We start from the raw sequence: 54,949 nt of genomic DNA, 5'->3' as shown, positions 1-54,949 counted from the left end.
CCGCTCGCTACGCTGACCGCATGAGTGATCCGCGCCGCCGCCTCGTGCTCGCCTCCCAGTCCCCCGCCCGCCTCGGGCTGCTCCGCCAGGCGGGCCTCGCCCCCGAGGTCATCGTCAGCGGGGTGGACGAGGACGCGGTCTCCGCGCCGACCCCCGCCGAACTCGCCCTGGCCCTCGCCGAGGCCAAGGCATCGGTGGTCGCCGCGCGCCCCGACGTCAAGGGCGCCCTGGTGATCGGCTGCGACTCGGTGCTCGAACTGGACGGCCAGGCGCTCGGCAAGCCCGCCGACGCCGAGGAGGCGACCGCCCGCTGGAAGTCGATGCGCGGCCGCGCGGGCGTCCTGCAGACGGGCCACTGCGTCTACGACACCGCGTCGGGCCGGTACGCGTCGGGCACGGCGTCGACCGTGGTCCGCTTCGGCGAACCCTCGGACGAGGAGATCGCCGCGTACGTCGCGAGCGGCGAACCGCTGCACGTGGCGGGGGCGTTCACGCTGGACGGCCGCTCGGCCCCGTTCATCGAGGGCATCGAGGGCGACCACGGGAACGTCATCGGCCTCTCCCTGCCGCTGCTGCGCCGCCTGCTCGCGCAACTGGGCGTGGGCATCACGGAGTTGTGGGCCTGACGGGCCCAGGAAGGGCCGACGGGGCCCAGGAAGGGCCCGGAGGGCCTCAGGCGGGCTGCGGGGCGCCGTCCTGCGGCACCTGCCCCTCGCCGCCGCCCTCGTCCTGCCGCGCCTTCTTGTCGTACGCGACGAGCGTCAGGACGAGCAGGCCGAGGACGACCATCATGAACGCGAACGCGGGCCAGCCGACCAGGCCGAGGGAGAACGCGCCGAGCAGCGCTTGCACGACGGCGCAGCTGATCAGGAGCAGGCGGCCGAAGGTGCCGGGGGCGCGGTCGCGGACGGCCGTGCGGATCAGGACGATGCCGCACAGCGCGAGGTAGCCGCCGAAGAGGGCGCCGGCGATCCAGGTCGACACGGTCATCGCGTGCGGGTCGAGACCGGCGAGGGACATGTCCTGGTTGTCGACGACGAGGCCGAGGATCCAGTTGAGCAGCGCGATGCCGACCGCCTCCGCGAAGAGAACGATCGCGCCCACCCAGGCCACCGGTCTGCGCGCCACGGCGCCCCACCCACTTTCCGCTGCTTCCGCTGTTACCCCAAGTACGTTCGAGCCATCGCGAACGCTACTAACGGGTAAACCCGGGGACAAGGGCTGTGTCGAAGGCAAAGAATCATTGGGCCATTCGTAGGGACTCCACAAAGAAAGGCGTCCCGCCGCAGCGCGGACTCACAGAGACCTTGGCCACACCGGAGGGCTAGGCTGCCGGGCAGGAAGCCTGCGTACCGTGGTACGACAAGGGATTTCACGGATCGGGCGAGCCTCGAATCACACTCCGTGTGGGCAAGCTCACCCTTGGGGACGGGTCGTAAGCCCGTGTCGGCTGTCCCTAAACTCGGCTTGTTTCAAGGAGGGAGCCATCGTGCGCAAGGTGCTCATCGCCAACCGTGGCGAAATCGCTGTCCGTGTTGCTCGGGCATGCCGGGACGCGGGGATCGCGAGCGTAGCCGTCTACGCAGATCCCGACCGGGACGCTCTGCACGTACGGGCGGCCGATGAGGCGTTCGCGCTGGGCGGTGACACTCCGGCAACCAGCTACCTGGACATCTCCAAGGTGCTGGCCGCGGCCAAGGACGCGGGGGCGGACGCGATCCACCCCGGCTACGGATTCCTTTCGGAGAACGCCGAGTTCGCGCAGGCCGTCATCGACGCGGGCCTGACCTGGATCGGTCCGCCGCCGCAGGCCATCAGGGACCTGGGCGACAAGGTCGCCGCCCGGCACATCGCGCAGCGCGCGGGTGCCCCGCTGGTCGCGGGCACCCCGGACCCGGTCTCGGGCTCCGACGAGGTCGTGGCCTTCGCCCAGGAGCACGGCCTGCCGATCGCCATCAAGGCGGCGTTCGGCGGCGGCGGCCGCGGCCTGAAGGTCGCCCGCACCCTGGAGGAGGTCCCCGAGCTGTACGACTCCGCGGTGCGCGAGGCGGTGGCCGCCTTCGGCCGCGGCGAGTGCTTCGTGGAGCGCTACCTGGACAAGCCCCGGCACGTGGAGACCCAGTGCCTGGCCGACCAGCACGGCAACGTGGTCGTCGTCTCCACCCGTGACTGCTCGCTGCAGCGCCGCCACCAGAAGCTGGTGGAGGAGGCCCCCGCGCCGTTCCTCTCCGACGCCCAGGTCGAGGAGCTGTACAGCGCCTCCAAGGCGATCCTGAAGGAAGCCGGCTACGTCGGCGCCGGAACCGTCGAGTTCCTCGTCGGCGCGGACGGCACGATCTCCTTCCTGGAGGTCAACACCCGCCTGCAGGTGGAACACCCGGTCACCGAAGAGGTGGCGGGCATCGACCTCGTACGCGAGATGTTCCGCATCGCCGACGGCGAGGAACTGGGCTACGGCGACCCCGAACTGCGCGGCCATTCCTTCGAGTTCCGCATCAACGGCGAGGACCCGGGCCGGGGCTTCCTGCCCGCGCCCGGCACCGTCACCGCCTTCGCGCCGCCCTCGGGCCCCGGTGTCCGCCTGGACGCGGGCGTGGAGTCGGGCTCGGTCATCGGCCCGGCCTGGGACTCGCTCCTGGCCAAGCTGATCGTGACCGGTGCGACGCGCGAGCAGGCGCTGCAGCGTGCGGCGCGCGCCCTGGACGAGTTCACCGTCGAGGGCATGGCCACCGCCATCCCCTTCCACCGCGCAGTGGTCAGGGACCCGGCTTTCGCGCCCGAACTGACCGGCTCCAGCGGCCCGTTCACCATCTTCACGCGGTGGATCGAGACCGAGTTCGTCAACGAGATCCCGGCCTTCGCCGCGCCCGCGGCGGACGCGGAGACCGATGAGGAGCCGGGCCGCGAGACGGTCGTCGTCGAGGTCGGCGGCAAGCGCCTGGAAGTCTCCCTGCCGTCCTCCCTCGGCATGACGATCGCGCGGACCGCGGCGGCGGGCGGCGCCCGCCCCAAGCGGCGCGCGGCCAAGAAGTCCGGCCCCGCCGCCTCCGGCGACACCCTCGCCTCGCCCATGCAGGGCACGATCGTCAAGGTCGCGGTCGAGGAGGGCCAGGAGGTCAACGAGGGCGACCTGATCGTGGTCCTCGAAGCGATGAAGATGGAACAGCCCCTCAACGCCCACCGGTCGGGCACGATCAAGGGCCTCACGGCGGAGGTGGGCGCGAGCCTGACCTCCGGTGCGGTCATCTGTGAGATCAAGGACTGACTCGGCGACGGGGTTCCCCGGGGCTCCGCCCCGGACCCCGCTCCTCAAACGCCGGAGGGGCTGAATATTCGCTCCGCCGGGCCGAATACGTGCCGGGCCGAGCTGAGTGCCGCCGGGCCGAGCTGGAGTAACCAGCTCGGCCCGGCGGCATTTCCAGCCCGTCCGGCGTTTGAGGACGAACTCGGCGGAGCCGGTGACCGGCATCAGCCACGGCGCCGAGGGACATGCAACCGCCCCCACCCCCACCGCGTCCTACCCCCACGTAGAGCCGAAGACCACGGGGGGACTTCAGTGACACGCACGGGGGACGTACTCTGCCTGCCGCCCGCCGCAGGCGCCATCGCGGCCGCCGCCTGGTACGCGGCGAACGCCGACACAGGACAGCACTACGAGGCGGGCCTGATCCTCGGTCTCGCCACGGCCTTGACCGTGGCCCTGCTGCGCCGCTTCACCACACTGCCGCTGGGCCGCCGCCGCCCGTACACCTTCGCCCTGCCCCTACCGGCGCCCGACTGGCGTGCCCCGCTGCCGGATCCACGGGGCGACCCCGAGGCGCTGCGCGGGTACGCCGAGGAGCGCGCCGCGCTCCTGAGCGACGCCTCCGCGCTCGGCGACGCCCTGCGCGACACCTGCACCCTGACGCCGCCCCTGCGCGCGGAACTGTCCTCGTTCGCGACGACCGCGTCGATCCAGGCGAGCAACTCCGTGATCCTGCCCGCCTTCGAGGGACCGGCCAGCCCCGATCCCGCGTACGACGCCGCGCACGCGGTCGGCGAGCTCGTCGCGGGCATCGAGTTCAGCCGCATCGGCATGCGGGCCCTGGAGGCGCTGGTGACCGAGCGGCCGCTGCGCCCCGACCCGCCCTGCTACTTCAACCCGCTGCACGCACGCGGGCACGCGCGCGTGGCGCCACCCGTCGTCCTGGAGACCGCGACGGTGGAGGTCGCCGCCTGCGACGCCTGTGCGCGGGAACCGGCACCGCTGCTGGTGCCGTCGGCGTCGGGGCCCGTGCCGTACTACGAGAGCGACGCCGTGGATCCGCGCTGGCGGCTGCTCGGCTACGGCGCGGTGGTGCCGGACAACGGGGCGACGATGATCGCCACGGCGCACGACGGACTCCGTCCCGGCGCCAAGCGGCAGCGGACGAAGGTGGGTTGACCATGTTCACGGGGGATCTGGCCGCGGGCGTGCTGAGCGGACTCGTCGTAGGCACCTGCGTCACCTATCCGCTGCTGCTCTGGCTGGCGCGGAACCTGCGCGGCGGCACCCTGCCGCCCCGCAGGCGCGAGCGCAGGGCCCGCGCGGAGCTGACCGCCTTCTTCGGCCCCGAGGCGCCCTGACGCCGCCGATCGGCCGGGCCCGGCAGTGGCATCCTTGAGGGACGCGTACGTTCACGAAGGGTGCGGGGATGACGACCGGCACGGGACAGCGGGCGAGAGCGCCGCAGGAGTCCGCGCGCGCCATGCGGGCCGACGCGCGCCGCAACTACGAGCGGCTGCTCGCCGAGGCGCGCACGGCCTTCGCCGAGCACGGCACGGGCGCGTCCCTGGAGGACGTGGCACGCCGCGCGGGCGTCGGCATCGGCACGCTCTACCGGCACTTCCCGAACCGGCACGCGCTGATGAGCGCGGTCTGGGAGGACGCGGTCAGCGACCTGCTCGCGCGCTCGCAGGCCCTGCTCGACGACCCGCAGCCCTGCTCCGCCCTGGTGGCGTGGCTGCGCGCGATCGTCACTCATGCGGGTGAGTACCGCGGCCTGTCGAGCGCCCTCATGTCGGCGTCGCACGACGACAGTTCGGCGCTCTCGCAGTGCAGCAAGCCGATGCGCGAGGCGGGCTCGACGCTGCTCGCCCGCGCCCAGGAGTCGGGGGCCGTACGGCCCGAGGTCTCCATCTCCGACCTGCTCCAGCTGACCAACGCGATCTCACTGGCGGCCGAAGAGACCCCGGACGACCCGGAGTTGGCCGACCGCCTGCTGCTCCTGACCCTGCGGGGCCTGAAGGCGGACGGGCAGCCCACGGCGTAGCCGCCGCCGGGCAGGGCGCATCACCCGCCGTCACGCCCGTCCCGGGCCCGCACCCGCGCCGGCGGGGGCAGGCCCGACGATCAGCGCCGCCGCAGATCGGCGACCCGCGCGGACCGCTCCCCGGGCGGCTGCTCCCCGAGAAGCGCGCTGCGCAGTTGCTGGCCAGGACCCGCCCCGTGGTTGCGACGCTGACCCGGCAGGGGCACGTCCCGGCGCGGCTGGCGCCCCGCCGGGACGGAATCGACACCGGGCCCGGCGTTAGGGCTGGCGGAGCCGCCCGCCACCGCGATCTGCACGCCCTGGTCGGCCAGGGCCTGCAGTTCGGTGGCCGCGCGGTCGTCGTGCGCCGGCGGCTCGTCCGTGACCAGACGGGTGATGACGTCCGTCGGCACCGTCTGGAACATCGTGTCGGTACCGAGCTTGGTGTGGTCGGCGAGGACCACGACCTCGGCCGCCGCCTGGACCAGGGCGCGGTCCACGCTCGCGGAGAGCATGTTGGACGTGGACAGGCCGCGCTCGGCGGTCAGACCACTGCCCGAGAGGAAGGCCCTGGAGACCCGCAGCCCCTGGAGGGACTGCTCGGCCCCGCTGCCCACCAGCGCGTAGTTGGAGCCGCGCAGGGTGCCGCCCGTCATGACGACTTCGACCCTGTTGGCATGCGCCAACGCCTGTGCCACCAGGAGTGAATTGGTGACGACGGTCAGACCGGGTACCCGCGCGAGCCGTCGGGCCAGCTCCTGCGTGGTCGTACCCGCCCCGACGACGATGGCTTCGCCCTCTTCGACGAGTCCCGCCGCGAGATCGGCGATGGCCGTCTTCTCGGCGGTCGCGAGATGTGATTTCTGCGGAAAGCCGGACTCCCGCGTGAATCCGCCCGGCAATACCGCACCGCCATGTCGGCGGTCGAGGAGTCCTTCTGCCTCCAGCGCGCGCACGTCCCGCCGTACGGTCACTTCGGAGGTCTGGACGACGCGGGCGAGCTCACGGAGCGATACCGCTCCGTTGGCTCGCACCATTTCGAGGATCAATTGGCGACGTTCTGCAGCGAACACGAAACTGACAGTAACCCCAACGACCGTCTGCTTTCAGCAGTTTGCGCCGAATTACAGAAGTTGTTCGCACGGCAGGGTGGGAAGTGGTATAGGTGCCTACTCACTCCGAGTATGCCTCGCGAATGCGCGGCAACACTGCGTGACCTGCGAAGAGTTGATTCAGGCCGTCTCTTGGATCAGGCTTCGCCCGCCGTCTTCCGGGTGTGGAGTTGACGCGCGACCTCGGCGATCGACCCCGAAAGCGATGGGTACACGGTGAACGCATTCGCGATCTGCTCGACCGTCAGATTGTTGTCGACCGCGATCGAGATGGGATGGATCAGTTCCGAAGCGCGCGGCGCGACGACCACTCCGCCGACCACGATGCCCGTGCCGGGACGGCAGAAGATCTTGACGAAACCGTCGCGGATGCCCTGCATCTTCGCGCGCGGATTGCGCAGGAGCGGCAGCTTCACCACGCGCGCGTCGATCTTGCCCGCGTCGACGTCGGCCTGGCTGTAGCCGACGGTCGCGATCTCCGGGTCGGTGAAGACGTTGGAGGACACGGTCTTCAGGTTCAGCGGTGTCACCGCGTCGCCGAGGAAGTGGTACATCGCGATGCGCCCCTGCATGGCGGCGACGGAGGCGAGCGCGAAGATCCCGGTCACGTCACCCGCGGCGTAGACGCCGGGGGCGGAGGTCCGCGAGACCTTGTCGGTCCAGATGTGCCCGGAGTCCTTCAGCCTGACCCCGGCCTCCTCCAGGCCCATGCCGCTGCTGTTCGGGATGGCGCCGACGGCCATCAGGCAGTGCGTGCCGGAGATGACGCGGCCGTCGTTGAGCGTGACCTCGACCCGGTCGCCCACCCGCTTGGCGGAGGCGGCACGGGAGCGGGACATGACGTTCATGCCGCGGCGCCGGAAGACGTCCTCCAGGACGGCGGCGGCGTCCGGGTCCTCGCCCGGGAGCACCCGGTCGCGGCTCGACACGAGGGTGACGTTCGACCCGAGCGCCTGGTAGGCACCGGCGAACTCGGCGCCGGTCACGCCCGAGCCGACCACGATGAGTTCCTCGGGCAGCTCATCCAGGTCGTACACCTGGGTCCAGTTCAGGATCCGCTCGCCGTCGGGCTGGGCGTCGGGAACCTCGCGCGGGTGCCCGCCGGTGGCGATGAGCACGGCATCGGCGACGAGGGTCTCCTCGGTGCCGTCGGCGGCGCGCACGACGACCTTCCGGGAGCCGTCGATGTCCTGCTGGCCCTCCAGCCGGCCCCGGCCGCGCAGCACGCGCGCGCCCGCACGCGTGACGGAGGCGGTGATGTCGTGGGACTGGGCGAGCGCGAGGCGCTTCACCCGGCGGTTGACCTTGCCGAGGTCGACGCCGACCACGCGCGCGGGAGAGTCGATGTGCGGAGTGTCGTCCGCGACGATGATCCCCAGCTCCTCGTACGAAGAGTCGAAGGTCGTCATCACCTCGGCCGTGGCGATCAGAGTCTTGGACGGCACGCAGTCGGTGAGCACCGACGCCCCGCCCAGACCGTCGCAATCGACGACGGTCACCTCCGCGCCGAGCTGGGCCGCCACGAGGGCCGCCTCGTATCCGCCGGGTCCGCCACCAATGATCACGATCCGAGTCACGTAACTCATTGTCCCGCACGCTTCAAGCAGGTTCGCCCCGGGGCCCTCCGTCCGTGGCCCCGGCCCTTCTGTTACGGGAGAGGCCCAGGTCTCGCTGCCGTACCCTCGACCACATGTCGCTCTACGCCGCGTACGCCGGCAATCTGGATCCGCGGCTCATGTCACGCCGCGCCCCGCACTCACCGCTGCGCGCGACCGGCTGGCTGAACGGCTGGCGGCTCACGTTCGGCGGGGAGCACATGGGCTGGGAGGGTGCGCTCGCGACGATCGTCGAGGCGCCCCGCTCGCAGATCTTCGTGACGCTCTACGACATCGCCCCCATGGACGAGGACTCCATGGACCGGTGGGAGGGCGTGGGCCTGGACATCTACCGCCGCATGCGGGTCAGGGTGCACACGCTGGAGGGCGAGGAACCGGCGTGGGTGTACGTCCTGAACGGGTACGAGGGGGGTCTTCCCTCGGCGCGTTATCTGGGAGAACTCGCCGACGCGGCGGAGTCCGCGGGAGCGCCGCACGACTACGTCATGGAGCTGCGCAAGCGCCCGTGCTAGCCGGGGGCTCCGGGCTCACCCGCCCCTCTCGTCGGAAACGACAAGACAACGATCGAAATCCCGTGAGCATCGTCATCTACGCGCGTAGGGCGTGACCGGCTACTCTCATCGGCGTGAACGCTTCAGTTATTCCGGACGACATCCAGGGCGACCCCTACGCCGCCGCCGACGCCGCCGCCGCGCGCCTGCGTGAGCTGACGGGCGCCGAGACCCACGACGTAGCCCTCGTGATGGGCTCCGGCTGGGCGCCGGCCGTCGAGGCGCTCGGTGCGCCCGATGCCGAGTTCCCGGTCACCGAGCTGCCCGGCTTCCCGCCGCCGGCCGTCGAGGGCCACGGCGGCCGCATCCGCTCCTTCAAGGTCGGCGACAAGCGCGCGCTGGTCTTCCTGGGCCGCACCCACTACTACGAGGGCCGTGGCGTGGCCGCCGTCTCGCACGGTGTCCGCACCGCCGTGGCCGCGGGCTGCAAGACCATCGTGCTGACCAACGGCTGCGGCGGCCTGCGCGAGGGCATGCGCCCCGGCCAGCCGGTGCTGATCAGCGACCACCTCAACCTCACGGCGACGTCCCCGATCGTCGGCGCGAACTTCGTCGACCTCACGGACCTGTACTCGCCGCGGCTGCGGGCGCTCTGCAAGGAGATCGACCCGACCCTCGAAGAGGGCGTCTACGCGCAGTTCCCCGGCCCGCACTACGAGACCCCCGCCGAGATCCGCATGGCCCGCACGATCGGTGCGGACCTGGTCGGCATGTCCACCGTGCTCGAGGCGATCGCCGCCCGCGAGGCCGGTGCGGAGGTGCTCGGCATCTCCCTGGTCACCAACCTCGCCGCGGGCATGACGGGCGAGCCGCTGAACCACGAGGAGGTGCTCCAGGCGGGCCGCGACAGCGCCACCCGCATGGGCGAGCTCCTCGGCAAGGTCCTCGGCCGCATCTGACCTCGCGGGAACGGCTCCCTAGGCGAGGGGCGGGTGCGTCCCGTGCCCGTCCCTCGGCGACGGGGGCTGTGCCCACCCGTTCCGCCCTGCGGAACATCTGCCCACGGCAGTAGCGACTCGGCCCCCCGGCCCGCGGCCGCGGGCCCCGCACCCCAACGAGACGGCACGAGACCCGCACACGAGAGGCTGAACACACGTGCAGGACCACTCCGAACTCATCGCACGGGCCCAGGCATGGCTCTCCGAGGACCCGGACCCCGAGACCCGCGACGAGCTCGCCAAGCTCATCGACGCCGAGGACACCGACGACCTGGCGGCCCGCTTCGGCGGCACCCTCCAGTTCGGCACCGCGGGGCTCCGCGGTGAACTCGGCGCGGGACCCATGCGCATGAACCGCACCGTGGTCATCCGCGCCGCCGCGGGCCTCGCCGCGTACCTCAAGGCCAAGGGTGAGACCGACGGCCTCGTCGTCATCGGCTACGACGCCCGCCACAAGTCCGCCGACTTCGCCCGCGACACCGCCGCCGTGATGACCGGCGCGGGCCTGAAGGCGGCCGTCCTGCCCCGCCCCCTGCCCACCCCCGTGCTCGCCTTCGCCATACGGCACCTCGGCGCGGTCGCGGGCGTGGAGGTGACCGCCAGCCACAACCCCCCGCGCGACAACGGCTACAAGGTCTACCTCGGCGACGGCTCGCAGATCGTCCCGCCCGCGGACGCGGAGATCGCCGCGCAGATCGACGCGATCGCGAGCCTGCACGACGTGCCCCGCCCCGAGACCGGCTGGGAAACCCTCTCCGAGGACGTCCTGGAGGCCTATCTGGCGCGCACGGACGCCGTCCTGGACCCGGACTCCCCCCGCACCGCCCGCGTCGTCTACACGGCGATGCACGGCGTCGGCAAGGACACCCTCCTCGCGGCGTTCGCGAGGGCGGGATTCCCCGAGCCGACGCTCGTCGCCGAACAGGCCGAGCCCGACCCGGACTTCCCGACGGTCGCGTTCCCCAACCCGGAGGAGCCGGGCGCGATGGACCTGTCCTTCGCGACGGCGGCCCGCACCACCCCGGCCCCCGACCTGGTCATCGCCAACGACCCCGACGCGGACCGCTGCGCCGCGGCCGTCAAGGACGGCGCGGAGTGGCGGATGCTCCGCGGCGACGAGGTGGGGGCGCTGCTCGCCGCGCACCTGGTCGCGCGTGGCGCCCGCGGCACGTTCGCGGAGTCGATCGTGTCCTCGTCCCTGCTCGGCAGGATCGCGGAGAAGGCGGGCCTCGGGTACGAGGAGACCCTGACCGGCTTCAAGTGGATCGCCCGCGTGGACGGCCTGCGCTACGGCTACGAAGAGGCGCTCGGCTACTGCGTGGACCCCGAGGGCGTACGCGACAAGGACGGCATCACGGCGGCGCTGCTGCTCACGGAGCTCGCGTCCGAGCTCAAGGAGCAGGACCGCACCGTCCTCGACCTCCTCGACGACCTGGCCGTGGAGCACGGCCTGCACGCCACCGACCAGCTGTCGGTCCGCGTGGAGGACCTCTCCCTGATCGCGGACGCGATGCGCCGCCTGCGCGAGCAGCCGCCGACGGAACTCGCGGGCCTGCGGGTGACGCGGGCGGAGGACCTGACGCGGGGCACGGACGAGCTGCCGCCCACGGACGGCCTGCGCTACACGCTGGAGGGCGCCCGCGTGATCGTCCGCCCGAGCGGCACGGAGCCGAAGCTCAAGTGCTACCTGGAGGTGGTGGTCCCGGTGTCGGCGAAGCAGGAGCTCCCCGCGGCGCGCGCCAGGGCCACGGAACTCCTCGCCGCGATCAAGCGGGACCTGTCGGCGGCGGCGGGCATCTGACGACACCGCCCCCGGGCCACCCGCGAGAGTGGTTCCACTACGGCAGCTGACGCAGTGATCCGGTGCGCTGCCGGTCCCCCAGGAAGGGTCGACCGGTAGCGCACGATCACGTTCCGGGAGCTGCCGCAGTGCCGTACGGAATCTCCGAGCCCTCGACCGCCGCCCCGTCCCGCGTCCCCGCGTCCAGGCGCCCCCGCACCACCGCACACCCCTCCCCCGCCTTCCGCGCCCGCGCTCTGCGCGCCCTGCGCCACGCCTCCCCCGCGCTCCTCGCGTACGCGGCCGTGCGCACGCTCGGCCTCCTGGTGTTCGGGGCGTGGGCGCACCGCGAGCACCGCGGGATCCGGCACCTGCTGATGGAGTCGTGGGACTGCGACTGGTACCTGAAGATCGCCGAGCACGGCTACGCGCACACGCTCGGCACCCAGTTCGACGCGAACAACCTCGCGTTCTTCCCGCTGCTCCCGTCCCTGATCAGGGCGGGCGACGCCCTCGTGCCCGGCCTGCCGCGCGGGGCCGTGGGCCTGGGGATCGCGCTGGTCTGCTCGTTCGCCGCGGCGTGGGGGATCTTCGCGGTGGGCGACCGGCTGTACGGCCGCAGGGCGGGCGTCGTCCTCGCGGTCCTGTGGGGCAGCCTGCCGGTCGCGCTCGTGCAGTGGATGGGCTACACCGAGTCCCTCTTCACCGCCCTCACGGCGTGGTCGCTGTACGCGGTGCTCACGGGCCGCTGGCTGTGGGCGGGCTCCCTCGCGGCGCTCGCGGGCCTGACGCGCCCCACCGGGGTCGCGCTGGCGGCCGCGGTGTCCGTGGCGGCGCTGCTCTCCCTGCGCCGCGCCCCCTTCGCCCCGCGCCCGCTGCTCGGCGCCCTCATCGCCCCGCTCGGCTGGCTCGCGTACGTCGGGTGGGTGGGCCTGCGCCTGGGCCGCTGGGACGGCTACTTCGCCGTACAGAAGCTGTGGCACAACAAGTGGGACGGGGGCGTGGAGACGCTGCGCCGGATGCACGCGCTGTTCGTGATCGAGCGGCCGCAGCTGTTCCTCGCGATGGTGACGGCGGTGCTGCTCGGCTCGGTGGTCCTCTTCGTGCTCTCGGTGGGCGACCGCCAGCCGCTGCCGCTGCTGGTCTTCACCGGCCTGCTCCTGCTGATCGTCCTCGGCAGCAGCGGCGTCTACTTCCCGAGGGCGCGCTTCCTGCTGCCCGGCTTCCCGCTGCTGCTGCCGATCGCGGTGGCGCTGGCGCGCGCGAGGACGCATGTGCTGGTGACGGCGCTGACGGCGCTCGCCCTCACCTCGGCCGCGTTCGGCGGCCACATGCTCCTGGCATGGCTGGGCCCTCCGTAGCCCCCGCCTACGCCTGTCGACTCTCGCCTGTCGCCTGTCGCCTGTCGCCTCAGGTGACCGCGAGCAGGACGACGAGCAGCACGGCACCCGCCACGGCAGGAGCGAGGATCTCGTACGCCCAGCGCACCACCGGCTCGCCCTGGGCCGACTCGGCGTCGGCCTGGCGCTCGGCGAGTTCGCGGAGGCTGTCCATGGACTGGTCGCCCGAGGAGCGCGTGGGCCGTGTCGTGGGGTCGAGGAAGGGCTTGCCGCTCGTCGGGTCACCGGCCGCGGTGGCCTGCGACTGCCTGCGCGCCGCCTTCTTGCGGCCGCGCAGCGAGACGGGGATCGCCCAGAGCTGGAACTTGGTGCCGTCGTTGGTGAGGACCTCGTTGGAGTATCCGGAGCGGAGCGTGGCGACGGACGCCCACGGCAGCGTGATGCTCCGGAAGGGGTTGCGGACGCGCAGCCGGTCGTCGTTGGCGTAGACGCAGGGCCGCACCGTGTACGCGACGACCAGCGGCACGGCGAGCAGCAGCCCGGCGATCGCGAGCCACGGGGTCCTGCCCTCGCCGCGGATGACGGCGTCGACGCCGAGCCAGGTGCCCAGGGCGAGCAGCAGGACACCACCGGCGATACCGGCCGGGGACCGGTAGGTGCGGTCCTGGTAGGCGGGCTCGGAGGGCTCCGCCACGGGCTTCTGAGGGTCGCTCATACCCTGATTCTGCCTGAAGCCCCTCGCGCCCCCTCAGGGCGCCTTCCGTAGGAGGTACACCTGCGCCTACGCCATGGCCACTCGCGCAGTTCCCCGGGCAGCTCGCGCCGGACGCGGACAGTGGGCCACGGACCAAGGGGCGCGGGGAACTGCGCGAATCCCCGGGTAGCACGCACGGAACGCGGGCAGTGGCCCACGGACCAAGGGGCGCGGGGAACTGCGCGACCGGCCCCGCACGGCACGAGCCAACCGTGCGGACCCACCCCGGAGCGGACCCCCCGGCCCCCTGTACAGCAGCTACGCGCGTAGATATGCTCCCCTCGTGACCATGCCCACTGCATTCGCTGACGTGACCGCGTCCGACAGCACGCTCCGCCGCTTCCTCCACGGGCTGCCCGGCGTCGACGCGGTCGGCCTGGAGGCGCGTGCCGCCTCGCTCGGTACCCGTTCGATCAAGACCACGGCGAAGGCGTACGCCATCGACCTGGCCATCTCGATGATCGACCTGACGACCCTCGAGGGCGCCGACACCCCGGGCAAGGTCCGGGCGCTCGGCGCCAAGGCCGTCCACCCGGACCCCACCGACCGTGACACGCCCCGCACCGCCGCCGTCTGCGTCTATCCGGACATGGTGGCCACCGCCAAGGAGGCCGTCGCGGGCAGCGGTGTGAAGGTCGCTTCCGTGGCCACCGCCTTCCCCGCGGGCCGCGCCGCCATCGACGTGAAGCTCGGCGACGTGCGCGAGGCCGTCGCCGCGGGCGCCGACGAGATCGACATGGTCATCGACCGGGGCGCCTTCCTCTCCGGCGACTACATGACGGTGTTCGAGCAGATCCGCGCCGTGAAGGAGGCCAGCGGCACCGCCCGCCTGAAGGTCATCTTCGAGACCGGCGAACTCTCGACGTACGACAACATCAAGCGCGCCAGCTGGATCGGCATGATCGCGGGCGCCGACTTCATCAAGACCTCGACCGGCAAGGTCGGCGTCAACGCCACCCCGCCCAACACGCTCCTGATGCTGGAGGCCGTCCGCGACTTCCGCGCACAGACGGGCGTGCAGATCGGGGTGAAGCCCGCGGGCGGCATCCGCTCGACCAAGGACGCGGTGAAGTTCCTCGTCCTGGTGAACGAGACGGCGGGCCCCGACTGGCTGGACAACCACTGGTTCCGCTTCGGCGCCTCCTCGCTCCTCAACGACCTGCTGATGCAGCGCCAGAAGCTGGCCACAGGACGCTACTCCGGCCCCGACTACGTGACGGTGGACTGACCCATGACCTCCACTCCCTTCGAGTACGCACCGGCGCCCGAGTCCCGCTCCGTCGTCGACATCGCCCCTTCGTACGGCCTGTTCATCGACGGCGAGTTCACCGAGGCCGCCGACGGCAAGGTCTTCAAGACGGTCTCCCCGTCGACCGAAGAGGTCCTCTCCGAAGTCGCGCGGGCCTCCTCCGAAGACGTCGACCGCGCGGTGAAGGCCGCCCGCAAGGCGTTCGAGAAGTGGTCGGCGCTGCCGGGCGCCGAGCGCGCCAAGTACCTGTTCCGGATCGCCAGGATCATCCAGGAGCGCAGCCGCGAACTGGCCGTCCTGGAGACCCTCGACAACGGAAAGCCCATCAAGGAGACGCGCGACGCCGACCTCCCCCTGGTCGCCGCGCACTTCTTCTACTACGCGGGCTGGGCCGACAAGCTCGACCACGCCGGGTACGGCCCGAACCCGGCGCCGCTCGGCGTCGCGGGCCAGGTCATCCCGTGGAACTTCCCGCTCCTGATGCTGGCCTGGAAGATCGCCCCGGCGCTCGCCACCGGCAACACGGTCGTCCTGAAGCCCGCCGAGACCACTCCCCTGAGCGCCCTGTTCTTCGCGGACATCTGCCGCCAGGCGGGCCTGCCCAAGGGCGTCGTCAACATCCTTCCCGGGTACGGCGACGCGGGCGCGGCCCTGACCGCCCACCCGGACGTGAACAAGGTCGCCTTCACCGGCTCGACCGCCGTCGGCAAGGCCATCGCGCGCCAGGTCGCGGGCACCGACAAGAAGGTCACGCTCGAACTGGGCGGCAAGGGCGCGAACATCGTCTTCGACGACGCCCCCATCGACCAGGCGGTCGAGGGCATCGTCACGGGCATCTTCTTCAACCAGGGCCAGGTCTGCTGCGCGGGCTCGCGCCTCCTCGTCCAGGAGTCGGTCCAGGACGAGGTCCTCGACGCGCTCAAGCGGCGCCTGTCCACCCTGCGCCTCGGCGACCCGCTCGACAAGAACACGGACATCGGCGCGATCAACTCCGCCGAGCAGCTCGCCCGGATCACCGCGCTCGCCGAGACCGGCGAGGCGGAGGGCGCCGAGCGCTGGTCGGCACCGTGCGAACTGCCCTCGTCCGGCTACTGGTTCGCGCCGACGCTCTTCACGAACGTGACGCAGGCGCACACCGTCGCCCGCGACGAGATCTTCGGCCCGGTGCTCTCGGTACTCTCCTTCCGTACGCCGGACGAGGCGGTCGCCAAGGCCAACAACTCGCAGTACGGGCTCTCCGCCGGCATCTGGACGGAGAAGGGTTCGCGCATCCTCGCGGTCGCGAACAAGCTCAGGGCGGGCGTCGTCTGGGCCAACACATTCAACAAGTTCGACCCGACCTCGCCGTTCGGCGGCTACAAGGAGTCGGGCTTCGGCCGCGAGGGCGGCCGACACGGCCTGGAGGCGTACCTCGATGTCTGACCGACTCAGTGTCTTCAAGACCTACAAGCTGTACGTGGGCGGCAAGTTCCCGCGTTCCGAGAGCGGCCGGGTGTACGAGGTGACCGACGCAAAGGGCAAGTGGCTGGCCAACGCGCCGCTGGGGTCCCGCAAGGACGCGCGTGACGCCGTCGTGGCGGCCCGCAAGGCGCAGGGCGGCTGGGCGGGTGCGACCGCGTACAACCGCGGCCAGGTCCTCTACCGCGTCGCCGAGATGCTGGAGGGCCGCCGCGAGCAGTTCGTGCGCGAGGTCGCGGACGCGGAGGGCGTCTCCAAGTCGAAGGCCGCCGCCCAGGTCGACGCGGCGATCGACCGCTGGGTCTGGTACGCGGGCTGGACGGACAAGATCGCCCAGGTCGTCGGCGGCGCCAACCCGGTGGCGGGCCCGTTCTTCAACCTGTCGACGCCGGAGCCGACCGGTGTGGTCACGGTGCTCGCGCCCCAGGAGTCCTCGTTCCTCGGCCTGGTCTCGGTGCTCGCCCCGGTGATCGCCACGGGCAACACGGCCGTCGTGATCGCCTCGGAGAAGGCGCCGCTGCCCGCGCTCTCGCTCGGCGAGGTCCTCGCGACCTCGGACGTCCCGGGTGGCGTGGTCAACATCCTCACCGGCAGGACCGCCGAGATCGCGGCCCCGCTCGCCGCGCACCAGGACGTCAACGCGATCGATCTCACGGGGGCGGACGCGGAGCTGGCCCGCGATCTGGAGATCGCGGCCGCCGACAACCTCAAGCGCGTGCTGCGTCCACAGGCTGTGGACTTCGGGGCCGACCCCGGCACGCACCGCCTGACGGCCTTCCTTGAGACCAAGACGGTCTGGCACCCGACGGGGTCGCTGGGGGCGTCGGGCTCCGCCTACTAGCGCTCCGCGGGGGCGGTCCACTTCCGCGCGCGCGTTGTGGCTGGGCGCGCAGTTCCCCGCGCCCCCACGGGCGCACCTGAACCGCGCCGAAGCCCCGGTCTCCGTCCAGGAGGCCGGGGCTTCGTCATGGGCGCACCCTTCTCGTCCGTCCCGGTCAGATCCCGAGCCGTGCCGCGATCCCGTCGAGCACACAGTCCAGGCCCGACTCGAACGTCCACGCGTCGTCGTCCTTGCGGGTCGCGCTCAGGCCGTAGCGCTCGTAGGTGGGGTAACGACCGGTCTCCATCAGGTAGTTCATCTGCGGCGCGAGGGCTTCGCGCGACTCGTGGCCGCTGCTCCAGCCCTGCTCGTCGCGGTAGCGGCGCAGGACCACCTCGGCCTGGGTGGAGCCCTGCACGTAGGAGTTGACCGTGCGGAAGGCGACCATCATCTGATCGGCGTCGAGGCCGAGCCCGTCCAGGGACGCCAACTGCCGCTCGGCGACGGCCATCCGGCTCGGCGTGAGCGCGTACAGCGGGGTCGGCATGTGCGCGAGCCACGGGTGGTTCAGCATCAACTGCCTGGCCTGCACCGCGAAAGCGCGCAGCGTGTCCCGCCACCCGGTCACGCCGTCGGGCACCACGAGCTCGCCCGTCACCCACTCGACCATCAGGACCGACAGCTCGTACTTGTCGGAGACGTGCCGGTAGGCGGCCATGGGCGCGACGCCGAGTTCGGTGGCGAGGCGGCGCATGGTGACGGCCGGGTACCCCTCGGCATCGGCGATCTCCACCGCGACCGCCGCGATCTTCTGCAGGGTCAGCGCGGTGCGCTGCGTGGACGCGGGGCGCTCGAGCCGATCCCAGAGCGAAGGGTCGAGCGCGCTCTTCTTCTGTGGAGCCATGCGTACACCGTATCTCTTGTAGACGCCGTACACATCGATGTGTACGTTGTACGCGAGAGATACGCCGTACACATTCCAGTCGCACACGTCCAGGGGGCACCCATGTCCGAAACCGCCACGGCCCCGGCCGCGCTCCGCGTCGCCGTCCTCGTCGGCTCCACCCGCGAGGGCCGCTTCGCGCCCGTCGTCACCGAGTGGATCAAGGGGCACATCGACCAGCGCGGCGACATGAGCGTCGACGTCGTCGACCTCGCGAAGACCCCGCTGCCCACCGTCCTGCCCGACTTCGGCCAGGCGCCGCCCGCCGCCACCACGGAGGCCCTCGCGCTGGTCTCGCCGCGCCTGGCGGACGCCGACGCCTTCGTGTTCGTCACCCCCGAGTACAACCACAGCTTCCCGGCCGCCCTGAAGAACGCCATCGACTGGCACAACACGCAGTGGCACGCCAAGCCGATCGGCTTCGTGTCCTACGGCGGCATCTCGGGCGGCCTGCGCGCCGTCGAACAACTCCGCCTCGTCATGGCGGAGTTGAACGCGACGACCATCCGCAACACGGTCAGCCTGCACAACGTCTGGGGCCTGTTCGACGAGGAGCAGGCGATGCGGGACCCGCAGAGCGACGCCGCCGCCAAGTCGATGCTCGACCAGCTCACCTGGTGGGCCCACGCCCTGCGCGACGCCAGGAACGCCCGCCCGTACGCCGCCTGACGTCACGTCACACACATCGGGGAAGCCATGGACCACCGCACGGAAGAAGCACCGCCCCCCTCCCGCCTCGTCATCCTCGGACTGCTGCTCGGCATCATCCTGGCCACGCTCGACGGCACGATCGTCGGCACCGCGCTCCCCACGATCGTCGGCGAACTCGGCGGCCTCGACCACTTCTCCTGGGTGGTGACGGCCTATCTGCTCACCGCCGCCGTCTCCACCCCCCTCTGGGGCAAGGCCGGTGACCTGTACGGCCGCAAGGGCAGCTACCTGGCCTCGATCACGGTCTTCCTCATCGGGTCCGTCCTCTGCGGACTGGCCCAGGACATCGGCCAGTTGATCGCGTTCCGGGCGGTCCAGGGGCTCGGCGCGGGCGGCCTCTTCGTCGGCGCGCTCTCCCTCATCGGAACGCTCCTGCCGCCCGCGCAGGCGGGCCGCTCGCAGTCGATGATCGGCGTGCTGCTGCCCGCGGCCATGATCGGCGGGCCGCTGCTCGGCGGCTTCCTCACCGACCAGCTGGACTGGCGCTGGGTCTTCTACGTCAACGTCCCCGTCGGCGCCGCGGCCCTCCTGATCGTCGGCCTGCTCGTCCGGCTGCCGAGCACCCGCAGCACCGCCCGCGTCGACTACGCGGGCGCCGGGCTCCTGACCGTGGGCATCCTGGCGCTCACCCTGCTGGGGACCTGGGGCGGTACGACGTACGACTGGCTCTCCCCGCAGATCGCGGGCCTCGCCCTGCTCACCGCGGCCGCGCTCGCCGTCTTCGTCCGCGTGGAGCTGCGCGCGCCCGAACCGATCGTCCCCCCAAGGCTGTTCCGGGACCGCAACTTCACGCTCGCCCAAGTGCTCACCTTCCTCGCGGGCGCGGCGATGCTGGGCGCGGCGAGCTATCTGCCGCAGTACATGCAGTTCGTGCGCGGCATGTCGTCCACGCGGAGCGGTCTGCTGCTGCTCCCGCTGATGCTCGGCATGATGGGCGCGCAGCTGTACATCGGGCGCGCGGTGGGCCACGGGGGTGCCTACCGCGCGTACCCGATCGTCGGCGGCGCGGTCGCCACGGCGGGCGCGCTCGCCCTGCTCACGGTCGGCGTGGACACCGCGACCGCGGTGACCTCCGCGCTCACCTTCGTGCTCGGCGCGGGCCTCGGCGCCCTGATGCAACCGGCCCTGCTGATCACCATGAACAGCGCGGAGCCCCGCGACATGGGCGCGGCGAGCGGCACGACCACGCTCCTGCGCACCATCGGCGGTTCGCTGGGCGTCGCCGTGCTCGGCTCGGTCCACACCGGCCGCCTGGCCGACACCCTCACCGACCGGCTCGGCCCCAAGGGCGAGCGCCTCGCGGGCGGCCACCAGGTGACGCCCGCGGCCCTCGGCGACCTGCCGGAACCGGTGCGGGACGCCTTCCGCTCCGGTGTCTCCGGGGGCCTGCACGGCGTCATGGCGGGCACGGCCGCCCTGTGCGCGCTCACGTTCGCGGCGGCCTTGCTGATCCGCGAGGTGCCGCTGCGGTCGGGCACCGAGGCGGCGCCCGAGGCCGCTCAGCCGGGCAGCAGCCCCGTCGCGGGACCGACCACCGGCAGGTCCTGAAGGGCGGCGCCCTCGGTGAGCGGCGCGGTGACGGCCGCCGTGCTGATCGGCTTGAAGTCGGCGATCTGGGTGCCCAGCGAGTTGTCGAGCGGGTCGACGCCGGTGCCGGCCAGCGGGTTGAGCCGCAGGGCCTTGGCGGGGGCGAGGCCGCCCGCCGTCGAACGCCGCACCGCGTCCAGGACCGCCTTCCCCGGCGCCCCCGCGTCGACGTCGCCCACGGGCGTGGCGAATCCGGCCGTCGGAGCGGCCGCGACCGGCTCCGCCGCGCTCGCGTTCGCCGCGCCGCCCGCACCGAGCGCGGCGCCCGCCGCGGTGACGGTCAGGCCCACGCGCAGCAGGGCGCGGACGCCGGGACGCGGGGAGTTGGATGCTGTGTTTCGTGCCATGGGTACCGCCCATATCCGTACGTGGTGGGTGATCGAGCGCACACGTAGCGTAGTTGAGGCGGGTGCCACCACCCAAAGCCGACCCGCGCCCCTCAGACCAGCTTCGGCAACAGCAGTTCGGCGTCCTCGGGCGAGAGTTCGATCCCGAAGACGTCGGCAAGGACCTTCGGGACCTCGGCCGCGGCCAGCTCCCGGCTCTCCGGCGGGCCCGGCACGCCGGGCCTGACCGTGGTCAGCAGCCGGTTGTCGAGCAGGTGCAGCCGGTCCTCGTGCACGCGCTGCACGAAGACCCGGTCGCTGAAGGGCGAGTTCGGGCTGGAGGAGCCGAAGTGGTTGCTCACGCGCAGATCGGCGGGGTACTGCGGGTGGAGCGTGAAGGTGTGCCGGACCATCCACCCGTCACCGGTGGTGTCGGGCTGCCCGTCGCCCTCGCGCACGGGCTGGTGCAGCGCCCACCCCTCGGCACCCGGCGTGACCTCCTGGCGCAGCAGCCGGTACGCCCAGGTTCCGTCCGACACCTGGGTGTCGTCGGTCAGCTCGATGAGCTCCAGCGGGCTCGACCCGAACCCGACGTCGCTCAGCAGGCGCTTGCCCCCGAGCTCCACCACGACCATGGCGTGCGACTCGGGCCTGATCTTGACCGTCTCGCCCATCTGCACCCGGCCCTGCACCACGAGGAAGCGGAATCCGAGCCGCTCCAGGGCCGCCGCGTACAGGGTGATGTGCTCGTAACAGGTGCCGCCGCGCGGGCTGCCGATCAGCTTGGCCTGGACCGAGTCGAGGTCGAGCGGCCGCTTCTTGCGCAGCACCGCCTCCAGGTTCTCCCAGCGCACCGAGAGCACGTGCGCCCGGTGCAGGGCGCGCAGCGTCTCCTCCGTGGGCGAGCGGTCCCCTTCGTACCCGAGGTGGGCGAGATAGGCGTCGAGGTCGAGTGCGTCGCCGTGCCACATGCGGAATGTCCCCCTGGATCAGCTGGATCGTCGCGTCAACCGCCGTGACGCGTACGACATCGCCAGCGATCTCCGCCGCGACGCTATTCCGCCGGGGGCCTCGGTCCTTGGTCCTCGGTCCTGCGACGGGGGTCCCGGGCGCCCCTGCGGCCCCGCCCTCTTGCGCGTCGGTTGATAATGGTCGACGTTCCGGACAACTCACAGGGGAGAAGGGTCACCGCATTGAGCTCCCACCCGCCGATACCCACGCGCGTCGTGCTGCTCACAGGACCCTCGGGATCGGGCAAGTCCTCCTTCGCCGCCCGCTCCGGGCTGCCCGTCCTGTGCCTGGACGACTTCTACAAGGAGGGCGACGACCCGACGCTGCCGCAGGTCCCGGGCAGTACGGACATCGACTGGGACTCCCCGCTGTCCTGGGACGCGGACGTGGCACTGGCCGCCATCGAGGAGCTGTGCCGCACGGGACGCACGCGCGTGCCCGTCTACGACATCGCCACCAGTTCCCGGGTGGGGCAGGAGCGGCTCGACATCGAGCGCACTCCCCTGTTCATCGCCGAGGGGATCTTCGCCGCGGACATCGTGGCGCGGTGCGGGGAGATCGGCGTGCTCGCCGACGCGATCTGTCTGCGCGGCCGCCCCTCCACCACCTTCCGGCGGCGGCTCCTGCGGGATCTGCGCGAGGGCCGGAAGTCCGTGCCGTTCCTGCTGCGGCGCGGCTGGCGCCTGATGCGCGCGGAACGCGCCATCGTGGCCCGTCAGAGCGCGCTCGGCGCGCACCCCTGCGGCAAGGACGAGGCCCTCGGCCGGGTCGCCGCCGCGGCGGCGGGCCGCTGCGTCAAGGCTCGCGCCGACGCCGCCTGAGACACGGCGAAGCGCCCGCCGGGCCGGGACCCGACGGGCGCACAACGCACCGGAAAAGCAGCGAGGACCGGAAAGACCCCCCGGCCTTCCGGTCCTGCCACTTGTTTCCCCCGTGACTCCCCCGTGTGTTCCCCCCTGCTGATCCCCCGTGGTTCCCCCCTGCTACCGCCGCGTCCCCCCGGAGCGGCGGCCCCCCATCCCTCAGGCGACCAACTCGCCGAAGGACTCCTCCTGGTCACGGCCGAAGCTGAGGACGTCGTCCTCGCGCAGCCGACGGAGCGACCGCCAGATGCTGGACTTCACCGTGCCCACGCTGATGTCGAGGATGTCCGCGATCTCCGGGTCGGTGCGGCCCTCGTAGTAACGGAGGACCAGCATCGTGCGCTGGAGTTCGGGCAGCCGGGCCAGGGCCTGCCACAGCACGGCGCGCAGCTCGGTGCCGCGCATCGCGTCCGTGTCGCCCACCGTCTCCGGCAGTTCCTCGGTCGGGTACTCGTTCAGCTTGCGGCGGCGCCACGCGCTGATGTGCAGATTGGTCATGGTGCGGCGGAGGTAGCCCCCGACCGCGGCCTTGTCGCTGATCCTGTCCCAGGCCCGGTACGTCGAGAAGAGGGCGCTCTGGAGCAGGTCCTCGGCCTCGAAGCGGTCACCGGTCAAGTGATAGGCGGTGGCGTACAGGGAGGCGCGGCGCTCCTGGACGTAGGCGGTGAACTCCGCCTCCGACAGGGACTTCCGCTCCCCCGAGTCCTCCCTGTACGCGGCTCCCCCGTCTGTCCCCGCGGGAACGACGTGTCCCCCGTGTCCCCCCTGGCAGGCGTCAACCACCGTCATGTACGCGGTGTGCTGACGCCCGGTGCCGCGAGCGCACCCCCGCCCGCTCACGGCACCGGACTTCTCAGAGCCCCGCCCGACGTCGTGGAGACGCGTGACAACTGCGCTTGAGCTGGTGCTGTGCAGCGTATTCATCTCGCGCCCCCCGTCGGTGGAGTCCGGCTTGATCGGTCGTGCTTCGGTGCTTCTTGCTTGTGACCAGAACTCTGCCCGAGGCACTTCATGACGGTGTCCGCCGACTGTCACAGGCCTGCAACAGCGGTTCGCACCCCCTTCCGCGCGTGAGGGTGACGTGTGGGAGCGCTCCAGCAGTCGAACTGGGGCCGTGCCATGGGACAGAATGACGTCCGTGCCTTCCCTGTTGCTGATCGAGGACGACGACGCCATCCGGACGGCCCTGGAGCTTTCGCTGACGCGCCAGGGACACCGGGTGGCCACTGCTGCCACCGGCGAGGACGGCCTGAAGCTGCTCAGTGAGCAGCGGCCGGACCTGATCGTGCTGGATGTGATGCTGCCGGGCATCGACGGGTTCGAGGTGTGCCGTCGCATCCGGCGCACCGACCAGTTGCCGATCATCCTGCTGACCGCGCGCAACGACGACATCGACGTGGTGGTCGGCCTGGAGTCGGGCGCCGACGACTACGTGGTCAAGCCCGTGCAGGGCCGGGTGCTCGACGCCCGGATCCGTGCCGTGCTGCGGCGCGGTGAGCGCGAGGCCAACGACGCGGCGACGTTCGGTTCGCTCGTCATCGACCGCGCCGCGATGACCGTGACGAAGAACGGCGAGGATCTTCAGCTCACTCCGACCGAGCTGCGGCTGCTCCTGGAGCTGAGCCGCAGGCCCGGACAGGCCCTGTCCCGCCAGCAGTTGCTGCGCCTGGTGTGGGAGCACGACTACCTCGGCGACTCCCGGCTCGTCGACGCGTGTGTGCAGCGGCTGCGCGCGAAGGTGGAGGACGTGCCGTCCTCGCCGACCCTGATCCGTACGGTGCGCGGCGTCGGTTATCGGCTGGACACCCCTCAGTGACCAAACCGCACGACAAGCTCCGCGGCTGGGCCGCGGCGCGCAAGGCGATACTGGCAGGGCTGCGCTTCACCAGCCTGCGGCTGCGACTGGTCGTCGTGTTCGGCCTGGTGGCGCTCACCGCGGCGGTCTCCGCGTCCGGCATCGCGTACTGGCTCAACCGCGAGGCCGTCCTGACGCGCGCGCAGGACGCGGCGCTCAAGGACTTCCGCCAGCAGATGCAGACGCGCGCGGGCGCGCTCCAGACGCACCCCTCGCAGGAGGAACTCCAGTCCGCCGCCGGGCAGATGGCGACCAGCAGCCAGCGCTACAGCGTGCTCCTGGTCGCGGCCAAGAAGGGCGGCGGGCAGATCGTCGGCTACTCCGACCTGGACGAGTTCACGCTCGCCAAGGTGCCGGGATCGCTGCAGAAGGCGGTCAACAAGGAGCAGCCGGTCACCTCGGGCAACAAGAGCACGTACCACCTGTACTGGCAGCGCACCGTCGTCCACGGCACGCCCTACCTGGTGGGCGGCGCCAAGGTGAACGGCGGCGGCCCGACCGGGTACATGCTCAAATCCCTCGAACCGGAGGCGAAGGACCTGAGTTCGCTCGGCTGGTCGCTCGCGATCGCCACGGGGCTCGCCCTGATCGGCTCGGCGCTGCTCGCGCAGGCCGCCGCGACGACCGTACTCAAACCCGTGCACCGGCTCGGCGTCGCGGCGCGGCGGCTCGGCGAGGGCAAGCTCGACACCCGCCTGCGGGTCTCGGGCACGGACGAACTCGCCGATCTCTCCCGGACGTTCAACAGCACGGCGGAGAGCCTGGAGAAGAAGGTCGCCGACATGAGCGCCCGCGACGAGGCGTCGCGCCGCTTCGTCGCCGACATGTCGCACGAGCTGCGCACCCCGCTGACCGCGATCACCGCGGTGACCGAGGTCCTCGAGGAGGAGCTCGACGCGGAGACCGGCTCGGTCGACCCGATGATCGAGCCCGCCGTACGACTGGTGGTGAGCGAGACGCGGCGCCTCAACGACCTGGTGGAGAACCTCATGGAGGTCACCAGGTTCGACGCGGGCACCGCGCGGCTCGTCCTGGACGACGTGGACATCGCCGACCAGATCACCGCGTGCATCGACGCGCGCGCCTGGCTCGACGCGGTCGACCTCGACGCGGAGCGCGGCATCATGGTGCGCCTGGACCCGCGCCGCCTCGACGTGATCCTCGCCAACCTCATCGGCAACGCCCTCAAGCACGGCGGCTCCCCGGTGAAGGTCTCGGTGCGCCTGGCGGGCGACAAGCTCGTCATCGCCGTACGGGACGGGGGCCCCGGCATCCCCGAGGACGTGCTGCCGCACGTCTTCGACCGCTTCTACAAGGCGAGCGCGTCCCGGCCGCGTTCCGAGGGCAGTGGCCTCGGGCTCTCCATCGCGCTGGAGAACGCGCACATCCACGGCGGCGAGATCACGGCCGCCAACTCGGCCGAGGGCGGCGCGGTGTTCACGCTGTGGCTGCCGCGCGACAGCTCCGACGCCGAGGACGAGCGGGCCGAAGGGGGCCAGGCATGAACGGGCGAGGGATGCGCGGCGCGGTCGTCGGCCTGGCGCTCGCCGCCGTGCTCACGGGGTGCGGGATCCGGTCCACGGAGGTGCCGACCGACTTCGGTCCCGCGCCCTCGCGGATGCCGTGCGTGATGTCGAACTCCGCGCTGTCCTCGCAGGCGGGCGACGGCGTGCCCGTCCAGGTGTTCCTGGTGTGCGCCTCGCAGCTGGTGACGGTGGACAGGAGCGTGCAGATCCGTACGGACAAGGCGACCGCCGACCGGGTGCGCATCGCGCAGACCCTCCTGGACGAGCTGGCCGCCGTGCCCTCGGACCAGGAGAAGCAGGCGGGCTTCGTCACGGACGTGCGGGCGGGCACCACGGTGACGGGGCCCGGCGACGACGACCCCGAAAGCACGCTCCGTTTCAGTACGCCGCCGGAGGATCTGTCGGCCTTCGCGCTCGCCCAGATCGTGTGCACGTTCGCGGACAGCGCGGCGGCCGACGACCACTCGGTGATCATGGGCGGGCCCGCGGGAACGCCGCTGCGGAGCTATGAGTGCACGCAGGAGGTCCGCTCCCGGCCCGGCACCGTGGCACCGCCCACACAGAGCGTCGGCTCCTGACGCGGAACCGATCCTGCCGTTCCCTGCGTCTTGGGGAGCGTGCGTCAAGGCTCGGGCGGCCGTACTGCCGCCATCCGCTTCCGTGCGGCGGGGGGATTCCTCCTCGCCGCACATCTTCTGCTCGTCGGGTGGATCACGCTGCGTCCGCTGGACGTCCCCTGGATGAGCGCCGCGAACCTGGAGCCGCTCGCCGGGATCAAGGCGGATCTCGCGCTCGGCGGCTTCCAGGCGACCCGCAGGATCGGCGAGGCGCTGCTGCTGCTCGCCCCGCTCGGCATACTCCTCCCGCTGGCCGGGGGGCGGCTCGTGGTGTCGCCGTGGGGTTCCCTGGTGCGAACGGTGGCCGCGGGAGCGCTGCTCTCGCTGGGCATCGAGCTGTTGCAGACCGGGGTCCCCGGGCAGGTCGTCGACATCGACTCGCTGCTCCTGAACACCCTCGGGGTGGCCCTCGCGCATGTCGCCGTGGTGCCCGCGACCAGGGGCTGGCTCCGCCGTCGTAAGGATCCGGGGCTGTTCGCGGCCCTCCCCCGGGAGGACCTCTCTCAGGGTCCGACCCCGACGATTCCCAGGGTCGGTATCGCACCGTAGAGCGACGCCCGGCCGTCTTCGCGACCGTACCTTTGAAACATCGAGGCCGACGAGAGAGCCTCCCACCTACGGTTCGCGAAGGAGCCCGACATGACCGCCCTTGCCCGCCCCACCCACGGCCGGATGATCGGCGGAGTGTGCGCAGCTCTGGCCAAGCGCTTCGGCACGTCCTCGACGACGATGCGCGTGATCTTCGTGCTCTCCTGCCTGCTGCCGGGACCGCAGTTCCTGCTCTACATCGCGCTCTGGTTCCTGCTGCCCTCCGAGGACAAGGCCGCACGCCGGGCCTGGTGACCGCGCGAAGGACACACGATGGGGCGCCCCTCACGGAGAGGGGCGCCCCATCGGCGTACGGAAGAAGAGGGGTCGGCTCAGCCGAGCGGCAGGGCACCGGGGAGGGCGCCGGTCGCGCTGCCGACGGGCAGGCCGCCGATCAGGCCGGAGACCGGGTCGCCGGGCTTCTCGACGCCGGCCAGAGCGCCGGTGAGCGCGTTCTGCCCGGCGGCCAGGGACTCGGGGCCACCGGCGGGGAGGGTCTTGGCCGCCTGGTCCAGCGGAAGCACGGAGGAGACGGTGCCCAGGGCAGCGGCGGCGTCGGGGACGGCGGGAGCGGCGGTGGCGGCACCCGCGCCGGCGGCGGCGAAAGCGGCACCGAGAGCGGCGACACCGAGGGTCTTGGCGGCAGACTGCTTCATCTTCTATTGCATCCTTGCGTCTTTGGACGACGGGGCTTCGGGTGGTCCAACGACGGTGATGAGTCCGGATCACGGCTCGCCGACAACGAATCAGCGGCCGGGAATGTCGACTCCCGACCGCTGACGCGTCACGTAAAAACGTGCGAATTTCCGCTAGTTCCCGACAGAAGTGCTGGTCGAGACGGTCTGGCGGAACAGCCATTCGGACTTCAGCTCGGCATAACCGGGCTTGACCACGTCGTTGATCATGGCCAGTCGTTCATCGAAAGGAATGAATGCTGATTTCATCGCATTGACAGTGAACCACTGCATGTCGTCGAGCGTGTAGCCGAACGTGCCGACCAGGTGCTCGAATTCGCGGCTCATGCTGGTGCCGGACATCAGCCGGTTGTCGGTGTTCACCGTCGCGCGGAAGTGCAGCTTGCGCAGCAGCCCGATCGGGTGCTCGGCGTACGAAGTCGCGGCGCCCGTCTGCAGGTTGGAACTCGGGCAGAGCTCCAGCGGAATGCGCTTGTCGCGCACGTACGAGGCGAGGCGGCCGAGCTGGACCGTGCCGTCCTCCGCGACCTCGATGTCGTCGATGATGCGCACGCCGTGGCCGAGCCGGTCGGCGCCGCACCACTGGAGGGCCTGCCAGATCGACGGCAGGCCGAAGGCCTCGCCCGCGTGGATGGTGAAGTGGTTGTTCTCGCGCTTGAGGAACTCGAACGCGTCGAGGTGGCGGGTGGGCGGGAACCCGGCCTCGGCGCCCGCGATGTCGAAGCCGACGACGCCCAGATCGCGGTAGCGGTTGGCGAGTTCGGCGATCTCCAGGGCGCGGGCCGCGTGCCGCATGGCGGTGAGCAGCGCGCCCACTCGGATGCGGTGGCCGTTCGCCTTCGCGCGGCGCTCGCCCTCGCGGAAGCCCTCGTTGACCGCCTCGACGACCTCTTCGAGGGTGAGGCCGCTCTCCAGGTGCTGCTCGGGGGCGTACCGGATCTCGGCGTAGACCACGCCGTCCTCGGCGAGGTCCTCGGCGCACTCGGCGGCCACGCGCCGGAGGGCGTCCTTCGTCTGCATCACGGCGCAGGTGTGCGCGAAGGTCTCCAGGTACCGCTCCAGGGAGCCGGAGTCGGCCGCCTCGCGGAACCAGATCCCGAGCTTGTCGGGGTCGGTCTCGGGCAGTCCCTCGTACCCGTTCTCGCGGGCGAGGTCGACGATCGTGCCGGGGCGCAGGCCGCCGTCGAGGTGGTCGTGCAGGAGCACCTTCGGGGCACGGCGGATCTGTTCGGCGCTGGGCGTTTCACGGTCCGTGTGACCGGTCGTGTGTGTCTGGCTCGTCATTTCGGCATGCTAGCGCCTACGCGCGTAGAACTCACTGGTCGATACGTAACAGTGACCCTGCGGACGGGTGGCGTACACCATCGCTTCTGACACTGTTCTGTCATGGCACAGCAAGGGACGACAGGCCCTGCGGGCACGGCGAGGCTCGGGCGCGTGATCGGGACGGGGCCCTCGGCGGTGAGCGGAGTGGTGCTCCTGCTGCCCGGCGGCACCGAGACGTCCACCCGCAAGCCGTCGCCGCTCGCCGCGGGCGGCGTGCGCGCCCTTGGCCGCAGGCTCGCCCAGGACGGCCGCGACGCGGGGCTCGCCACGCACGTCGTGCACTACGGCTGCCGGGGGTGGAACGGGGCGCAGGCGCAGCTGGCGCGCGACGCGACCTGGGCGGTGGAGGAGATCGTACGGCTCTACGGCGATGTCCCCGTCTGCCTGGCCGGGGTCGACATGGGCGGCCGCGCGGCGCTCCGCGCGGGTGGGCACGAAGCGGTCAACTCCGTTCTGGCGCTGGCCCCTTGGCTGCCCGAGGACGACGTGGCCGCGCCGCCCGAGCCGGTCAAGCAGCTCGTGGGGCGCCGGGTCCTGGTCGTGCACGGCACGAACGACGAACGGACCGATCCCGAGCTGTCGTTCCGGCTCGCGGAGCGGGCGAAGAAGGTGAACCGGGACGTGTGCCGGTTCGAAGTCCACTCCGACGGGCATCGGTTGCACCAGCACCAGGCCGAAGTGCTCGCTCTCGCCTCGGACTTCGTGATGGGGGTGTTGTTCGGGGCGGATTTCGCGCGGCCGTTGGAGGACGCGTTGGCGGCTCCGCCGCCGTTGGGGTTGCGCATGCCGCTTGCCTCCGGCTTCGGGCAGTCGCTTCGACGGTGAGTCCGCGCCGGGGCCGGTGTCTGTCACCGGCTTCGCCGAGTTCGTCCTCAATCGCCGGACAGGCTGGAAACACCACCGGGGCCAGGCTGCGAAGAAAGCCCCTGCTGCAACAGGCGGCCCTTTCTGCTCAGCAAGAAGCTCTTGAAGGCCGCCACCGGAGGCGTGTCCGGGTGGCCGCCCAGCCACGCCACACCGATCTCGCGGACCGCTCGTTGGCCCGTCACCGTCAGTTCCACAACTCCCGGGCGGCGTACGGCAGGTGGGGGCAGCAGAGCCACGCCGAGGCCCGCCGCGACCAGGCCGCGCAGGGTCTCGGCCTCCTCGCCCTCGAAGGCCACGCGGGGCTTGAAGCCCGCCTCCTGGCAGAGGTCGTCGGTGATGCGGCGCAGGCCGTAGCCGGGCTCCAGGGTCACGAACGCCTCGTCGGCCGCCTCGGCCAGGCGGACGCGCTTGCGGGTGGCGAGGCGGTGGTCGTCGGGGACCACCAGGCGCAGGCGCTGCTCGTCCAGGCGGCGGGCGACCAGGTCGGGGGCGTCGGGCACCGGTGAGGTGAGGCAGAGGTCGAGCTCGCCCGCGCGCAGGCGTTCGAGCATCGCCTCGCCGTAGTTCTGCACGAGGCTGAAGCGGACGCGCGGGTGGTCGGCGCGGAAGGCGCGGAGCAGACCGGGGACCGTCTCCGAACCCATGGTGTGCAGGAAGCCGAAGGCGACCTTGCCGGTCGCCGGGTCGGCGTCCGCCCTGACCGACTCGGCGGCGCGCTCCACCTCGCCGAGCGCGCGCTCGACCGAGCCGAGGAAGGTGCGGCCCGCCGGGGTGAGCGAGACCGTGCGGCCGCGGCGCGCGAACAGGTCGACGCCGAGGTCCCTCTCCAGGCGTACGAGTGCGCGGGAGAGCGTCGACTGGGGGATCCCCATCTCCTGCGCGGCGCGCGTGACGTGCTCGGTGCGGGCGACCCCCGCGAAGTACGCGAGGCGCGGCGCGAGCAGCGTCACGATGTCCTCCGCGTCACTGTCACGTGACAGGCGCGGCGCTGACCTCTGCTGATGCGGCATGGGAACGATTATGGGGTTTCCATGCATTGGACGCATCAAAAAAGCGGTCGTACGTTCGTGGACATGCCTGCTGCCAGTACAGGGGCGTCCGCCACCCATGCGGTCGCCCTCACCCCGTCGTCCCCCGACACCGAGACCGACACGCGCCTGACCCCCGGCGGGCCCGGCTACCGCCGCATGAGCTTCGCGCTCTTCCTCGCGGGCGTCGCGACGTTCGCGCTCCTCTACTCCACGCAGGCCCTCCTGCCCCTGGTCTCCGCCGACTTCGGCGTGAGCGCGAGCACGGCGAGCTGGACGGTGTCGGCGGCGACCGGCGCACTGGCCCTCTGCGTCCTGCCCCTGAGCGCGCTCAGCGAGCGGTTCGGGCGGCGCGCGGTGATGACCGCCTCGCTGACCGTCGCCGTGGTGGTCGGGCTCCTCGTCCCCTTCGCGCCCTCGGTCGAGGTGCTCATCGCGCTGCGTGCCGTGCAGGGCGCGGCGCTCGCGGGGCTGCCCGCGTCCGCGATGGCGTTCCTCGCCGAGGAGGTGCGGCCCAAGGCGCTCGTCGCCGCGATCGGCATGTTCGTGGCGGGCAACTCCATCGGCGGCATGAGCGGACGCGTCATCACGGGCTGGGTCGCGCAGGCCTGGGGCTGGCGCGCGGCGGTCGGCGTGGTGGGCGTCATCGCGGTGCTCTGCGCCCTCGCCTTCCGCGCGCTGCTGCCCGCGCCCCGGCACTTCACCCCGGGCTCGCTCAGCCCCAGGTCCCTCGCGCGTACGGTGCGTACGCATCTGTCCGACCCGCTCCTGTGCAGGCTGTACGCGATCGGGGCGCTCTTCATGACCGTGTTCGGCGCGGTCTACACGGTGATCGGCTACCGGCTCACCGAGGCGCCCTTCTCCCTCCCGCAGGGCCTCATCGGCTCGATCTTCCTCGTCTACCTCGTGGGGACGGTCTCCTCGGCCGCGGCAGGGAAGCTGGTGGCCAGGCTCGGGCGGCGCGGGGCGCTGTACCTCGCGGTGAGCACGACGGCGGGCGGCCTGCTGCTCTCCCTCTCCCCCTCGCTGGTCATGGTCCTGCTCGGGCTCGTGCTGATCACGGCGGGCTTCTTCGCGGGCCACGCGGTCGCGTCGTCGTCGGTGAGCCGCACGGCCACGACCGGGCGCGCGCAGGCGTCCGCGCTCTACCAGTCCGCGTACTACCTGGGCTCCAGCGCGGGCGGCACGCTCGGCGCCGTCGCCTTCCACGCGGGCGGCTGGGGCGGCACGGTGGGGCTCGGCATCCTCGCGGTGCTCGGCGTCGTGTCGGTCACCGTGTGGGGCTCGCACGCGGCCCGGGTGCGGGAGCGGCGCGGCCTGATGGCCGCCGCGCACTGACCCGGGCGCGCGCCCTCCTGTCGCACAACTGGCCCCCGCCTGCGGGTTTCGCCACTCCGGGGGCCGTTGTCAGTGGGCTGCGGTAGCTTCCGGAGTGGGCCTTCTGCCGGGCCCTTCGGAAGTAGCCGCAGGGGTGGGTTGGGATGAGCGACATCGCAGGGACGACGACCGATCTGGAAAGCACGCTGGAGAAGTACCGCGTCGAGCTGACGGGGTACTGCTACCGGATGCTGGGCTCGGCCTTCGAGGCCGAGGACGCCGTGCAGGACACGATGGTGCGCGCCTGGCGCAGCTTCGAGAAGTTCGAGGGCCGCTCCAGCGTCCGCTCGTGGCTCTACCGCATCGCGACGAACGTCTGCCTGGACATGCTGAACGCGGGCAACCGCCGCGCCCGTCCCATGGACCTGACCGCCGCCGCCCCGCTGGCCCAGGCCGCGCTCACCCCGCGCCCCGACAACACCTGGCTCGAACCGATGCCGGACGCGCGCGTGCTCCCCACCCTGCACGACCCGGCCGAGGCCGCCGTCGCCAAGGAGTCGGTGCGCCTGGCGTTCGTCGCCGCCCTGCAGAACCTGCCGCCCAAGCAGCGGGCCGTGCTGATCCTGCGCGAGGTCCTCGCGTGGAAGGCCAGCGAGGTCGCCGAGCTGATCGACACCTCCGTCGCCTCGGTGAACAGCGCGCTCCAAAGGGCCCGCGCCACCCTCGCCGAGCGGCCCGAGGACGACACCGCCGTCTCGAACCCGCTGGACGAGGAGCAGCAGAAGCTCCTGGAGCGCTACGTAGCCGCCTTCGAGGGGTACGACATGACGGCGCTGACCGCGCTCCTCGCCGAGGACGCCGTCATGACGATGCCGCCGTTCGACCTGTGGCTGCGCGGCACCGAGGACATCACGGGCTTCATGACCACCCTCGGCGCCTCGTGCGCCAACAGCCGCCTGCTGCCGGTGAACGTGAACGGCACCCCGGGCTTCGCCCACTACAAGCCCGACCCCGACAAGGGCGGCTTCATGCCCTGGGCGATCCAGGTCATCGAGATCTCAGAGGGCCGTATCGCCGGCTTCCACTGCTTCCTGGACACCCCGCGGTGGTTCCCGCTGTTCGGCGTTCCCCTCCACCTCGACGACTAGCCCGAGGAGTTCGACGATCCCGACGAGCCCGAGCAGGGCGAGCAGGGCGGGGGCGGGGTTCCTGAGCCGGATCCGGCCCCCGGCCCTGCGGGCGGCGAGGTGCAGCCGGGCGATGGCGTCGACGGTCGACAGGTCGGCGGTGGTGACGTCGGTGACGTCACAGATCACGTCGCTGCCGCCGGGCCCGTGCCGGGCGGCGGCGACCTGTTCGCACAGGGGCGGGACATCGCCCGGGCGCAGCGGCCCGGCGATGCGGATGAGGTTCTCTTCGGAATCGGCCACGCAAGGATGACTCGCGGGACCGGTGGAACTCATCGGTGCCGTCGGCCGTCAGGACTCCGTCGGCTGCTGTCGCCGCTTGCGGACGCGCAGTGTCAGGGGGTTCACGAAGTCACCCCTGCCGCTGTCGTACTGCTGCTCGTGGAAGGTCTGGCCCGCGCCCGACCCGTACATGCGGAAGAACCACTTGCTGTTCCACTCGTCCTTCGCCGCGGACAGGCGCATGAACTCCTGGGTGCCCTGCTGCACGTTCCCCGCGAGGCCCTGGAGCAGCTTGTTCACCTGGTCCATCTCCGAGCCGCGGGGCAGCGGCTTGCCGCCGGGGCGCAGCAGCGGGATGGCGGTCTTCGCCTTGAACTGCTCGACCAGCTTGGGGAGGAGGGCCTTGAGCGCGTCGCCCGAGTTGCCGGTCCTGGTGTAGTTCTCCAGGGTGACGCGGTCCTGGCCGTCCGCGCTGATCGCCGCCACGCCCGCGAAGTGGAAGCCCCAGATGTCCTGCGGCCGTTCCGTGGGGGTGGCGGAGTCGGCGAAGTCGAGCTTGTCGCTCTGGCCCAGGGAGACGGTGGTGAAGCCCTCGCCCACCTGGGGGGCCGCGGCCTTGTTCACGCCGAGGTCCGCCGAGGCGGCGTCCATCGCGCCGGGGTGCTCGCGCAGGGCGCCGCCGTACCGCTCGGGGGTGGCCGCGTCGGGTGCGTCGACGTGGTCGGCGAGGTCGCCCGCCACGGAGTCGACGGTGGCGTCCTCCCAGGGCCTGACGTCCTGGTCCGCGAGGACGACGTCCGTCTGCCTGCCGCCGCCCATCAACTCGCGGGCCACGTCGATGCATTCGGACTTCAGCAGGTTCGCGAAGCCCGACGCGGCGTTCGTGGGGTTGTTCCGTGCCTCGGGCTGCACGCGCTTGAGGACGACGGAGCGACCGTCCGCCGGGCTCTGTACGGAGATCTGGGCTCCGCGCGCCACGAGGCGGTACTTGCTCCCGACGCCGTTCGCGCCCCACAGGGCCTCGTTGCTGGCGTCGATGACGGCCTGCGTCGCGTAGAACTCCTTCGGCTCGCGCTCGGTGTCGTGCACGGCCATCGTTCCGTCGCCCGCGACCCTGAGCGGCAGGCCGTGCTCTCCCGCGGGCCGGTCCTGCCCGCTCTCCTCGGTCACGTCCTGCTGGAACGGGTCGTGGGTGCGGGCGTCGAGGTGGTTCACCGAGTGCTTGCCGACGCGGTCCGGGTCCTCGACCAGGGTGCCCTGCGGTGCCTGCGACTCGAAGTAGGGGCCCTCGTCCTGCTCGCTGACCAGGCTCTTGACCCGGCCGCTGGCGTACCGCTGGACGTCGGTGGTGGCGTGTGCGGCGCCCGCGTTCGCCTCCCGCGACAGGGCCGCCGTCGCGGGGGCGTCGGCCGACAGCGCACGGTGGGCGTTGGCCTCCGCCTCGCGCTCGAAGCGGTCGGAGGGGTCGGAGACGCTCAGCCCCGAACCGTTGTCCGTGCCTGCCACCGGGCCCTGCCGCTGCTGGATGACGTGGGTCAGCTCATGGGCGAGGGTGTGCCGGTCGGCGCCGCCCTCGCCGATGACGACGTGGCTGCCCGAGGTGTAGGCGCGGGCGCCCACCTCGGCCGCGGATGCCTTCGCGGCGGCGTCGGTGTGCAGGCGTACGTCGGAGAAGTCCGCGCCGAGCCGGGTCTCCATGTCGGTGCGGGTCGTGTCGTCGAGGGCCTTGCCCGCGGAGCGCAGGACGTCGTGGACGGTGGAGCGCTGGACCTGCGGCTCCTCGCGGGCGCCCGGGTGACCGGCCTGGCGCAGCAGTTGGACCACGGCGGCGTTGCCCGCGCCGCGCTGCAGACCGAGGAGCCCCGCGGGTGACGCGTCCCCCGGCCTGCGGGCCGGGCCCCGGGGCCTCTCGGTCCCGGCGGCTCTGGTGTGGTCGTGGTGGTGCAAGGTGCCTTCTCCCGGCGCAGGTTGCGGTCTTCTTCCTGCATACGGGGTGGCTGGCGCCGGGGCCAGAGGTGGAAGGGCAGAGGCGCCTGCCCTTCCGAACAGGGGCCCCCGCCGGGGCGCGGGGAACTGCGCGCTCAGCCACGCCGCGCCGACACCCGAATCCCCGAGCCTCCGTGCCCCCTGGGGCTCCGCCCCAGACCCCGCTCCTCAAACGCCGGAGGGGCTGAAATAGCCCCCTCAGGGGCACGGGGAACTGCGCGCTCAGCCACGACGCAGCGGCACCCAAATCGCCGAGCCCCCGCACCCCCTGGGGCTCCGCCCCAGACCCCGCTCCTCAAACGCCGGAGGGGCTGGAATTCACCCCCGCCAGGCAGGAGAGAGCCTGCTCGGGCAGCGCCCCGTAGGGGCGCGGGGAACTGCGCGCTCAGCCACAGCGAACCCGCACCGAACCCTCACCGGACCACCCCTAGCCAACCCGCCCCAGCACAATCGCCCCCGGCGAGAAACCCGTGCCGACGGGAGCGATGTCGTACGCCCCCTCCAGCGACTGGAGCGCGTACGCGAAGCGGGACGGTGTGTCCGTGTGGAGGGTGAGGAGAGGCTGGCCCTGCACCACGGCCGCCCCCGGCCTCACGTGGAGTTCGACGCCCGCGCCCGCCTGCACCACGTCCTCCTTGCGGGCCCGCCCCGCGCCGAGACGCCAGGCGGCCACGCCGATGTCGTACGCGTCGAGGCGGGTGAGGACGCCGGACGAGGGGGCCGTCACCACGTGCCGCTCCCGTGCCACCGGCAACTCCGCGTCCGGGTCGCCCCCCTGCGCCGCGATCATGCGGCGCCAGACGTCCATCGCGGAGCCGTCGGCCAGCGCCTTCGCCGGGTCGGCGTCCGGCAGGCCCGCCGCGTCCAGCATCTCGCGGGCCAGGGCGAGGGTGAGTTCGACGACGTCCGCGGGGCCGCCGCCCGCGAGGACCTCCACCGATTCGCGGACTTCGAGCGCGTTGCCCGCCGTCAGGCCGAGTGGCGTCGACATGTCGGTGAGGAGCGCCACCGTGCGCACGCCGCTGTCCGTGCCCAACTCGACCATCGTGGAGGCCAGTTCGCGCGCGTCGTCGAGGTTCTTCATGAAGGCGCCGGTGCCGACCTTCACGTCGAGGACCAGGGAGCCCGTGCCCTCGGCGATCTTCTTGGACATGATGGACGAGGCGATCAGCGGGATCGCCTCCACCGTGCCCGTCACGTCGCGGAGCGCGTACAGCTTCTTGTCGGCGGGAGCCAGGCCGTCGCCCGCCGCGCAGATCACCGAGCCGACGCCCTCCAGGACGTTCAGCATCTCCTCGTTGGAGAGCAGCGCCCGCCAGCCGGGAATGGCCTCCAGCTTGTCGAGCGTGCCGCCGGTGTGGCCGAGGCCCCTGCCCGACAGCTGCGGCACCGCGGCCCCGCACGCGGCGACCAGCGGGGCGAGCGGCAGCGTGATCTTGTCGCCGACGCCGCCCGTGGAGTGCTTGTCGGCGGTGGGGCGGGACAGGGAGGAGAAGTCCATGCGCTCACCGGACGCGATCATCGCGGCGGTCCAGCGGGCGATCTCCTTGCGGTTCATGCCGTTCAGGAGGATCGCCATGGCCAGGGACGACATCTGTTCGTCGGCGACCGCGCCGCGCGTGTACGCGTCGATGACCCAGTCGATCTGCTCGTCGCTGAGCTCGCCCCGGTCGCGCTTGGTGCGGATGACAGAGATGACGTCCATGGCATGTCCTTCCAGCAGTACAACGGCGTACGCACACACATACATCAGTACCGTCGCGACTCTACGCGCATAGAGCCGGGAGATGAAGGTGGCCCCGCACCGGGATCAGGAAGATCCCAAGAGGGCGGGGCCGCCGTTCAGTTGAGGTGCTCGGGGCCGAACGCGTCCGGCAGCAGATCGCCGAGCGTGCGCACCCCCGACGACGTCTCCAGGAGGAGGGCCGCGCCCCCGAACTCGTACAGGAGCTGACGGCAGCGGCCGCACGGCATCAGGATCTCGCCCTTGCCGTCCACGCAGGTGAAGTGCGTGAGACGGCCGCCGCCGGTCAGCTGGAGCTGCGAGACGAGGCCGCACTCGGCGCACAGCCCGAGGCCGTACGAGGCGTTCTCGACGTTGCACCCGGAGACCGTGCGGCCGTCGTCGACCAGGGCCGCCGCGCCGACCGGGAAGCCCGAATAGGGCGCGTACGCACGGGACATGGCCTCGCGCGCGGCCTCTCGCAGGGCGTCCCAGTCGGCGTCGACAGCGGTGGTCGTCACTTGCCTTGTCCCCTTCGGTAGGGCATTCCGTCCGCCTTCGGCATCCGCAGGCGCTGGGCGGAGAGCGAGAGGACCAGCAGGGTCACGACGTACGGAGTCGCGGTGACGACCTGGTTGGGCACCTCGTCGGTCAAGCCGTACCACAGGAACATCAGCGCGGAGATCGCCGCGGTGATCACCGCGGGCACGTAGCGCTTGCGCCAGGCGAGGTAGACCGCGCCGATGACCAGCAGGATCGCGATGAGCAGCAGCAGCGCGTGCACGTTCGTGCCGCCACCCCGGAGCTTCAGGCTGTCGGTGTAACCGAACAGGCCCGCGCCGAGCGCGAGTCCGCCCGGCATCCAGTTGCCGAAGATCATCGCGGCGAGGCCGATGTAGCCTCGGCCGCCGGTCTGGCCCTCCAGGTAGATGTTGGAGGCGACCAGGGAGAGGAAGGCGCCGCCGAGGCCCGCGAGGCCGCCGGAGATGACCACGGCCAGGTACTTGTACTTGTAGACGTTCACGCCGAGCGACTCGGCCGCGATCGGGTTCTCGCCGCAGGAGCGCAGGCGCAGGCCGAACGAGGTGCGCCACAGGACCCACCAGCTCAGCGGGACCATCGCCACGGCGACCACGGTGAGCGGCGACAGGTTGGTGATCAGACCGCCGAGCAGGCCCGCGAGGTCGGAGACCAGGAACCAGTGCTTGCCGTTGAGGTCGACGAGCCAGTCGGACAGGCCCGGCACGGAGAAGCTGCCGAGCGAGTCGACCGGCGGCGACTGCTTGGAGGTGCCGCCCTCCTCGCCCTCGAAGGCGAAGGTGGCGAGGTAGCGGGTGGCGCCCAGGGCGAGGATGTTGAGGGCCACACCGGAGACGATGTGGTTGACGTTGAAGGTGACCGTCACGATCGCGTGCAGCAGACCGCCGAGCGCGCCGCCGATGATCCCGAACAGGACGCCCACCCAGGGGCCCCACTGGAAGCCCGCCCAGGCGCCGAACCAGGTGCCGAGGATCAGCATGCCCTCGAGACCGATGTTGACCACGCCCGCGCGCTCGGCCCACAGGCCGCCGAGGCCCGCGAGCCCGATCGGCACGGCGAGCTGGAGGGCCGTCGACATCTGTCCGATGGACGTGATGCCGTCGGCGCCGGTGATCATGCGGACCACGGAGGTCAGCACCAGGACGCCCGCGATGACCAGCATCAGGACGGGGAGCGAGATGCGGCGGCGGCCCGCGGCGGGCTGCTTGGCCGGGGGCTTGGCCACGGATGCCGTACTCATCGGGCAGCCACCTCCTTCGCGGAGTCGTTGTTGCCGTTCGCCCGTGCGGCGGCGGCCAGTTCCTCACCCACGCGCTGCTGCTGGCGGCGCAGGCCCCAACGGCCCACGGCCTCGTAGGAGACGACGACCGCGATCACGATGATGCCCTGCATGATCACCGCGATTTCCTTGTCGTACGGCTCGGGCGTGGCGTAGTCGAGGGCGGGCGAAGCCTTGTCGAGGAAGGCCCAGAGCAGCGCGGCGAGCGCGATGCCGACCGGGTTGTTGCGGCCGAGCAGTGCGATGCCGATGGCCGTGAACCCGAGGCCCGCGGGGAAGGAGAGGCTGTAGGTGTGGGTGTCGCCGAGCAGGATCGGCAGGCCCGCGAGGCCCGAGACCGCGCCGGAGATGAGCATCGCGCTCAGCACCATCCGCTTGGCGTTGACGCCGCTGGCCGCGGCGGCCGACTCGGAGGCGCCGGTGGCGCGCAGGTCGAAGCCGAAGCGGGTGCGGTTGAGGACCAGCCAGTACAGGACGCCCGCGAGGACCGCGACGAACACGAAGCCGTAGATCTCGCCGGACTCGCCCATGCTGATGCCCGGGAACCAGCCGGACTCCTTCATCACGCCCGTGGTCTGGTTGTTGCCGACCGGGACGCCGAAGTTCTCGGTGAGGGTGAAGTAGGCGATGACGCTCGTCGCGATGGCGTTGAGCATGATCGTGGCGACGACCTCGCTGACGCCGCGCGTGGTCTTGAGGACACCCGCGATGCCTGCCCAGAAGGCGCCGGTGAGCATGGCGACCGCCATGAGCATCGGGATCTGCAGGAAGGACGGCAGCGCGAGGTGCGTGCCGACGACGGCGGTCACCATCGCGGCGAGCCGGTACTGGCCGTCCACACCGATGTTGAACAGGTTCATCCGGAAGCCGATGGCCACCGCGAGCGCGGCCAGGTAGTACATCCCGGCCTGGTTGATGATCAGCACCTGGACGTCGGAGAAGGTGGCCTGCTCGAACATCAGGCTGTACGGCTCGATCGGGCTCTTGCCCGAGGCGAGCAGCACGCCCGAGGTCAGCACCACGGCCACGACCAGGGCGATGACCGGTCCGGCCACCGCGAGGAGCACGCGCTCCTTGTCGAACTTCTTCATCGGGCGTCGTCCTCCGAAGTGTCGGCAGAGCCCTCTTCGGGGTCTTCTTCTACGTGTTCGAGGTGACCGGAGGCCGCGCCCGTCATCGCCGAACCCAGCTCCTCCGGCGTGACGGCGGCCGGGTCGGCGTCCGCCACGAGCCGTCCGCGGTAGATCACGCGGAGGGTGTCGGAGAGACCGATCAGCTCGTCTAGGTCGGCGGAGATGAGGAGGACGGCGAGCCCCTCGCGGCGGGCCTCGCGGATCTGGTCCCAGATCTGCGCCTGCGCGCCGACGTCCACACCGCGGGTGGGGTGGGCGGCGATCAGGAAGCGCGGCTTGTGGCTCATCTCGCGGCCGACGATCAGCTTCTGCTGGTTGCCGCCGGAGAGGGAGGCGGCGGTGACGTCGATGCCGGGCGTACGGACGTCGTACTCCTCGACGATGCGGCGGGTGTCGGCCTGGGCGCCCTTGGGGTCCAGCCAGAAGCCTTTCGCGTTCGGCTTCTCGGTGACGTGGCCGAGGATGCGGTTCTCCCACAGCGAGGACTCCAGGAGGAGGCCGTGGCGGTGGCGGTCCTCGGGGATGTAGCCGATGCCGTCCTCGCGGCGCTTGCGGGTGGGCACGGCGGTGATGTCCTCGCCCGCCATGCGGATCACGCCGGAGTCGGCGTGCTTGAGGCCGATGAGCGCGTCGATGAGCTCGGTCTGGCCGTTGCCCTCGACGCCCGCGATGCCGAGGACCTCGCCCTCGTGGATCGTGAAGGAGATGTCGTCGAGCAGCGCGCGGCCCGACTCGCCGTCGGCGAGCAGCCTGAGGTTCTCGACCTGGATCATCGCGCGGTCCGTGACCGTCGACTCCGCCGTCTCCGGCGTCGGCAGCTCGCTGCCCACCATCAGCTCGGCGAGCTGGCGGGGCGTCGTCTCGGACGGGATCGCCGTGCCCACCGTCGTACCGCGCCGGATGACCGTGATGTCGTCGGCCACCGAGAGGACTTCACCGAGCTTGTGCGAGATGAAGATGACGGAGAGGCCCTCGGCCTTGAGCTCGCGCAGGTTGTCGAAGAGCGCGTCGACCTCCTGCGGCACGAGCACGGCCGTCGGCTCGTCCAGGATCAGCGTGGTGGCGCCCCGGTAGAGGACCTTGAGGATCTCCACGCGCTGGCGGTCGGCGACGCCGAGGTCCTCGACGTACACGTCGGGGCGCACCCCGAGGCCGTACCGCTCGGAGATCTCGGTGATCCTGCGGCGGGCCGCGGAGCCGATGCCGTGCAGCTTCTCGCTGCCCAGGACGATGTTCTCCAGGACCGTCAACTGGTCGGCGAGCATGAAGTGTTGGTGCACCATGCCGATGCCGAGGACGATCGCGTCGGCGGGGCCGGCGAAGGAGACCTGCCGGCCGTCGACGGTGATGGTGCCCTCGTCCGGCTTCTGCATGCCGTAGAGGATCTTCATCAGGGTCGACTTGCCCGCGCCGTTCTCGCCGACGAGGGCGTGCACGGTGCCCTTGCGGACGGTCAGGTGGATGTCGTGGTTGGCCACGACGCCCGGGAAGCGCTTGGTGATGCCGCTGAGCTCAACAGCGGTACCACTGGCGGGAGTTGTGGTCTTGCCGGTGGGCGGAGGGCTGGTGGACGCGTCGATGGCGCACTCTCCTCGGAGGCCGAAAGGCCTTGAAGGGCCTGAGGGAAAGGGGCCGCCTACGCGCGCAGTGCCCCTGCTTCTAGGGAACTTCCCTGGTGTGGAAGGAAGTTGAGGTGTGTTCCGCGCGAACGGGGCGCGGGTGAACCATCGTCCCCCACACCCCGTCGCACGAGAATCACGCTGCTGTCACGGCAGCCGGTATGCCACGTGTCGCGGCAGCCGGCAGGCCACTCGTCACGGCAGCCGGTATGCCGCTACGGCTTGGCCTTGACCTTGATCTTGCCGCTCTTGATGCCCTCTTCGGCCTTCTTCACCGCGGCCTGGACATCCGTCATCTTCTTGAACTCGGGGTTCGAGTCGGTCAGCGCGACACCGCCGGAGGCGAGGTCGGCGCGGACGACGCCGCCCTTGGCGTTGCCGTCCTCGACGGCCTTCGCCAGGTTGTAGACCGAGCCCGCGACGTCCTTGGTCGCCGAGGTCAGGATGTACTTCTTGTACTTGGCGAGCGCGTCCTGCTTGTACTGGTCGGAGTCGACGCCGATCGCCCAGACCTTCTTGGCGGCGGCGGCCTCGATGACGCCCTGACCGGAGAGGCCCGCGGCGTGGTAGACCACGTCGGCGCCCTTCTCGATGTGGCCCTGGGTGGCGGTCTTGCCCTTGTCGGGGCTGGTGAACCCGCCGTCCTCGGCCTTCTCGGTCAGGTACTGCTTGACGACCTTGACCTTGGGGTTGGTGTCCTTGACGCCCTGGACGAAGCCCGCCTCGAACTTGTGGATGAGCGGCACGTCCACGCCGCCCACGAAGCCGACGGTCTTGGACTTGGTGACCTTGGCGGCGGTGACGCCTGCCAGGTAGGACGCCTCCTGCTCGCTGAAGACCAGGTCGGAGACGTTCTTGGCCTTGACGGTCTCGTCGTCGACGATGCCGAAGGAGACCTTCGGGAACTTCGCGGAGACTTCCTTGATCGCCGGGGCGTAGGCGTAGCCGACGCCGATGACCGGGTTGTAGCCCTGCTTCGCGAGCTGCGTCAGGCGCTGCGCCTTGTCGGCGTCCGACTCGCCGTCGACCGGCTCGACGGCCTTCTCGCCGGTCTTGAACTCGGCGGCGGCCTTCTTCATGCCCTCGGTCGCGGCGTCGTTGAACGACTGGTCGCCGGCGCCGCCGACGTCGTAGGCGATGGCGACGCCCTTGTTCTTGTCGTCCTTGCTGGCGGCGGCGTCGCTTGACGTGCCACCGCAGGCAGAGACGGAGACGGCGAGGGCGGCGGTCGCGGCGCCCGCGACAGCTATTCGAGACACCCGGCGCATAGAGACGAACTCCTTAGTACAAGCAAGCACAAGCACGTACGAGCGCCTCACCTGGCGCTGATTTCGCCGCAGCGTAACGCGCGTAGACCTGACATAAGAACCCTTCTGTCCGGTCCGTTATCGAGCTGTGGCCACCAGATGTCCGGCGCCCGAACGCCGAGTGGGCGCCCCCTTCGTGGGGGCGCCCAGGCGCCGCAGTACGTACTACGTAAAACGTCTCCGCGCCGCGGAGCTATGGCGCGATCTTGACCTTGACCTTGCCGCTGATGATGTCCTTCTTGGCCTTCTCCACGGCGGCGACGACGTCCTTCATCGCCGTGTACTTCGGATTGGAGTCGGAGAACCCGACGCGGCCCGACTTGAGGTCGTAGCGCTGCTCGCCCTTCATCGGCTTGCCCTGGACGACCGACTTCGTCAGGTCGTAGACCGCACCGCCGACGTCCTTGAAGGCCGAGCCGAGGATGTGGTCCTTGTACTTGGCGAGGGCCTTCTGCTTGTACTGGTCGGAGTCGACGCCGATCGCCCACTTCTTCTGCGAGCCGACCTCCTGGATGACGCCCTGCCCGGAGAGCCCGGCGGCGTGGTAGATCACGTCCGCTCCGGCCTCGATCTGACCGCTGGCGGCGTTCTGCCCCTTGTCGGGGCTGGAGAAGCCGCCCTCCTCGGGCTTCTCGGTCAGATAGCGCTTCTCGATCTCGATCTTCGGGTCCACGGACTTCACGCCCTGGACGAAGCCCGCCTCGAACTTGTGGATGAGCGGGATGTCCACGCCGCCCACGAAGCCGACGTGCTTGGCCTTGGAGACCTTGGCCGCGGCGACCCCCGCGAGATAGGAGCCCTGCTCCTCGTGGAAGACCAGGTCGACGACGTTGTCCGCCTTCACGGTGTTGTCGTCGATGATCCCGAAGGTGGTGTCGGGGTACTTCTTCGCGGCGGCCTGCACGGCGGGCGCGTAGACGAAGCCGACGCCGACGACCGGGTCGTAGCCCTGCCTGGCGAGCTGTTCGAGGCGCTGGACCTTGTCGGCGCTGGACTCGCCGTCGCCCGGCTCCATGTCCACGCCGCCGATCTTGAACTCCTCGCGGGCCTTCGAGTAGCCCGCGTAGGCGGCGTCGTTGAAGGACTGGTCGCCCTTGCCGCCGATGTCGTAGGCGAGGCCGATGCCCTTGCCCTTGTACTCCGACGAACCGGCGGACCCCTTGTCCTTGCCGTCGTCCTTCGACGCCTCGTCGCTGGTCTTGCCGCACGCGGAGGCCGCGAGGGCGAGGCTCGCCACCGCCACGGCCACTTGGGAAAGTTTCGATACACGACGCATAGGACGTACTCCTTACGTTCCCCAACGCACCGTTGACGGCGCTGATTTCGGCGCACAGTAACGCGCGTAGAAAGAAAGGGAACGGGGTTTCGCACGGCCGTTACCTATTCGTGTACCTCTTCGCCTACCTCCGCGTGCACCTCCTCGCGCCGGGGGTCACTCCCGGCCCGCGTCCAACAGCGCCGCCGCGGTGAAGAGTTCCACGCCGGCCGTGATGGCCGACTCGTCGGCGTCGAAGTCGCCCTGGTGGAGGTCGCGGACGGTGCGCTCCCCCGGCTTGCGCACGCCGAGCCGGGCCATGGCGCCCGGCACGTGCTCCAGGTACCAGGAGAAGTCCTCGCCGCCGAGGCTCTGTTCGGTGTCCTCGACGGCGAGCGGGCCGCGCCGCTCGGTCATGGCCTCGCGCAGCAGGTCGGTGACCGACGGGTCGTTGACCACGGGCGGCACGCCCCGGATGTAGTTGATCTCGGGCTTGGCCCGGTAGAGCTCGGCGACCTCCTGGATGGCGCCGTGCACCAGGTCGGGCGCCTGCCGCCAGGCCTTGAGGTCCAGGCAGCGCACCGTCCCGGAGAGCTCGGCGTGCTGCGGGATCACGTTGCAGGCGTGCCCGGACTCGATGCGGCCCCAGGTCACCGAGAGACCGGAGCGGGCGTCGATGCGCCGGGCGACCAGGGCGGGGACCTCGGTGACGACCTTGGCGGCGGCGGTCACGAGGTCGGTGGTGAGGTGCGGGCGCGCGGTGTGCCCGCCGGGGCCGTCCAGCGCGACTTCGAGGCGGTCGCAGGCGGAGGTGATGGGCCCGTGCCGCAGGCCGATGCGGCCCGCGTCGACGCGGGGGTCGCAGTGCACTCCGACGATCCGGCCGACGCCGTCGAGGACACCCGACTCGATGGCGTCGGGCGCGCCGCCCGGCAGGACCTCCTCGGCGGGCTGGAAGATCAGCCGGACGGGGTGGGGCAGTTGGCCGCGCGCGGCGAGGTCGGCGAGGACGAGCCCCGCGCCGAGCACGACCGTGGTGTGCACGTCGTGTCCGCAGGCGTGGGCGCGGTCGGGCACGGTCGAGCGGTACGGGACGCCCGTCTTGGTGTCGGGGATGGGCAGCGCGTCGATGTCGGCGCGCAGCGCGAGCATGGGCCTCACGCCGTCCCAGTCGCCGATGTCGCAGGTCAGCCCCGTACCAATGGCGAGCACACGGGGCTTGAGCCCCGCCTCCTCTAGGCGGGCCTTGAGGGCCGCGGTGGTACGGAACTCCTGGTTGCCGAGCTCGGGGTGCATGTGCAAGTCGCGGCGGAAGGCGACGAGTTCGGCGCGCAGCGCTTCGGGCAGCGCGCCGGGCAGTGCTTCCGCGGGAGCGGACTCGGATCCCGGCTCGGCTTCGGACTCGCGGGACATCAATTGGTTCACCCTGTGAAGGGTAGGCCGACGCGGGGGCCAACTGACCCACGATCAACAAAAGTTCAGCCCGATAGGGGAAGAATTCGTGGCCGCGTGGCGCATGGGCGTCGGTCGCGATGGGTAAACTTTTATGCCGCTACGAAGGATGCGGATGCCGTTCGGCGCCTGTAGTAGGCCACCGTCACCGCCGTGAGCAGGGGCGGCCAGGCCACCAGCGGCGCATAGCACACCAGGAGCAGGGCCGTCTGTGCCGAGCTGTCCGTGACGGAGCCGTCTCCGAGCCCCGCGATCGGTGCGTAGAAGGCCCAGCCGAGCAGCGCGAACAGGGCGAACGCCCCGAGGAGCGCGGGCACGACGGCCGCGAGCGGCCGCACCGGCCGCCCTCCGATGCCGGGCAGCCACGACGGTACGGTCTCGCCCCAGCCGCGCACCAGTCCGAGCGTGAGGAGCGCGAGCCCTTCCGAGACCACGCTGAGCATGAGGATGTACGCGGCTTCGCCGGTGCCGCTCTGCGGCTCGGCGGTGACGGGCAGGCCGGCGACCAGGGCCACCCGCCAGAGCGCGGAGGGCAGCGTGATCAGTGGCACGGCGTGGGCGGCGAGTGCGGCCCAGCGGGGCACGGTGGGCAGTGCGTCGATCTTCAACATGGTTCTCATGCTGGCGCGGTGGGGCGGCCGCCACGTCGTCGTACGGGAGGGGACGGGTCCGCCGCGCGGGGGAGACGATCCCCCACTAGGACAGTTCCTGTCCTAGTGGAGTCCTACCGTGGGATCCATGAGCTTCCTCACCGGAAACCAGCCCGAGTCCACGCCCACGTGGACCGACCTCGACGTCACCGAAGGAGCCGCGGCCGAGCGCGCGGCGGAGTTCTACGGAGCGGTGTTCGACTGGGAGTTCCGCGAGGATTCCCTCGAAGATTCCCGCGAGGATTTCCGTGGGGGATTCCGCGCCGACGCGGGCCGCGGGATCACCTGCCTGCTGCGCGGCCGCCCGGTCGCGGGGCTGCGGACGGTGCCCGAGGGCGCGCCCCGCCTCGGCGCCTGGCGGATGTACTTCGCCGCGGACGACTGCGACGCGGTGACGGACCGCGCCGTGGCGGCGGGCGCGACGGTGACCCGGGGCCCGGCCGAGCGCGGCCCGCTGGGCCGCGCCGCCGTGCTCCTTGACCCGGTGGGCGCGGAGTTCGGACTCTGGCAGGGCCGGGACCTGCTCGGCTGCGAGCTGGTGAACGAGCCGGGCGCGCTGGTCCGCAACGACCTGTCGACACCGCACGCGGAGCGCGCGCGGACCTTCTACGCGACGCTCTTCTCCTACACCCTGGACGGCAACGAGGACCTCCCGGACTTCGACTTCACGTTCCTGCGACGCCCGGACGGCCACGAGATCGGCGGCGTCTTCGGCGCCCCGGACGCGCCCTCGTCGCGCTGGGAGACGACGTTCGAAGTGGCGGACACGGACGCGGTGGTGGCCCGCGCGGTGGCGGCGGGCGGCGACGCCGACGCCCCGTCGGACATGCCGTACGGCCGCATGGCGCGGCTCACCGATCCGCTGGGCAACGCGTTCCATGTGATCGCGCGGCCGTCGTAGGCCGCTGCTGCTGCCGTCAGAGTGCGATGAGCCCCGCCGCCGTCGACCTGAACCCGCAGGCGTCGAAGTAGAAGCCGCGCAGTTCGTCGTCGAAGTCGACGTGCAGCCACTCGCACCGGGCGTCGCGCGCGCCTTCCGCGGCGCGGGCCACGAGCGCGGCGCCGATGCCCTGCCCCCGGCGCCGCCCGGCCACGACGGTGTCGAGAACGAAGGCGTGCACGCCGCCGTCCCAGGCGACGTTGACGAACCCGGCAAGCTCCCCCGCGCCCGCTCCGTCCCGCGCGCAGACCCACCCCAGGCTGTGCCGCCGCACCTGCTCCCGCCACCCGATGTCGAGCGCCGGATGCCCGAACCCCTCGGCGTGCAGCAGGTTGACCTCCGGGTCCTCGAAGTCACCCCGCCACTCGTATGTGATCGCCATGCGGCGAGGGTAGCTCCGGCCAGCGGGGAGGACGGCTCAGAAGTCGTCCGCGCCGTTGCGGAGTTCGGGCGTCCAGTAGCCGGTCGCCCACTTCGCCGGGTCAACGGCGATGCCGCTGCCGCCCGGCGCCTTGACGGCGGCCTGGCCGCTGCCGCCCTGGAGCATGACGGAGAAGGCCGTGACGGGCTCGGTGGCCTCCTCCTTGCCGCCGTCCGACAGCTTCACCAGGGCGTACGCGGGGGCGCCCGCGGACAGGACGACGGGCGCCGCGGGCTTGCTCTTGGCGACCGCGGGGACGTTCTCCTTGTGGCTCTCCAGGAACTGGACCTGCGGGAAGCCGTTCATCGTGCAGCTGTGGCCCGAGGTGTTCTTCGCCGTCAGGACGATGTGGGTGTAGGGCGGGCCACCCCGGTTCGCGGCGCTGATGTTGACGTCCTTGGTGGTGCACAGGGGCGCGGCCTTGGAGCCCGCGTCACCGGCGGACGCCTTCGCGGCGCCGTCGTCGCCCGACGTGCCCTTGCCGGTGCCGGTGCCGCTGCCGTTCGACGTGCTGGCGCCGGTGCCGGTGCCGGACGACGTGCCCTTGTCGGTGCCGGTCGACGAGGACGACGCCGAGCCGCCGGACGCCGAACCCGCGGACTTCGCGTCGGAGCCCTCGTCCCCGCCGCCGCAGGCGGTCAGGGTCAGGGCGAGGGCGGCGGTGGCCGTGGCGGCGAGGACGGTGGTGCGGCTGCGGAACGTACGCATGGGAAATCCCCCGTGAGTGGTGAAGGTGGTGAAGGTGGTGAAGGTGCTGAAGGTGGTGGCGGCGCGGCACGGCTCACGCCGGTCTCGCGGAAATCCGTGCCTGACCTGCAGACATTCATGAGTCTGACGCCTGCCGCTCACGCTTCGCCGTTCCACCGCTGACGTTTCGCTGACGTCCTTGCGCGGAGCCCGCCCGCGCCTGGCGTTCGGCCGTGCGGTTGACCTCAACCGCAGTTGAGGGTGGAGCGTCGGGTGGCATGACACATCTCCTGGACCTCATCCATCCCGACGCGGGCACCGTCCTGATCAGCGAGTGGCGCACCGGCACCCCCGAGCGCACCCGGGCGGCCGCCGACGCCGTCGTCCAGGAGTGGGCCGCCGCCGAGGCCCCTCCCGCGCGGCTCGCGCAGCACCTCTTCGTCGCGACGGACGGCACGGGGCTCCTCCACTACGCGCAGTGGACCAGCGACGAGGACCACCTGGCGTGGGCCCGCGCCTACCGCACCGCCGTGATCAGCCGCGTCGACACGCTGGTGCCGGGGATCGAACGGCCTGGCCTCAACCGGACCCGGCTGCACCGCAGCGTGGTGCACGACGCGGAGCACTCCCCCGGCGTCTTCGCGATCACCATGACGGAGGCCGTGGAGCAGACGCTGGAGAACGCGAGCACACCGGCAACCGGCCTGCTGGCCACGCACCTTCACCTGACGGCGGACGGCGGACGCGCGATCGTCGTCTCGGAGTGGACCGACGCGGCAGCGCACGAGGCGGCCATCGCCGACGCGCCCGGCGTGCGGCGGTACACGCTCCACCACTCGCTCACGGGGGGCCGGGCCTCCTCTTCTCCCATCCGTCCACCCCTCCCGCAGTGACGAAGCCCCTCAGGCGCCGAGCTCGAACCACAGCAGCTTGCCGCCCCGCCCGAAGAGGTCGTCACCCAGGGGGTGTCCGCCCCAGGCCCGGGCCCACTGCGCGACGAGGCCGAGACCGCGCCCGCTGTCCGACTCGTGCGGGACAGGGCGCAGTGGGCCTCGGCGGCCGGGCGGCTTGTCGAAAGGAGAAGGGATGTGCGGGTTCGTGTCCCACACGCTGACCCGCAGCCCGCACGGGTCGTCGGTGCCGCGCAGGCGCAGGGCGGCGGGGCCCTCGGAGTGCCGATAGGCATTGGTGACGAGCTCGGACGTCAACAGCTCGGCAAGGTCTGCCAGTTCAGCCAGTCCGCACGCGGGAAGGACGGCGCGGGGCGTCATGCGGGCGATGCGGGGAGCACGGGGGTCGTGGGGCAGGTGAAGGGCGTACGACCAGGTGTGGGGCGGGGATACGGTTGCCATGTCGCCTCCTTGGGGGCGGAGTTCGGCTCGCTCGTTGCCGGTTCCCGGCGGTGGCATGCCGCGCCGTGCGGTGCGGTGCGCTTCCGGCTTACGGGGGGGCAGTTGAGCGGTTCGAGTGACACCGTAGGACGTAGCATGGTCTGCATTCCATGCTTAGCAGGAAATGCAGACCATGTTCCCCCGTGTGGGGTACCTCTGCAACGCATGCACGGACGAGGAGAAGCAATCGATGCCCGAGCCGAGTTCCCTGCCGACGGTGCGTCGACGACGCCTCGGCACCGAACTGCGCCGACTGCGCGAGCGCGCCGACCTGAGCGTTACCGAGGCGGCTGCGCTCCTGGGTGTCCCCCAGTCGCGCATCAGCAACATCGAGGCGGGGCGCTACGGAGTGAGCGGTGACCGCGTGCGCGCGCTCGCGGGACACTACGACTGCACGGACGGCGAACTGGTCGACGCCCTCGCCGCCATGCCAGGTGATCGCCGACGCGGCTGGTGGGAGGAGTACCGCGACATCCTCTCGCCGCGCATGCTGGACCTGACCGAGTTGGAGCACCACGCGACGCGGATCCGCGTCGCCCAGATCATCAACATCCCCGGCCTGCTCCAGACCGCCGCCCATGCGCGAGCCCTCTTCGACCAGACCGTCCCGCAGCTCAAACCCCACGAGATCGAACACCGGGTCTCCCACCGGGTGAAGCGTCAGGCCGTACTCCACCGCGACCAGCCCTCGCCCTATACGGCGATCATCCACGAAGCGGCCCTGCGCATGCGCTTCGGCGACCGGACCACGAACCGGGACCAGCTCGGCCACCTCATCGACATGGGCGACCTCGACCACGTCACCCTGGCCGTCGTCCCCTTCGAAAGCGGCCCCTTCCACACCTCGGGCCAGGGCGTCGACTACCTCCACGGCCCGGTTCGGCAACTGGACACCGTTCAGATCGACACCGATCACGGAGGCGAACTCATCGACTCCCCAGCCCAGTTGGAGCGCTACCGCTTGGTCCTGGACCGCATGGAGCGTGCCGCCCTCGCCCCGGCCAAGTCCCGCGACTTCATCGCCCAGCTCATCAAAGACGTCTAGGAAGCCCACCACCGTGACCGAACTCGCCTGGCAGAAGTCGACGTACAGCCAAGAAGCCTCCTCCTGCGTCAACATCGCCACCGCCCCCGACGGAACGATCCGCCTCCGCGAAAGCGACGAGCCAGAGGTCATCCTCAGCACGTCCCGCACCCAACTCGGCACCCTCATACGCGCCGTCAAGAACATGCGGCGCTGACGAAGGGCGGTTTCCTGTTCTCTCAACTGCCGCCCCTTGACCCCCTGGCTACAGGGTCGGAAGGATCGAACAAGAACACACGCCACCTATGCAGGGGGTCAGCCGGTGAAGCCCAGACAGCTCGCGAGCGAGTGTGATGAGGGCCCGTGCCCGACCGTGTGGGCCATCGACAAGGACGCCGAGCATGTCTTAGTGCAGGGCTTCAAGGTGGAGGACGAGGAAGCGCTCTCCATTATGAAGATGCCGGAGCACGAGACGGCTGTCCGTATCCCCATGGCACTGCTCAAGAGGGTTGCCCGTGAACATCTCACCTGACGACTTCGGAAAGCTCTTCACGGAGTTTCAGCAAGAGGCGTTCCGGCTGGAGACGCTGGACGACTACAGCAAGTCAGGGGGCGTTGATGCCTATCACGCTTTTCTGGCCGGTAAGCCGCAGCCGGAAGAGTACAAGTCGGCGGGATGGGTGACTACTGTACGGAACGCCATAGAGGCCGGTAGGCGTATGTACCGGGTTCACATCCTTTCCCGGCCGCTGAGCAATTATCTTCGCTTCGAACTGGGCTGGGGCTACATTCGGAACCAGGCAGCTGGTGAAGAGCTCTTCATTCTCGACACCACAGAGCAGCCGAACCCGCTTCAAGGTGTTCCGGACTTCTGGGCGTTCGATGAACGGAACGTCGTTTCTATGCAGTACGGCGATTTCGGGGAGTTCGTAGGGGCCGAGCTCCTCCCAGAGAGTCAGGCTCAAGAATGGCTAGCACATCGGGATGAGGCGATGCGGCGAGCCGAGCCGTTCGCTGAATGGTGGGAGCGGTACAAGCCGGAGTGACCACGATTGATATCGGTGCGGCGCTGCGGGAGCTACGGGAGGCTAGCGGCAAGCAAGCCAAGGTGGTTGCCCGGAGCGCAACCATGTCCCCGAGCAAGCTCAGCAAGATTGAAAACGGGGTCATCACTCCGAGCCTCATGGACGTCGAGCGCGTCCTTACCGCGCTGGAAGTCTCCGAAGAGATCAAGGCACAGCTGGCCGAGGCGGCCCGTATGGCCGCTACCGAGGCGACAGCGTGGCGCATCTACCGGCGCACCGGCCTGCACAAGCATCAGGAAGCGATCAGAGCGATAGAAGCTCAGACGACACTGATGCGTCTCTTCCAGCCGGTGTGCGTTCCCGGCCTGCTCCAGTCCCCGGAATACGTGCGTGCAGTCTTGGGCAGGCACGGCTACACGGATGCCATCCTGGAAAAGACGACGGGGCACGCGTCCGTCGCCAAGGCGTCTTGTACGACACAGCTCGCACGTTCCGATTCGTCATCACGGAATCCGTTCTCAGGTGGCGGCTCATCCAACCGCGAATGATGGCCGCACAGCTGGACAAGATCATCGGCATGTCGCGAATGCCCAACGTGAGCATCGGCGTCGTGCCGCTTTCAGTGCAGATGGTCGACCTCCCCAGCTCCTCTTTCGTCCTCTTCGACAAACGGCTAGTCATCGTCGAAATTCCCCACGCCGAGATCACTACTACCGAGTTCCGGGACGTGGAGCTCTACGCGGAAAAGTTCGAAGGATTCGAGCAGGTAGCCGTTTCGGGCGAGGACATGCGAAGCCTTGTCGCGGGCATCCGAGATGACTTCTTGAGGGAACAGGAAACAGGCTAGAAGCCCTGCCGCACCGGGGCCACGATAGGCAGATGCCGACCAAACAGAGGAAGCCCCGGCCTATCCTGTCAGCGCCCCCAGGAAGGTGCACCATGCCCGGAACCGACCTGTACGCCCTGCCCATCGACGGAGTCGTGTTCGTCAAGGCGTGCGGAGGTAGCACGCACCCGGACGGCGAAGCGTGCGCACAGCTCGCGAAGATCGGCCCCAACGCGTGGGCCCTGCGCGACAGCAAGCGGCCCCATGCGGAGCCCCTGAGGTTCACCACGGAGGAACTGGACGCGGCCGGTATCGACCCGGCGCGCTTCGGACTCTCCGCCTGATCCACGGCACTCCCTGAAAGCGGCTCTCGACCCGTCCCCGTGGGTTGGGGGCCGCTTCCGCATCTCCCCGAGGTGGGACGCCCGTTGCACATCCACGCCTATCTGTGGACCGGCCCTAGAGCGCACTTCGACGAGGACGCGTTGAGACGGCCGCCGTACCCCGATCCGCCGCCACCGCCAGCAGGTGAGGACGACAAGGACGGTCTGCGGCTGGCCGCCCGTTACCGCCAAGTCGTGGCCGAGTTCCCCGTGACCGGCCTGCCGCCTATCGAGACTGCTCACTGGCTGATGAAGCCGTCGAAGCTCATCCGGGGCACATGGAAGGAGCCGAAGCTGGCCGCCGAGTGGTTGGCGCTTCAGCTCGCCGAGTACGCTCCGCGGTTTGCCTCCGAGCAGGATCGGGACACGACGCGGCTAGCGGTGCACGTGGCGGCGGCTGCCGATCGTCTGGGATGGGGTGGCGACGTGTCGCTCGGCCACTACCTGAACGGACAGTCCTACCTGTCTTTGGCCCTGGTGACGTGCACGCCCAACAACGCGGCGCCGGGCGCACTCTGTCCGGAACAACGCTGAGGGATGGTCTCGGACGGGGGCCTTTCCCGGTGCGCATCGCCGCGATGCCGCGCCTTCTCGCCCGTACCGCGCGGGGTTGATGCCCCCAAGGAGCTACGCCGAGGGTTGACCCCGCCACAACCGTGGGTGCACAGAGGAGTCACACTCCCGCTGGACGCGGCACGGGCGGCCGCGCACCTAGCGTGCTTCGGGTCCGGGCGGCCGCACACGGGAGCGCCGCCCCTTCCTCTCCTCAGGAGCACCCATGACCCACCACCACAAGGCAGCGACCGTGCTCGCCGCAGGCCTCCTCGCCGCGACCGCCGCGACCGGGGTCGCCGCCACCACCGCGTCGGCGGCCGAACCCACCGCGCCGTCCGTGTCGGCCAGTTGCTCGTGGCGCACCAACCTCGGCTTCTACTGCGGCTACGACACCAGGAACGTCTACAGCGACTACGGCGACAGCGGCAGGCAGGTCAAGGAGATCCAGGCGCTGCTCCGGTTCCGGGGCATCGGCATCGGACCCGACGGGATCGACGGCCGGTTCGGGAAGGACACCCGCTCGGCCGTGAAGAAGTTCCAGCGTTCCTGGCACTTGAACGACGACGGCATCGTCGGCCCCAACACCTGGACGTATCTGCGGACAGGGGTCTGAGGAGCTCCGTACAAGAGGAGCTCCGTACGAGAGGACTCCGTACGATGAGCGGCCATGAGCGAGGATCACCGCGCGACGACAGCGACCTGGCAGGCCGACGCGCCCGGCGTCCTGCGGCTTCCTTCCGGGCGGCTCGTCCGGGGGCGGGGGCTGCGGCGCCCGCTGCCGGAGGGGCCGACGCCCGGCTTCGGGGTCTATCTGCTCGGCAAGGCGCCGGAGGGCATCGCCTGGGAGCACGTCTGGCTGCGCTGGCCCGACTTCCGGCTGCCCGCCGACCGGGCGCGGGCGCGCGAGGTGCTGCGCGACGCCTGGGCCCGCGCCGCGGGCGAACGCGTCGAACTGGCCTGCGGCGGCGGGCGCGGCAGGACGGGGACCGCCCTGGCCTGCCTCGCCGTCCTCGACGGGGTGCCCGCCGGGGAAGCGGTCGCGTTCGTCCGCGCGCGCTACGACCGGCACGCGGTGGAGACGCCCTGGCAGCGGCGGTACGTGAAGGGGTTCGCCGCCGCCTGAGCGTGCGGGCTCACGCCGGTGCCGTGTGCCGCACCGACGTCAGGCGGTGCACGTCCCGTGCCGTCCCCGTCAC

Annotated in this window: 59 protein-coding genes and 1 pseudogene (1 of these 60 cut by a window edge); 34 read left to right on the top strand and 26 right to left on the bottom strand. The window is 71.0% G+C overall.

The genetic code is table 11. The features are described 5' to 3' along the window. The first annotated feature begins 20 nt into the window (after positions 1–20). Positions 21–626: a Maf family protein gene (locus KY5_RS25705; RefSeq protein WP_098244439.1), complete on the top strand. Its 606-nt coding sequence runs from the start codon at positions 21–23 to the stop codon at positions 624–626. Positions 627–672: 46 nt separating this feature from the next. On the opposite strand, the gene KY5_RS25700 is transcribed toward KY5_RS25705, so the two are convergent. Then, the gene (locus KY5_RS25700; RefSeq protein WP_234362860.1) at positions 673–1,128 is read right to left on the bottom strand and encodes a hypothetical protein; all 456 of its coding nucleotides are present in this window, start codon (positions 1,126–1,128) and stop codon (positions 673–675) included. Positions 1,129–1,489: 361 nt separating this feature from the next. On the opposite strand from KY5_RS25700, the gene KY5_RS25695 reads away from it, so the two are divergent. From KY5_RS25695 to KY5_RS25680, 4 genes are all read left to right on the top strand, one after another. Continuing rightward, the gene (locus KY5_RS25695; RefSeq protein WP_098244438.1) at positions 1,490–3,265 is read left to right on the top strand and encodes an acetyl/propionyl/methylcrotonyl-CoA carboxylase subunit alpha; all 1,776 of its coding nucleotides are present in this window, start codon (positions 1,490–1,492) and stop codon (positions 3,263–3,265) included. Between the two features lie 291 nt (positions 3,266–3,556). Then, positions 3,557–4,423 carry a hypothetical protein gene (locus KY5_RS25690; protein WP_098244437.1) on the top strand — a complete coding sequence of 289 codons (867 nt, stop codon included), beginning with the start codon at positions 3,557–3,559 and terminating at the stop codon, positions 4,421–4,423. A gap of 2 nt (positions 4,424–4,425) precedes the next feature. Continuing rightward, complete coding sequence (locus KY5_RS25685; RefSeq protein WP_098244436.1) at positions 4,426–4,605, top strand: hypothetical protein; 180 nt, start codon at positions 4,426–4,428, stop codon at positions 4,603–4,605. A 68-nt stretch (positions 4,606–4,673) separates the two neighbouring features. Further along, complete coding sequence (locus tag KY5_RS25680) at positions 4,674–5,291, top strand: TetR/AcrR family transcriptional regulator (protein WP_098244435.1); 618 nt, start codon at positions 4,674–4,676, stop codon at positions 5,289–5,291. A gap of 80 nt (positions 5,292–5,371) precedes the next feature. Here KY5_RS25680 and KY5_RS25675 read toward each other — a convergent pair whose 3' ends face one another. Continuing rightward, complete coding sequence (locus tag KY5_RS25675) at positions 5,372–6,343, bottom strand: DeoR/GlpR family DNA-binding transcription regulator (RefSeq protein ID WP_098244434.1); 972 nt, start codon at positions 6,341–6,343, stop codon at positions 5,372–5,374. A 176-nt stretch (positions 6,344–6,519) separates the two neighbouring features. After that, positions 6,520–7,968 (bottom strand): NAD(P)H-quinone dehydrogenase, encoded by a 1,449-nt coding sequence (locus KY5_RS25670; protein WP_098244433.1) that lies wholly within the window; start codon positions 7,966–7,968, stop codon positions 6,520–6,522. Positions 7,969–8,072: 104 nt separating this feature from the next. On the opposite strand from KY5_RS25670, the gene KY5_RS25665 reads away from it, so the two are divergent. The 4 genes from KY5_RS25665 (at position 8,073) to KY5_RS25650 (ending at position 12,628) form a co-directional block, all read left to right on the top strand. Continuing rightward, positions 8,073–8,510: a gamma-glutamylcyclotransferase gene (locus KY5_RS25665; RefSeq protein WP_098244432.1), complete on the top strand. Its 438-nt coding sequence runs from the start codon at positions 8,073–8,075 to the stop codon at positions 8,508–8,510. 113 nt (positions 8,511–8,623) lie between these two features. Then, positions 8,624–9,448 carry a purine-nucleoside phosphorylase gene (locus KY5_RS25660; RefSeq protein WP_098244431.1) on the top strand — a complete coding sequence of 275 codons (825 nt, stop codon included), beginning with the start codon at positions 8,624–8,626 and terminating at the stop codon, positions 9,446–9,448. A gap of 196 nt (positions 9,449–9,644) precedes the next feature. Further along, positions 9,645–11,288, top strand: a complete 1,644-nt coding sequence (locus KY5_RS25655; protein ID WP_098244430.1) for a phospho-sugar mutase — start codon at positions 9,645–9,647, stop codon at positions 11,286–11,288. Positions 11,289–11,416: 128 nt separating this feature from the next. Further along, complete coding sequence (locus tag KY5_RS25650) at positions 11,417–12,628, top strand: glycosyltransferase family 39 protein (RefSeq protein WP_234362859.1); 1,212 nt, start codon at positions 11,417–11,419, stop codon at positions 12,626–12,628. 49 nt (positions 12,629–12,677) lie between these two features. Here the strand turns inward: KY5_RS25650 and KY5_RS25645 are convergent, their stop codons facing one another. Continuing rightward, complete coding sequence (locus KY5_RS25645; RefSeq protein WP_098244429.1) at positions 12,678–13,322, bottom strand: PH domain-containing protein; 645 nt, start codon at positions 13,320–13,322, stop codon at positions 12,678–12,680. A 328-nt stretch (positions 13,323–13,650) separates the two neighbouring features. On the opposite strand from KY5_RS25645, the gene deoC reads away from it, so the two are divergent. The 3 genes from deoC to KY5_RS25630 are packed head-to-tail and all read left to right on the top strand — an operon-like array spanning position 13,651 to position 16,909. Further along, positions 13,651–14,589, top strand: a complete 939-nt coding sequence (gene deoC, locus KY5_RS25640) for a deoxyribose-phosphate aldolase (protein WP_098244428.1) — start codon at positions 13,651–13,653, stop codon at positions 14,587–14,589. Positions 14,590–14,592: 3 nt separating this feature from the next. Continuing rightward, a complete protein-coding gene (locus tag KY5_RS25635; protein WP_098244427.1) occupies positions 14,593–16,032 on the top strand; it encodes an aldehyde dehydrogenase family protein in 1,440 nt (479 codons plus the stop codon). Further along, on the top strand, positions 16,025–16,909 hold the full coding sequence (locus tag KY5_RS25630; protein ID WP_098244426.1) for an aldehyde dehydrogenase family protein: 885 nt from the start codon (positions 16,025–16,027) through the stop codon (positions 16,907–16,909). Before KY5_RS25635 ends, KY5_RS25630 begins: the two co-directional genes overlap by 8 nt. 154 nt (positions 16,910–17,063) lie before the next feature. On the opposite strand, the gene KY5_RS25625 is transcribed toward KY5_RS25630, so the two are convergent. After that, complete coding sequence (locus KY5_RS25625; protein WP_098247479.1) at positions 17,064–17,792, bottom strand: TetR/AcrR family transcriptional regulator; 729 nt, start codon at positions 17,790–17,792, stop codon at positions 17,064–17,066. A 102-nt stretch (positions 17,793–17,894) separates the two neighbouring features. Here KY5_RS25625 and KY5_RS25620 point away from each other — a divergent pair, with 102 nt between their 5' ends. Together KY5_RS25620 and KY5_RS25615 are read left to right on the top strand one after the other, a co-directional pair. Next, the gene (locus tag KY5_RS25620) at positions 17,895–18,500 is read left to right on the top strand and encodes an NADPH-dependent FMN reductase (protein WP_098244425.1); all 606 of its coding nucleotides are present in this window, start codon (positions 17,895–17,897) and stop codon (positions 18,498–18,500) included. A gap of 27 nt (positions 18,501–18,527) precedes the next feature. Then, positions 18,528–20,090 (top strand): MDR family MFS transporter, encoded by a 1,563-nt coding sequence (locus tag KY5_RS25615; RefSeq protein WP_098244424.1) that lies wholly within the window; start codon positions 18,528–18,530, stop codon positions 20,088–20,090. On the opposite strand, the gene KY5_RS25610 is transcribed toward KY5_RS25615, so the two are convergent. Then, the gene (locus KY5_RS25610) at positions 20,042–20,476 is read right to left on the bottom strand and encodes a hypothetical protein (protein WP_098244423.1); all 435 of its coding nucleotides are present in this window, start codon (positions 20,474–20,476) and stop codon (positions 20,042–20,044) included. The genes KY5_RS25615 and KY5_RS25610 overlap by 49 nt on opposite strands. Positions 20,477–20,568: 92 nt before the next feature. Further along, positions 20,569–21,426 (bottom strand): arylamine N-acetyltransferase family protein, encoded by an 858-nt coding sequence (locus KY5_RS25605; protein WP_098244422.1) that lies wholly within the window; start codon positions 21,424–21,426, stop codon positions 20,569–20,571. A gap of 177 nt (positions 21,427–21,603) precedes the next feature. Here KY5_RS25605 and KY5_RS25600 point away from each other — a divergent pair, with 177 nt between their 5' ends. Next, on the top strand, positions 21,604–22,287 hold the full coding sequence (locus KY5_RS25600; protein WP_418952815.1) for a uridine kinase family protein: 684 nt from the start codon (positions 21,604–21,606) through the stop codon (positions 22,285–22,287). Positions 22,288–22,488: 201 nt separating this feature from the next. On the opposite strand, the gene KY5_RS25595 is transcribed toward KY5_RS25600, so the two are convergent. Further along, the gene (locus tag KY5_RS25595; protein ID WP_098244420.1) at positions 22,489–23,253 is read right to left on the bottom strand and encodes a SigE family RNA polymerase sigma factor; all 765 of its coding nucleotides are present in this window, start codon (positions 23,251–23,253) and stop codon (positions 22,489–22,491) included. Between the two features lie 214 nt (positions 23,254–23,467). Between KY5_RS25595 and afsQ1 the strand changes: the two genes are divergently transcribed. From afsQ1 to KY5_RS25570, 5 genes are all read left to right on the top strand, one after another. After that, a complete protein-coding gene (afsQ1, locus tag KY5_RS25590; RefSeq protein WP_037659607.1) occupies positions 23,468–24,145 on the top strand; it encodes a two-component system response regulator AfsQ1 in 678 nt (225 codons plus the stop codon). Beyond that, positions 24,142–25,689, top strand: coding sequence for a sensor histidine kinase (locus KY5_RS25585; protein WP_098244419.1), 1,548 nt, complete (start codon positions 24,142–24,144; stop codon positions 25,687–25,689). The genes afsQ1 and KY5_RS25585 overlap by 4 nt, the downstream gene beginning before the upstream one ends. Continuing rightward, positions 25,686–26,288 (top strand): hypothetical protein, encoded by a 603-nt coding sequence (locus KY5_RS25580; protein WP_098244418.1) that lies wholly within the window; start codon positions 25,686–25,688, stop codon positions 26,286–26,288. The genes KY5_RS25585 and KY5_RS25580 overlap by 4 nt, the downstream gene beginning before the upstream one ends. A 30-nt stretch (positions 26,289–26,318) precedes the next feature. Then, positions 26,319–26,876 carry a VanZ family protein gene (locus tag KY5_RS25575; protein ID WP_098244417.1) on the top strand — a complete coding sequence of 186 codons (558 nt, stop codon included), beginning with the start codon at positions 26,319–26,321 and terminating at the stop codon, positions 26,874–26,876. Between the two features lie 90 nt (positions 26,877–26,966). Then, positions 26,967–27,170 (top strand): PspC domain-containing protein, encoded by a 204-nt coding sequence (locus KY5_RS25570; protein WP_098244416.1) that lies wholly within the window; start codon positions 26,967–26,969, stop codon positions 27,168–27,170. A gap of 77 nt (positions 27,171–27,247) precedes the next feature. On the opposite strand, the gene KY5_RS25565 is transcribed toward KY5_RS25570, so the two are convergent. Next, on the bottom strand, positions 27,248–27,571 hold the full coding sequence (locus KY5_RS25565; protein WP_098244415.1) for an ATP-binding protein: 324 nt from the start codon (positions 27,569–27,571) through the stop codon (positions 27,248–27,250). A 153-nt stretch (positions 27,572–27,724) separates the two neighbouring features. Beyond that, positions 27,725–28,894 (bottom strand): adenosine deaminase, encoded by a 1,170-nt coding sequence (locus KY5_RS25560; protein ID WP_098244414.1) that lies wholly within the window; start codon positions 28,892–28,894, stop codon positions 27,725–27,727. Between the two features lie 102 nt (positions 28,895–28,996). Between KY5_RS25560 and KY5_RS25555 the strand changes: the two genes are divergently transcribed. After that, positions 28,997–29,761 carry an alpha/beta hydrolase gene (locus KY5_RS25555; protein WP_098244413.1) on the top strand — a complete coding sequence of 255 codons (765 nt, stop codon included), beginning with the start codon at positions 28,997–28,999 and terminating at the stop codon, positions 29,759–29,761. A gap of 47 nt (positions 29,762–29,808) precedes the next feature. Here KY5_RS25555 and KY5_RS25550 read toward each other — a convergent pair whose 3' ends face one another. Beyond that, on the bottom strand, positions 29,809–30,813 hold the full coding sequence (locus KY5_RS25550; RefSeq protein ID WP_098244412.1) for a LysR family transcriptional regulator: 1,005 nt from the start codon (positions 30,811–30,813) through the stop codon (positions 29,809–29,811). Positions 30,814–30,876: 63 nt separating this feature from the next. Between KY5_RS25550 and KY5_RS25545 the strand changes: the two genes are divergently transcribed. Both KY5_RS25545 and KY5_RS25540 read left to right on the top strand, forming a co-directional pair. Continuing rightward, entirely contained in the window at positions 30,877–32,169 is a 1,293-nt protein-coding gene (locus tag KY5_RS25545) for an MFS transporter (RefSeq protein WP_098247478.1), read from the top strand. A 143-nt stretch (positions 32,170–32,312) separates the two neighbouring features. Further along, on the top strand, positions 32,313–33,296 hold the full coding sequence (locus tag KY5_RS25540; protein WP_098244411.1) for a sigma-70 family RNA polymerase sigma factor: 984 nt from the start codon (positions 32,313–32,315) through the stop codon (positions 33,294–33,296). Here KY5_RS25540 and KY5_RS25535 read toward each other — a convergent pair. The 11 genes from KY5_RS25535 to KY5_RS25485 form a co-directional block, all read right to left on the bottom strand. Beyond that, positions 33,207–33,578 carry an STAS domain-containing protein gene (locus KY5_RS25535; RefSeq protein ID WP_234362858.1) on the bottom strand — a complete coding sequence of 124 codons (372 nt, stop codon included), beginning with the start codon at positions 33,576–33,578 and terminating at the stop codon, positions 33,207–33,209. The genes KY5_RS25540 and KY5_RS25535 overlap by 90 nt on opposite strands. Before the next feature lie 48 nt (positions 33,579–33,626). Next, positions 33,627–35,504 (bottom strand): DUF4157 domain-containing protein, encoded by a 1,878-nt coding sequence (locus KY5_RS25530; RefSeq protein ID WP_098244409.1) that lies wholly within the window; start codon positions 35,502–35,504, stop codon positions 33,627–33,629. Positions 35,505–35,970: 466 nt separating this feature from the next. Then, complete coding sequence (locus KY5_RS25525; RefSeq protein WP_098244408.1) at positions 35,971–37,248, bottom strand: thymidine phosphorylase; 1,278 nt, start codon at positions 37,246–37,248, stop codon at positions 35,971–35,973. Between the two features lie 137 nt (positions 37,249–37,385). Next, on the bottom strand, positions 37,386–37,787 hold the full coding sequence (locus KY5_RS25520; protein ID WP_098244407.1) for a cytidine deaminase: 402 nt from the start codon (positions 37,785–37,787) through the stop codon (positions 37,386–37,388). After that, positions 37,784–39,046: an ABC transporter permease gene (locus KY5_RS25515; RefSeq protein WP_098244406.1), complete on the bottom strand. Its 1,263-nt coding sequence runs from the start codon at positions 39,044–39,046 to the stop codon at positions 37,784–37,786. The genes KY5_RS25520 and KY5_RS25515 overlap by 4 nt, the downstream gene beginning before the upstream one ends. After that, entirely contained in the window at positions 39,043–40,176 is a 1,134-nt protein-coding gene (locus KY5_RS25510) for an ABC transporter permease (protein ID WP_098244405.1), read from the bottom strand. The genes KY5_RS25515 and KY5_RS25510 overlap by 4 nt, the downstream gene beginning before the upstream one ends. Then, positions 40,173–41,798 carry an ABC transporter ATP-binding protein gene (locus KY5_RS25505; protein WP_098244404.1) on the bottom strand — a complete coding sequence of 542 codons (1,626 nt, stop codon included), beginning with the start codon at positions 41,796–41,798 and terminating at the stop codon, positions 40,173–40,175. The genes KY5_RS25510 and KY5_RS25505 overlap by 4 nt, the downstream gene beginning before the upstream one ends. A gap of 254 nt (positions 41,799–42,052) precedes the next feature. After that, a complete protein-coding gene (locus KY5_RS25500) occupies positions 42,053–43,105 on the bottom strand; it encodes a BMP family lipoprotein (protein WP_098244403.1) in 1,053 nt (350 codons plus the stop codon). A 232-nt stretch (positions 43,106–43,337) separates the two neighbouring features. Next, on the bottom strand, positions 43,338–44,420 hold the full coding sequence (locus KY5_RS25495; protein ID WP_098244402.1) for a BMP family lipoprotein: 1,083 nt from the start codon (positions 44,418–44,420) through the stop codon (positions 43,338–43,340). A gap of 156 nt (positions 44,421–44,576) precedes the next feature. Next, positions 44,577–45,812: a M20 family metallopeptidase gene (locus KY5_RS25490; RefSeq protein ID WP_098244401.1), complete on the bottom strand. Its 1,236-nt coding sequence runs from the start codon at positions 45,810–45,812 to the stop codon at positions 44,577–44,579. A gap of 131 nt (positions 45,813–45,943) precedes the next feature. Then, entirely contained in the window at positions 45,944–46,462 is a 519-nt protein-coding gene (locus tag KY5_RS25485; RefSeq protein ID WP_199843230.1) for a hypothetical protein, read from the bottom strand. A 127-nt stretch (positions 46,463–46,589) separates the two neighbouring features. On the opposite strand from KY5_RS25485, the gene KY5_RS25480 reads away from it, so the two are divergent. Further along, the gene (locus KY5_RS25480; protein WP_098244399.1) at positions 46,590–47,402 is read left to right on the top strand and encodes a VOC family protein; all 813 of its coding nucleotides are present in this window, start codon (positions 46,590–46,592) and stop codon (positions 47,400–47,402) included. A 16-nt stretch (positions 47,403–47,418) separates the two neighbouring features. On the opposite strand, the gene KY5_RS25475 is transcribed toward KY5_RS25480, so the two are convergent. Both KY5_RS25475 and KY5_RS25470 read right to left on the bottom strand, forming a co-directional pair. Beyond that, positions 47,419–47,823: a GNAT family N-acetyltransferase gene (locus tag KY5_RS25475; protein WP_098244398.1), complete on the bottom strand. Its 405-nt coding sequence runs from the start codon at positions 47,821–47,823 to the stop codon at positions 47,419–47,421. Between the two features lie 36 nt (positions 47,824–47,859). Continuing rightward, entirely contained in the window at positions 47,860–48,570 is a 711-nt protein-coding gene (locus KY5_RS25470; protein WP_098244397.1) for a DUF4232 domain-containing protein, read from the bottom strand. Between the two features lie 257 nt (positions 48,571–48,827). On the opposite strand from KY5_RS25470, the gene KY5_RS25460 reads away from it, so the two are divergent. Then, on the top strand, positions 48,828–49,442 hold the full coding sequence (locus tag KY5_RS25460) for an antibiotic biosynthesis monooxygenase (RefSeq protein WP_098244395.1): 615 nt from the start codon (positions 48,828–48,830) through the stop codon (positions 49,440–49,442). Positions 49,443–49,451: 9 nt separating this feature from the next. Here KY5_RS25460 and KY5_RS25455 read toward each other — a convergent pair whose 3' ends face one another. Then, positions 49,452–49,901 (bottom strand): ATP-binding protein, encoded by a 450-nt coding sequence (locus KY5_RS25455; RefSeq protein ID WP_098244394.1) that lies wholly within the window; start codon positions 49,899–49,901, stop codon positions 49,452–49,454. Positions 49,902–50,130: 229 nt separating this feature from the next. Here KY5_RS25455 and KY5_RS25450 point away from each other — a divergent pair, with 229 nt between their 5' ends. From KY5_RS25450 to KY5_RS25415, 9 genes and pseudogenes are all read left to right on the top strand, one after another. Further along, entirely contained in the window at positions 50,131–50,985 is an 855-nt protein-coding gene (locus tag KY5_RS25450; RefSeq protein ID WP_098247477.1) for a helix-turn-helix domain-containing protein, read from the top strand. Positions 50,986–50,998: 13 nt separating this feature from the next. Continuing rightward, positions 50,999–51,181 carry a DUF397 domain-containing protein gene (locus KY5_RS25445; RefSeq protein ID WP_098244393.1) on the top strand — a complete coding sequence of 61 codons (183 nt, stop codon included), beginning with the start codon at positions 50,999–51,001 and terminating at the stop codon, positions 51,179–51,181. Positions 51,182–51,286: 105 nt separating this feature from the next. Then, a complete protein-coding gene (locus KY5_RS41500; protein ID WP_107645710.1) occupies positions 51,287–51,496 on the top strand; it encodes a hypothetical protein in 210 nt (69 codons plus the stop codon). Then, a complete protein-coding gene (locus KY5_RS25440) occupies positions 51,480–52,010 on the top strand; it encodes a DUF6879 family protein (protein ID WP_098244392.1) in 531 nt (176 codons plus the stop codon). The genes KY5_RS41500 and KY5_RS25440 overlap by 17 nt, the downstream gene beginning before the upstream one ends. Beyond that, positions 51,983–52,836 (top strand): annotated as a pseudogene (locus KY5_RS25435) (helix-turn-helix domain-containing protein). Before KY5_RS25440 ends, KY5_RS25435 begins: the two are co-directional and overlap by 28 nt. A gap of 92 nt (positions 52,837–52,928) precedes the next feature. Next, complete coding sequence (locus tag KY5_RS25430; RefSeq protein ID WP_098244391.1) at positions 52,929–53,159, top strand: DUF397 domain-containing protein; 231 nt, start codon at positions 52,929–52,931, stop codon at positions 53,157–53,159. 84 nt (positions 53,160–53,243) lie between these two features. Beyond that, the gene (locus KY5_RS25425; RefSeq protein WP_098244390.1) at positions 53,244–53,732 is read left to right on the top strand and encodes a hypothetical protein; all 489 of its coding nucleotides are present in this window, start codon (positions 53,244–53,246) and stop codon (positions 53,730–53,732) included. A gap of 244 nt (positions 53,733–53,976) precedes the next feature. Further along, positions 53,977–54,366, top strand: a complete 390-nt coding sequence (locus KY5_RS25420; RefSeq protein WP_098244389.1) for a peptidoglycan-binding domain-containing protein — start codon at positions 53,977–53,979, stop codon at positions 54,364–54,366. A gap of 54 nt (positions 54,367–54,420) precedes the next feature. After that, entirely contained in the window at positions 54,421–54,876 is a 456-nt protein-coding gene (locus KY5_RS25415) for a protein-tyrosine phosphatase family protein (protein WP_098244388.1), read from the top strand. Between the two features lie 10 nt (positions 54,877–54,886). On the opposite strand, the gene KY5_RS25410 is transcribed toward KY5_RS25415, so the two are convergent. After that, positions 54,887–54,949: the end of a hypothetical protein gene (locus tag KY5_RS25410; RefSeq protein WP_098244387.1), read on the bottom strand. The gene runs 1,041 nt beyond the window's last position; only the last 63 of its 1,104 coding nucleotides appear in the window; its start codon lies off the right edge, out of view — the gene reads right to left on this strand; the stop codon is at positions 54,887–54,889.

This window comes from Streptomyces formicae, assembly GCF_002556545.1.
Taxonomy (GTDB): Bacteria; Actinomycetota; Actinomycetes; order Streptomycetales; family Streptomycetaceae; genus Streptomyces; species Streptomyces formicae_A.
This window is presented reverse-complemented; position numbering and strand designations above follow the sequence as displayed.

Excerpts from the sequence above, each read along its gene's own strand:
- KY5_RS25475 (WP_098244398.1), bottom strand. The coding sequence starts at position 47,823 with ATGGCGATCACATACGAGTGGCGGGGTGACTTCGAGGACCCGGAGGTC.
- KY5_RS25665 (WP_098244432.1), top strand. The coding sequence starts at position 8,073 with ATGTCGCTCTACGCCGCGTACGCCGGCAATCTGGATCCGCGGCTCATG.
- KY5_RS25415 (WP_098244388.1), top strand. The coding sequence starts at position 54,421 with ATGAGCGAGGATCACCGCGCGACGACAGCGACCTGGCAGGCCGACGCG.
- KY5_RS25550 (WP_098244412.1), bottom strand. The coding sequence starts at position 30,813 with ATGCCGCATCAGCAGAGGTCAGCGCCGCGCCTGTCACGTGACAGTGAC.
- KY5_RS25470 (WP_098244397.1), bottom strand. The coding sequence starts at position 48,570 with ATGCGTACGTTCCGCAGCCGCACCACCGTCCTCGCCGCCACGGCCACC.
- KY5_RS25605 (WP_098244422.1), bottom strand. The coding sequence starts at position 21,426 with ATGTGGCACGGCGACGCACTCGACCTCGACGCCTATCTCGCCCACCTC.
- KY5_RS25485 (WP_199843230.1), bottom strand. The coding sequence starts at position 46,462 with ATGTTGAAGATCGACGCACTGCCCACCGTGCCCCGCTGGGCCGCACTC.
- KY5_RS25630 (WP_098244426.1), top strand. The coding sequence starts at position 16,025 with ATGTCTGACCGACTCAGTGTCTTCAAGACCTACAAGCTGTACGTGGGC.
- KY5_RS25580 (WP_098244418.1), top strand. The coding sequence starts at position 25,686 with ATGAACGGGCGAGGGATGCGCGGCGCGGTCGTCGGCCTGGCGCTCGCC.
- KY5_RS25645 (WP_098244429.1), bottom strand. The coding sequence starts at position 13,322 with ATGAGCGACCCTCAGAAGCCCGTGGCGGAGCCCTCCGAGCCCGCCTAC.
- KY5_RS25595 (WP_098244420.1), bottom strand. The coding sequence starts at position 23,253 with ATGAATACGCTGCACAGCACCAGCTCAAGCGCAGTTGTCACGCGTCTC.
- KY5_RS25680 (WP_098244435.1), top strand. The coding sequence starts at position 4,674 with ATGACGACCGGCACGGGACAGCGGGCGAGAGCGCCGCAGGAGTCCGCG.
- KY5_RS25525 (WP_098244408.1), bottom strand. The coding sequence starts at position 37,248 with ATGGACGTCATCTCTGTCATCCGCACCAAGCGCGACCGGGGCGAGCTC.
- KY5_RS25545 (WP_098247478.1), top strand. The coding sequence starts at position 30,877 with ATGCCTGCTGCCAGTACAGGGGCGTCCGCCACCCATGCGGTCGCCCTC.
- KY5_RS25555 (WP_098244413.1), top strand. The coding sequence starts at position 28,997 with ATGGCACAGCAAGGGACGACAGGCCCTGCGGGCACGGCGAGGCTCGGG.
- KY5_RS25430 (WP_098244391.1), top strand. The coding sequence starts at position 52,929 with ATGCCCGGAACCGACCTGTACGCCCTGCCCATCGACGGAGTCGTGTTC.
- KY5_RS25560 (WP_098244414.1), bottom strand. The coding sequence starts at position 28,894 with ATGACGAGCCAGACACACACGACCGGTCACACGGACCGTGAAACGCCC.
- KY5_RS25510 (WP_098244405.1), bottom strand. The coding sequence starts at position 40,176 with ATGAAGAAGTTCGACAAGGAGCGCGTGCTCCTCGCGGTGGCCGGACCG.
- KY5_RS25685 (WP_098244436.1), top strand. The coding sequence starts at position 4,426 with ATGTTCACGGGGGATCTGGCCGCGGGCGTGCTGAGCGGACTCGTCGTA.
- KY5_RS25515 (WP_098244406.1), bottom strand. The coding sequence starts at position 39,046 with ATGAGTACGGCATCCGTGGCCAAGCCCCCGGCCAAGCAGCCCGCCGCG.
- KY5_RS25670 (WP_098244433.1), bottom strand. The coding sequence starts at position 7,968 with ATGAGTTACGTGACTCGGATCGTGATCATTGGTGGCGGACCCGGCGGA.
- KY5_RS25480 (WP_098244399.1), top strand. The coding sequence starts at position 46,590 with ATGAGCTTCCTCACCGGAAACCAGCCCGAGTCCACGCCCACGTGGACC.
- KY5_RS25455 (WP_098244394.1), bottom strand. The coding sequence starts at position 49,901 with ATGGCAACCGTATCCCCGCCCCACACCTGGTCGTACGCCCTTCACCTG.
- KY5_RS25600 (WP_418952815.1), top strand. The coding sequence starts at position 21,604 with ATGGTCGACGTTCCGGACAACTCACAGGGGAGAAGGGTCACCGCATTG.
- KY5_RS25635 (WP_098244427.1), top strand. The coding sequence starts at position 14,593 with ATGACCTCCACTCCCTTCGAGTACGCACCGGCGCCCGAGTCCCGCTCC.
- KY5_RS25450 (WP_098247477.1), top strand. The coding sequence starts at position 50,131 with ATGCCCGAGCCGAGTTCCCTGCCGACGGTGCGTCGACGACGCCTCGGC.
- KY5_RS25705 (WP_098244439.1), top strand. The coding sequence starts at position 21 with ATGAGTGATCCGCGCCGCCGCCTCGTGCTCGCCTCCCAGTCCCCCGCC.
- KY5_RS25495 (WP_098244402.1), bottom strand. The coding sequence starts at position 44,420 with ATGCGTCGTGTATCGAAACTTTCCCAAGTGGCCGTGGCGGTGGCGAGC.
- KY5_RS25610 (WP_098244423.1), bottom strand. The coding sequence starts at position 20,476 with ATGGCACGAAACACAGCATCCAACTCCCCGCGTCCCGGCGTCCGCGCC.
- KY5_RS25570 (WP_098244416.1), top strand. The coding sequence starts at position 26,967 with ATGACCGCCCTTGCCCGCCCCACCCACGGCCGGATGATCGGCGGAGTG.
- KY5_RS25540 (WP_098244411.1), top strand. The coding sequence starts at position 32,313 with ATGAGCGACATCGCAGGGACGACGACCGATCTGGAAAGCACGCTGGAG.
- deoC (WP_098244428.1), top strand. The coding sequence starts at position 13,651 with ATGCCCACTGCATTCGCTGACGTGACCGCGTCCGACAGCACGCTCCGC.
- KY5_RS25565 (WP_098244415.1), bottom strand. The coding sequence starts at position 27,571 with ATGAAGCAGTCTGCCGCCAAGACCCTCGGTGTCGCCGCTCTCGGTGCC.
- KY5_RS25460 (WP_098244395.1), top strand. The coding sequence starts at position 48,828 with ATGACACATCTCCTGGACCTCATCCATCCCGACGCGGGCACCGTCCTG.
- KY5_RS25615 (WP_098244424.1), top strand. The coding sequence starts at position 18,528 with ATGGACCACCGCACGGAAGAAGCACCGCCCCCCTCCCGCCTCGTCATC.
- KY5_RS25500 (WP_098244403.1), bottom strand. The coding sequence starts at position 43,105 with ATGCGCCGGGTGTCTCGAATAGCTGTCGCGGGCGCCGCGACCGCCGCC.
- KY5_RS25620 (WP_098244425.1), top strand. The coding sequence starts at position 17,895 with ATGTCCGAAACCGCCACGGCCCCGGCCGCGCTCCGCGTCGCCGTCCTC.
- KY5_RS25490 (WP_098244401.1), bottom strand. The coding sequence starts at position 45,812 with ATGTCCCGCGAGTCCGAAGCCGAGCCGGGATCCGAGTCCGCTCCCGCG.
- KY5_RS25625 (WP_098247479.1), bottom strand. The coding sequence starts at position 17,792 with ATGGCTCCACAGAAGAAGAGCGCGCTCGACCCTTCGCTCTGGGATCGG.
- KY5_RS25420 (WP_098244389.1), top strand. The coding sequence starts at position 53,977 with ATGACCCACCACCACAAGGCAGCGACCGTGCTCGCCGCAGGCCTCCTC.